57 protein-coding genes and 1 pseudogene (1 of these 58 running past the window's edge) are annotated in these 54,665 nt (G+C 59.0%); 42 read left to right on the forward strand and 16 right to left on the reverse strand.

Going from position 1 to position 54,665, the window contains the following annotated elements; all coding sequences use genetic code 11:
* The 3 genes in view from ACYQ3M_RS07815 to ACYQ3M_RS07825 are tightly spaced (each overlapping or abutting the next) and all read left to right on the forward strand, a layout consistent with a single transcriptional unit that may run on beyond the window.
* On the forward strand, positions 1–827 hold the 3' portion of the coding sequence (locus ACYQ3M_RS07815) for a mitochondrial fission ELM1 family protein (protein ID WP_460035512.1). It extends 190 nt beyond the left edge of the window; 827 of the gene's 1,017 nt are visible here — the last part of the coding sequence; the start codon falls outside the window, past its left edge; the stop codon is at positions 825–827.
* On the forward strand, positions 824–2,029 hold the full coding sequence (locus ACYQ3M_RS07820; RefSeq protein ID WP_460035513.1) for a glycosyltransferase: 1,206 nt from the start codon (positions 824–826) through the stop codon (positions 2,027–2,029). Before ACYQ3M_RS07815 ends, ACYQ3M_RS07820 begins: the two co-directional genes overlap by 4 nt.
* The gene (locus ACYQ3M_RS07825) at positions 2,030–2,800 is read left to right on the forward strand and encodes a class I SAM-dependent methyltransferase (protein ID WP_460035514.1); all 771 of its coding nucleotides are present in this window, start codon (positions 2,030–2,032) and stop codon (positions 2,798–2,800) included.
* Here the strand turns inward: ACYQ3M_RS07825 and ACYQ3M_RS07830 are convergent.
* Both ACYQ3M_RS07830 and ACYQ3M_RS07835 read right to left on the reverse strand, forming a co-directional pair.
* The gene (locus ACYQ3M_RS07830) at positions 2,755–4,146 is read right to left on the reverse strand and encodes an O-antigen ligase family protein (protein WP_460035515.1); all 1,392 of its coding nucleotides are present in this window, start codon (positions 4,144–4,146) and stop codon (positions 2,755–2,757) included. The two genes, ACYQ3M_RS07825 and ACYQ3M_RS07830, sit on opposite strands and share 46 nt — an antisense overlap.
* A 19-nt stretch (positions 4,147–4,165) precedes the next feature.
* Positions 4,166–4,636 (reverse strand): YbhB/YbcL family Raf kinase inhibitor-like protein, encoded by a 471-nt coding sequence (locus ACYQ3M_RS07835; protein WP_460035516.1) that lies wholly within the window; start codon positions 4,634–4,636, stop codon positions 4,166–4,168.
* A gap of 241 nt (positions 4,637–4,877) precedes the next feature.
* On the opposite strand from ACYQ3M_RS07835, the gene ACYQ3M_RS07840 reads away from it, so the two are divergent.
* The 3 genes from ACYQ3M_RS07840 (at position 4,878) to ACYQ3M_RS07850 (ending at position 6,677) form a co-directional block, all read left to right on the forward strand.
* Entirely contained in the window at positions 4,878–5,084 is a 207-nt protein-coding gene (locus ACYQ3M_RS07840) for a PA3496 family putative envelope integrity protein (protein ID WP_460035517.1), read from the forward strand.
* 47 nt (positions 5,085–5,131) lie between these two features.
* Entirely contained in the window at positions 5,132–5,395 is a 264-nt protein-coding gene (locus ACYQ3M_RS07845; RefSeq protein WP_460035518.1) for a hypothetical protein, read from the forward strand.
* A gap of 61 nt (positions 5,396–5,456) precedes the next feature.
* Positions 5,457–6,677, forward strand: a complete 1,221-nt coding sequence (locus ACYQ3M_RS07850; protein WP_460035519.1) for an argininosuccinate synthase — start codon at positions 5,457–5,459, stop codon at positions 6,675–6,677.
* On the opposite strand, the gene ACYQ3M_RS07855 is transcribed toward ACYQ3M_RS07850, so the two are convergent.
* The 3 genes and pseudogenes from ACYQ3M_RS07855 to pyrF all read right to left on the reverse strand — a co-directional run bounded on the left by ACYQ3M_RS07855 (position 6,674) and on the right by pyrF (position 9,054).
* On the reverse strand, positions 6,674–7,621 hold the full coding sequence (locus tag ACYQ3M_RS07855) for a sigma-54 interaction domain-containing protein (protein ID WP_460035591.1): 948 nt from the start codon (positions 7,619–7,621) through the stop codon (positions 6,674–6,676). The two genes, ACYQ3M_RS07850 and ACYQ3M_RS07855, sit on opposite strands and share 4 nt — an antisense overlap.
* Before the next feature lie 81 nt (positions 7,622–7,702).
* Positions 7,703–8,350, reverse strand: a pseudogene (locus tag ACYQ3M_RS07860) (sulfite exporter TauE/SafE family protein); the annotation flags it as partial.
* Positions 8,350–9,054, reverse strand: coding sequence for an orotidine-5'-phosphate decarboxylase (gene pyrF / locus ACYQ3M_RS07865; RefSeq protein ID WP_460035520.1), 705 nt, complete (start codon positions 9,052–9,054; stop codon positions 8,350–8,352). The pseudogene ACYQ3M_RS07860 and the gene pyrF, both read right to left, overlap by 1 nt.
* 69 nt (positions 9,055–9,123) lie before the next feature.
* Between pyrF and ACYQ3M_RS07870 the strand changes: the two genes are divergently transcribed.
* The 10 genes from ACYQ3M_RS07870 to trpC all read left to right on the forward strand — a co-directional run bounded on the left by ACYQ3M_RS07870 (position 9,124) and on the right by trpC (position 16,971).
* Positions 9,124–10,047, forward strand: coding sequence for an AEC family transporter (locus ACYQ3M_RS07870; RefSeq protein WP_460035521.1), 924 nt, complete (start codon positions 9,124–9,126; stop codon positions 10,045–10,047).
* Between the two features lie 30 nt (positions 10,048–10,077).
* A complete protein-coding gene (locus ACYQ3M_RS07875) occupies positions 10,078–10,860 on the forward strand; it encodes an enoyl-ACP reductase FabI (protein WP_460035522.1) in 783 nt (260 codons plus the stop codon).
* A 92-nt stretch (positions 10,861–10,952) separates the two neighbouring features.
* On the forward strand, positions 10,953–11,306 hold the full coding sequence (locus ACYQ3M_RS07880) for a hypothetical protein (RefSeq protein WP_460035523.1): 354 nt from the start codon (positions 10,953–10,955) through the stop codon (positions 11,304–11,306).
* 9 nt (positions 11,307–11,315) lie between these two features.
* Positions 11,316–12,116: a thermonuclease family protein gene (locus ACYQ3M_RS07885; protein WP_460035524.1), complete on the forward strand. Its 801-nt coding sequence runs from the start codon at positions 11,316–11,318 to the stop codon at positions 12,114–12,116.
* Complete coding sequence (rd, locus tag ACYQ3M_RS07890; RefSeq protein WP_460035525.1) at positions 12,113–12,292, forward strand: rubredoxin; 180 nt, start codon at positions 12,113–12,115, stop codon at positions 12,290–12,292. The genes ACYQ3M_RS07885 and rd overlap by 4 nt, the downstream gene beginning before the upstream one ends.
* A 126-nt stretch (positions 12,293–12,418) precedes the next feature.
* On the forward strand, positions 12,419–13,105 hold the full coding sequence (rpe, locus tag ACYQ3M_RS07895) for a ribulose-phosphate 3-epimerase (RefSeq protein WP_460035526.1): 687 nt from the start codon (positions 12,419–12,421) through the stop codon (positions 13,103–13,105).
* Positions 13,102–14,580, forward strand: coding sequence for an anthranilate synthase component I (trpE, locus tag ACYQ3M_RS07900; protein ID WP_460035527.1), 1,479 nt, complete (start codon positions 13,102–13,104; stop codon positions 14,578–14,580). The genes rpe and trpE overlap by 4 nt, the downstream gene beginning before the upstream one ends.
* The gene (locus tag ACYQ3M_RS07905; protein ID WP_460035528.1) at positions 14,577–15,164 is read left to right on the forward strand and encodes an anthranilate synthase component II; all 588 of its coding nucleotides are present in this window, start codon (positions 14,577–14,579) and stop codon (positions 15,162–15,164) included. Before trpE ends, ACYQ3M_RS07905 begins: the two co-directional genes overlap by 4 nt.
* Positions 15,161–16,177 carry an anthranilate phosphoribosyltransferase gene (gene trpD / locus ACYQ3M_RS07910; protein ID WP_460035529.1) on the forward strand — a complete coding sequence of 339 codons (1,017 nt, stop codon included), beginning with the start codon at positions 15,161–15,163 and terminating at the stop codon, positions 16,175–16,177. Before ACYQ3M_RS07905 ends, trpD begins: the two co-directional genes overlap by 4 nt.
* Positions 16,174–16,971, forward strand: a complete 798-nt coding sequence (trpC, locus tag ACYQ3M_RS07915) for an indole-3-glycerol phosphate synthase TrpC (RefSeq protein ID WP_460035530.1) — start codon at positions 16,174–16,176, stop codon at positions 16,969–16,971. The genes trpD and trpC overlap by 4 nt, the downstream gene beginning before the upstream one ends.
* Here the strand turns inward: trpC and ACYQ3M_RS07920 are convergent.
* Positions 16,962–17,822 (reverse strand): glycosyltransferase family 2 protein, encoded by an 861-nt coding sequence (locus tag ACYQ3M_RS07920; protein WP_460035531.1) that lies wholly within the window; start codon positions 17,820–17,822, stop codon positions 16,962–16,964. The two genes, trpC and ACYQ3M_RS07920, sit on opposite strands and share 10 nt — an antisense overlap.
* Before the next feature lie 296 nt (positions 17,823–18,118).
* Here ACYQ3M_RS07920 and ACYQ3M_RS07925 point away from each other — a divergent pair, with 296 nt between their 5' ends.
* The 14 genes from ACYQ3M_RS07925 (at position 18,119) to hemL (ending at position 34,196) form a co-directional block, all read left to right on the forward strand.
* Positions 18,119–19,480, forward strand: coding sequence for a Na(+)-translocating NADH-quinone reductase subunit A (locus ACYQ3M_RS07925; protein ID WP_460035532.1), 1,362 nt, complete (start codon positions 18,119–18,121; stop codon positions 19,478–19,480).
* Positions 19,480–20,685, forward strand: coding sequence for an NADH:ubiquinone reductase (Na(+)-transporting) subunit B (locus ACYQ3M_RS07930; protein WP_460035533.1), 1,206 nt, complete (start codon positions 19,480–19,482; stop codon positions 20,683–20,685). The genes ACYQ3M_RS07925 and ACYQ3M_RS07930 overlap by 1 nt, the downstream gene beginning before the upstream one ends.
* Positions 20,678–21,526: a Na(+)-translocating NADH-quinone reductase subunit C gene (locus ACYQ3M_RS07935; RefSeq protein WP_460035534.1), complete on the forward strand. Its 849-nt coding sequence runs from the start codon at positions 20,678–20,680 to the stop codon at positions 21,524–21,526. The genes ACYQ3M_RS07930 and ACYQ3M_RS07935 overlap by 8 nt, the downstream gene beginning before the upstream one ends.
* A 14-nt stretch (positions 21,527–21,540) precedes the next feature.
* Entirely contained in the window at positions 21,541–22,233 is a 693-nt protein-coding gene (locus ACYQ3M_RS07940) for an NADH:ubiquinone reductase (Na(+)-transporting) subunit D (protein ID WP_460035535.1), read from the forward strand.
* Positions 22,233–22,841, forward strand: coding sequence for an NADH:ubiquinone reductase (Na(+)-transporting) subunit E (nqrE, locus tag ACYQ3M_RS07945; protein ID WP_460035536.1), 609 nt, complete (start codon positions 22,233–22,235; stop codon positions 22,839–22,841). The genes ACYQ3M_RS07940 and nqrE overlap by 1 nt, the downstream gene beginning before the upstream one ends.
* A 14-nt stretch (positions 22,842–22,855) precedes the next feature.
* A complete protein-coding gene (gene nqrF, locus ACYQ3M_RS07950) occupies positions 22,856–24,073 on the forward strand; it encodes an NADH:ubiquinone reductase (Na(+)-transporting) subunit F (RefSeq protein ID WP_460035537.1) in 1,218 nt (405 codons plus the stop codon).
* A gap of 34 nt (positions 24,074–24,107) precedes the next feature.
* Entirely contained in the window at positions 24,108–25,115 is a 1,008-nt protein-coding gene (locus tag ACYQ3M_RS07955; RefSeq protein WP_460035538.1) for an FAD:protein FMN transferase, read from the forward strand.
* Positions 25,116–25,293: 178 nt separating this feature from the next.
* Entirely contained in the window at positions 25,294–25,689 is a 396-nt protein-coding gene (locus ACYQ3M_RS07960) for a CBS domain-containing protein (RefSeq protein WP_460035539.1), read from the forward strand.
* A gap of 26 nt (positions 25,690–25,715) precedes the next feature.
* The gene (gene acnA / locus ACYQ3M_RS07965) at positions 25,716–28,406 is read left to right on the forward strand and encodes an aconitate hydratase AcnA (protein WP_460035540.1); all 2,691 of its coding nucleotides are present in this window, start codon (positions 25,716–25,718) and stop codon (positions 28,404–28,406) included.
* A gap of 4 nt (positions 28,407–28,410) precedes the next feature.
* The gene (gene uvrC / locus ACYQ3M_RS07970; protein ID WP_460035541.1) at positions 28,411–30,213 is read left to right on the forward strand and encodes an excinuclease ABC subunit UvrC; all 1,803 of its coding nucleotides are present in this window, start codon (positions 28,411–28,413) and stop codon (positions 30,211–30,213) included.
* The gene (gene pgsA / locus ACYQ3M_RS07975; protein ID WP_460035542.1) at positions 30,210–30,785 is read left to right on the forward strand and encodes a CDP-diacylglycerol--glycerol-3-phosphate 3-phosphatidyltransferase; all 576 of its coding nucleotides are present in this window, start codon (positions 30,210–30,212) and stop codon (positions 30,783–30,785) included. The genes uvrC and pgsA overlap by 4 nt, the downstream gene beginning before the upstream one ends.
* 51 nt (positions 30,786–30,836) lie before the next feature.
* Entirely contained in the window at positions 30,837–31,910 is a 1,074-nt protein-coding gene (gene aroG / locus ACYQ3M_RS07980) for a 3-deoxy-7-phosphoheptulonate synthase AroG (protein WP_460035543.1), read from the forward strand.
* A gap of 8 nt (positions 31,911–31,918) precedes the next feature.
* Positions 31,919–32,899 (forward strand): sulfur carrier protein ThiS, encoded by a 981-nt coding sequence (thiS, locus tag ACYQ3M_RS07985; protein ID WP_460035592.1) that lies wholly within the window; start codon positions 31,919–31,921, stop codon positions 32,897–32,899.
* A 16-nt stretch (positions 32,900–32,915) separates the two neighbouring features.
* Positions 32,916–34,196 carry a glutamate-1-semialdehyde 2,1-aminomutase gene (hemL, locus tag ACYQ3M_RS07990; protein WP_460035544.1) on the forward strand — a complete coding sequence of 427 codons (1,281 nt, stop codon included), beginning with the start codon at positions 32,916–32,918 and terminating at the stop codon, positions 34,194–34,196.
* Positions 34,197–34,201: 5 nt separating this feature from the next.
* Here hemL and rho read toward each other — a convergent pair whose 3' ends face one another.
* Complete coding sequence (gene rho, locus ACYQ3M_RS07995; RefSeq protein ID WP_460035545.1) at positions 34,202–35,461, reverse strand: transcription termination factor Rho; 1,260 nt, start codon at positions 35,459–35,461, stop codon at positions 34,202–34,204.
* A gap of 125 nt (positions 35,462–35,586) precedes the next feature.
* Complete coding sequence (trxA, locus tag ACYQ3M_RS08000) at positions 35,587–35,913, reverse strand: thioredoxin TrxA (RefSeq protein WP_460035546.1); 327 nt, start codon at positions 35,911–35,913, stop codon at positions 35,587–35,589.
* A 171-nt stretch (positions 35,914–36,084) separates the two neighbouring features.
* Here trxA and cysQ point away from each other — a divergent pair, with 171 nt between their 5' ends.
* Entirely contained in the window at positions 36,085–36,900 is an 816-nt protein-coding gene (cysQ, locus tag ACYQ3M_RS08005; RefSeq protein ID WP_460035547.1) for a 3'(2'),5'-bisphosphate nucleotidase CysQ, read from the forward strand.
* On the opposite strand, the gene ACYQ3M_RS08010 is transcribed toward cysQ, so the two are convergent.
* Together ACYQ3M_RS08010 and ACYQ3M_RS08015 are read right to left on the reverse strand one after the other, a co-directional pair.
* Positions 36,897–37,442: an SRPBCC family protein gene (locus ACYQ3M_RS08010; protein ID WP_460035548.1), complete on the reverse strand. Its 546-nt coding sequence runs from the start codon at positions 37,440–37,442 to the stop codon at positions 36,897–36,899. The genes cysQ and ACYQ3M_RS08010 overlap by 4 nt on opposite strands.
* 3 nt (positions 37,443–37,445) lie before the next feature.
* On the reverse strand, positions 37,446–37,922 hold the full coding sequence (locus ACYQ3M_RS08015; RefSeq protein WP_460035549.1) for a CYTH domain-containing protein: 477 nt from the start codon (positions 37,920–37,922) through the stop codon (positions 37,446–37,448).
* Positions 37,923–37,994: 72 nt separating this feature from the next.
* On the opposite strand from ACYQ3M_RS08015, the gene hrpA reads away from it, so the two are divergent.
* From hrpA to ACYQ3M_RS08060, 9 genes are all read left to right on the forward strand, one after another.
* A complete protein-coding gene (hrpA, locus tag ACYQ3M_RS08020; RefSeq protein WP_460035593.1) occupies positions 37,995–41,750 on the forward strand; it encodes an ATP-dependent RNA helicase HrpA in 3,756 nt (1,251 codons plus the stop codon).
* Positions 41,729–42,922 carry a formate-dependent phosphoribosylglycinamide formyltransferase gene (gene purT / locus ACYQ3M_RS08025; protein ID WP_460035550.1) on the forward strand — a complete coding sequence of 398 codons (1,194 nt, stop codon included), beginning with the start codon at positions 41,729–41,731 and terminating at the stop codon, positions 42,920–42,922. The genes hrpA and purT overlap by 22 nt, the downstream gene beginning before the upstream one ends.
* A gap of 35 nt (positions 42,923–42,957) precedes the next feature.
* A complete protein-coding gene (locus ACYQ3M_RS08030; protein WP_460035551.1) occupies positions 42,958–43,527 on the forward strand; it encodes a transglycosylase SLT domain-containing protein in 570 nt (189 codons plus the stop codon).
* On the forward strand, positions 43,524–44,378 hold the full coding sequence (locus tag ACYQ3M_RS08035; RefSeq protein WP_460035552.1) for an HDOD domain-containing protein: 855 nt from the start codon (positions 43,524–43,526) through the stop codon (positions 44,376–44,378). The genes ACYQ3M_RS08030 and ACYQ3M_RS08035 overlap by 4 nt, the downstream gene beginning before the upstream one ends.
* A complete protein-coding gene (locus ACYQ3M_RS08040; RefSeq protein WP_460035553.1) occupies positions 44,375–45,136 on the forward strand; it encodes a S1 family peptidase in 762 nt (253 codons plus the stop codon). Before ACYQ3M_RS08035 ends, ACYQ3M_RS08040 begins: the two co-directional genes overlap by 4 nt.
* A gap of 131 nt (positions 45,137–45,267) precedes the next feature.
* Positions 45,268–45,741 (forward strand): hypothetical protein, encoded by a 474-nt coding sequence (locus tag ACYQ3M_RS08045; RefSeq protein WP_460035554.1) that lies wholly within the window; start codon positions 45,268–45,270, stop codon positions 45,739–45,741.
* Positions 45,738–46,013, forward strand: a complete 276-nt coding sequence (locus ACYQ3M_RS08050) for an HPr-rel-A system PqqD family peptide chaperone (protein WP_460035555.1) — start codon at positions 45,738–45,740, stop codon at positions 46,011–46,013. Before ACYQ3M_RS08045 ends, ACYQ3M_RS08050 begins: the two co-directional genes overlap by 4 nt.
* Complete coding sequence (locus ACYQ3M_RS08055; RefSeq protein ID WP_460035556.1) at positions 46,010–46,912, forward strand: HprK-related kinase A; 903 nt, start codon at positions 46,010–46,012, stop codon at positions 46,910–46,912. Before ACYQ3M_RS08050 ends, ACYQ3M_RS08055 begins: the two co-directional genes overlap by 4 nt.
* The gene (locus ACYQ3M_RS08060; protein WP_460035557.1) at positions 46,909–47,985 is read left to right on the forward strand and encodes a nucleotidyltransferase domain-containing protein; all 1,077 of its coding nucleotides are present in this window, start codon (positions 46,909–46,911) and stop codon (positions 47,983–47,985) included. Before ACYQ3M_RS08055 ends, ACYQ3M_RS08060 begins: the two co-directional genes overlap by 4 nt.
* On the opposite strand, the gene ACYQ3M_RS08065 is transcribed toward ACYQ3M_RS08060, so the two are convergent.
* The 6 genes from ACYQ3M_RS08065 to ACYQ3M_RS08090 form a co-directional block, all read right to left on the reverse strand.
* Positions 47,915–48,487: an ABC-type transport auxiliary lipoprotein family protein gene (locus ACYQ3M_RS08065; RefSeq protein ID WP_460035558.1), complete on the reverse strand. Its 573-nt coding sequence runs from the start codon at positions 48,485–48,487 to the stop codon at positions 47,915–47,917. The genes ACYQ3M_RS08060 and ACYQ3M_RS08065 overlap by 71 nt on opposite strands.
* A complete protein-coding gene (locus ACYQ3M_RS08070; protein ID WP_460035559.1) occupies positions 48,484–49,380 on the reverse strand; it encodes an MlaD family protein in 897 nt (298 codons plus the stop codon). The genes ACYQ3M_RS08065 and ACYQ3M_RS08070 overlap by 4 nt, the downstream gene beginning before the upstream one ends.
* Positions 49,373–50,146 carry an ABC transporter ATP-binding protein gene (locus ACYQ3M_RS08075; RefSeq protein WP_460035560.1) on the reverse strand — a complete coding sequence of 258 codons (774 nt, stop codon included), beginning with the start codon at positions 50,144–50,146 and terminating at the stop codon, positions 49,373–49,375. Before ACYQ3M_RS08075 ends, ACYQ3M_RS08070 begins: the two co-directional genes overlap by 8 nt.
* Complete coding sequence (locus ACYQ3M_RS08080) at positions 50,143–51,255, reverse strand: ABC transporter permease (protein ID WP_460035561.1); 1,113 nt, start codon at positions 51,253–51,255, stop codon at positions 50,143–50,145. Before ACYQ3M_RS08080 ends, ACYQ3M_RS08075 begins: the two co-directional genes overlap by 4 nt.
* A gap of 10 nt (positions 51,256–51,265) precedes the next feature.
* Positions 51,266–51,763 carry a hypothetical protein gene (locus tag ACYQ3M_RS08085; RefSeq protein ID WP_460035562.1) on the reverse strand — a complete coding sequence of 166 codons (498 nt, stop codon included), beginning with the start codon at positions 51,761–51,763 and terminating at the stop codon, positions 51,266–51,268.
* A gap of 152 nt (positions 51,764–51,915) precedes the next feature.
* Complete coding sequence (locus ACYQ3M_RS08090; RefSeq protein WP_460035563.1) at positions 51,916–52,050, reverse strand: hypothetical protein; 135 nt, start codon at positions 52,048–52,050, stop codon at positions 51,916–51,918.
* A gap of 138 nt (positions 52,051–52,188) precedes the next feature.
* Here ACYQ3M_RS08090 and ACYQ3M_RS08095 point away from each other — a divergent pair, with 138 nt between their 5' ends.
* Positions 52,189–52,911 (forward strand): hypothetical protein, encoded by a 723-nt coding sequence (locus tag ACYQ3M_RS08095; protein ID WP_460035564.1) that lies wholly within the window; start codon positions 52,189–52,191, stop codon positions 52,909–52,911.
* Between the two features lie 307 nt (positions 52,912–53,218).
* Entirely contained in the window at positions 53,219–54,583 is a 1,365-nt protein-coding gene (locus tag ACYQ3M_RS08100; RefSeq protein WP_460035565.1) for an esterase-like activity of phytase family protein, read from the forward strand.
* Positions 54,584–54,665: the final 82 nt, after the last annotated feature.

The raw sequence follows: 54,665 nt of genomic DNA on the forward strand, positions 1-54,665 counted from the left end.
CCTTGACTCCCCCCTGGCCGGATTTATTGATCACCATCGGCCGGCGGCCGGCGATGGCTGCCTTGTGGATCAAGCAGCAATCCGGTAGCCACACGAAAATCGTATTGCTGGGACGGCCTAAGGGGTATTTTTCCCAATTTGATTTGGTCGTGGCTCCGGCGCAATATGTGCTGCCCGAGCGTCCCAATGTGCTCAAACTTACCCTGCCTTTACTGCGGGTTGATGAAAGCGCCGTCGCTCAAGCAGTCTTAGCTTGGCGCGAGCGCTTTCTGGCGTTGCCAAGGCCGCTGATCGCGGTGTTGGTCGGCGGAGCGACCAAGCCTTACCGCATGGACGCTGAGGTGGCGCGTAGGCTGGTCGAACAGGCGCAGGCGGTGTGCGGTCAAGGGACGCTTTATTTTTCCACCAGTCGCCGCACTCCCGCGGAGGTGGTGCAAGCCTTGGCAGCGTCCATGCCAGAAAACGCCCGGCTCTACCGCTATGGACTAGACGAGCCGGAAGACAACCCGTATCTTGCCCTTTTGGGCTTGGCCGAAGGCTGTATCGTCACCGCCGACAGCGTTTCCATGATGGTGGAGGTAATGCGTCTTAATAAACCTTTGGCGATTTTTCCGCTGCCGCTCCAGCGCACAACTTTAGGTTTGGATCGAGTTCTACGGGTGTGGTTCGGTGGACGCGATTTTTCTGCTTTGCATCGCCTGCTGTTTGAACGCGGATGGGCGGTGCCCTTGGGGCAAGGAAGATTTCCTTATTCTTCTCGTGATTTGGAGATACCCGATGAGCTTCCCAAAGTCGTACAAAGCATCAAGCGCCTGATGGTTCGATGAGCGCCCTAGTTGCTTTTTATCTTCCCAATCTGAGCGGTGGGGGGGTTCAGCGCGTCGTGCTGAAGATCGCCCGAGCGCTTGCCGAGCGGGGATATGCGGTCGATCTTGTGGTGTGCGAGCCCGAAGGGGAGCTAGCCTTTCTGCTCGGGGGCAGACTGCATCTTCACGTCCTCGAACCGTCAAGCGGTCTAGCTTCTCGGCGGGCAGTCCTGCGGGCTGATCCGGCGATGGCGTGGCTTGCGCCGCGGATATTTTTCGGCCGCCGCTATCGCTCCAAAACCTTGCCTTGGTTGCCGGCTTTGGCTAAATATCTAGCCAGCCGCCGCCCTACGGTCTTGTTCGCGGCGACCCCGTTCCTCAACATCGAGGCGGTTCTTGCCAGGCGGCTGGCTAAAGTTCCCGTGTGCGTGGTGATCAGCGAGCACAGCCACTTTTCGGTCGGTGTGCCTAAACTCCAGCGCCGGGCCCAATTGCTCGTGCCGGCGATGCGCCGCGCCTATCTCCAGGCAGATGAGATCATCGCGGTCTCCCGCGGGGTCGCCGACGATTTGGTGCATACCCTGGGTCTCCCGAGCGAGCGGGTGAAAGTGATCTACAACCCGGTCGTCGGAGCCGAGTTTTCTCGGGGCGTGAACGAACCTGTCGATCATCCGTGGTTTCAGGAGAAAAGCGTCCCCGTCGTAGTGGCCGTCGGAAGATTGGCGCGGCAGAAGGATTATCCCACCCTGCTTTGTGCCTTTGCCAGGCTGCGTCAAGAACGTCCGGCCCGGCTCGCGATCCTGGGCAGCGGCAATGCCAACCAAGTTGCTCGGCTAAAAGATTTGATCCAAAGTCTGGGAATCGCGCAGGATGTTGCGTTTTTGGGGTTTAGACCCAACCCACTGCCTTATATGGCCAGAGCTTCTCTTTTGGTCCTCTCCTCGCTTTGGGAAGGCTTGCCGACCGTGCTCATCGAGGCTTTAGCCTGTGGCACGCCGGTCGTCAGCACCGACTGCCCTAGCGGCCCTGCGGAAATCTTGGAAGGCGGGCGTTACGGTCGGCTGGTTCCGGTAGGGAATGCCGGCGCCTTGGCCCAAGCGATGAAGGAGACGCTCGATCATCCCCCTGACCCGCAAAAGCTTCGGGAGCGGGCCGCTGCTTTTGATGAGAAGCGCGCCATCGACGCCTATGAGGCCATTTTGCTGGGTAATTTAGGAGATTAAATGCGCTTTCCGGCAGAAATTTTGCCTTATCTTCGCGGTCAAGCGTTTTCCGATAGCCTCAAGATTCCTTTTTTGGAGGAGCAGGAGCCGCTGCCGCCCTGGTGGCTGGGGCGGACCGCTTATCTCAAGCAGGTGTTGGCCAGGCGCTCGGTGATCCATGTCGGATGCGTGGATCATGGTCCGGAAAATGCCGCCGCGCGCCTAGCCAAAAGTACTTGGTTGCACCAAAAGCTGGTCGAAGTCGCCTCCCTTTGCGCGGGGGTGGACATCGACGCGGAGGGGATTGAATATCTCGCCCAAACCTTGGGATTGAACGAAGTCTATTGCGCCGACTTGGCTGCGGAAGACGTGCCGGCGTTGCAGAATAGGCAGTGGGACGTTTTGTTGCTCGGCGAGGTGATCGAGCATCTCGACGATCCGGTCGCGTTCCTTACCGGCATCCGCAAGCGCTACGGCTCCTGTATCGGCAGTCTGTTGGTTACCGTGCCCAATGCGTTTTCCTGGAAAAACTTTCGCCACGCGCTCAAAGGGGAGGAACGCATCAATACCGACCACCGTTATTGGTTTACTCCTTATACCTTGGCCAAGGTGTTAATGCGAGCGGGTTTTGCGCCACGGGCATTTCATTTTACGAGCTTGAATCCGGTGGTTTGCCCCCCGTTTTGGAAGGGTTTGTATCGTAAGCGTAAGCTAGAGAAACGGATTGCTTTTAAACGCCAGGATCGCTATCCAGCGCTGCGCGATACTTTGGTGATGTGGGCGGGGGTCTGACTTTGCCGTAACTCCTCGCTCACCGCGAGGCCTAAGGGAAGCCAAAATATGAGCCACACTTCCTTGACTCGGATCCCGGGCAAAAGCAGCCAGCCGTTTGGCGTGATGCAGAGCAAGCCGTAGACTAAAAGGGCAAGCGGTAATAACTTTCCTGCCGTAAGACCTCCTCGGAAAGCGTGGTATAAGCTGTAAACCGAAAGCCAAATCGCTAACCCTAAGCCGACGATTCCGCCTATCCTAAAGTTCTCAAGAAGGAGACTGTGAGAGTGAGCGTAGCGGTACAAACTGCCGTCGGCTAACCTCGTCACGCCGCTCGGATCGGAAAAGTACCCTTGGCCAAACCACGGGTGGCGGAGCGCTTGCGTCATCGCATCCAGCCAGATGTAGGGGCGATAAGGTTCAGGGCGCATCAGTTTGACAGCGAGTTCTGGGGTTAGGCTGAGCAGAACCAACCCAGCCAAGCTTAACATCCCCAAGGACCAAAGCGTTCTTCGGTCGAGGCGCGGCAGGGTAAGAATTGCGATCCCTGCGGCTAGGGCTAAAAGCACGCTTCTGGTCCAACTCAGACTCGCGTAAGCCAAGATCGTCAGAACCACCAAACCATAGGTTAAGCGCTCGGCGCAAGGCGCAAAACGCAGTATCCGATCCCAGGCGACCAGGGCGAAGACGCCAAAGACAGCGGCCCCCTGGATGGGGTTGTCCAGGTAGCCGAAACCCTCCATGCGCGATTCCGGGAAAGGATGCTGGCTGTACCAGACGGCAATGACCACGCCCGCCGAAGCTGCGGCCAGAAAGCACAGCCTCTTGAGCTGACGGTCGAAGATCTCCTGCTGGCGGGCTCTGAGCCCTGCGGTGAGCAGGACGAAATGCGCGATCGTAACCGCGCAGGCGACGGTCGCAAGGACCGCTTTCGCCTCGATGTACGGCGACCAGAACATGCTGGCCAAAAGATAGCCCAGATACAGTAGGATCAGCCGATACAGCCGGCTCGCTTTGGCGAGCTCCCAAAGCTCCGGCAGATGGCGCCACGACCACGGCACCATCAGGCTGGCATACAAGGTCCAGAGTTTTTTGCCGGGGATAAAAACCAGAAGACAGGCACCTAGGAACGCGGCGTAGGCCCAAAGCAGCGCCGGCCAGCCGGCATCGGATTGGGGCAGCACTTGGGGTAGATGGGCGTGCCAAAACCTGCACACATAAGGCCAAACGCACAGGAGAGGCAGATTGGCGTACAAAAGCCAGGCGATCTTGACCTCTGGGAGGAGCACCGCAAAGCAGGTGCCGGCGAACAAGGCGTAGGCCAAAAGCGATGCCTGCCTTCCTTTGGAGGCGATTGGTTTTAGCATTCCATTCAAGGCGTTAAAACTAGCGGCGGCGCGCGTAAGTCCCGACCAGCGCGGTTTCTTCCAAGATGTGCCCGGACATTGCCTGCTCCAGCCGCCGCTTGGTCGGGTAGCCTAGGTCCGGCAGCACCGTATCCAACGCGTAGAGCTTGAAAAAATAACGATGCTCGCCGATCGGAGGACAAGGACCGCCGTAACCGGTCCGCTTCCAGTCGTTTAAACCTTCTCGGGTTCCTGGGGGGAGGTGGACGACGCCTTCGGACAGCCCGTCCGCATCGGGGGGGAGATTATAGAGCACCCAGTGCACCCAGGTCATCTTGGGGGCTTTGGGGTCAGGAGCGTCTGGGTCATCTACGATCAAAGCCAGGCTTTTCGTGCCTTCTGGGAGCCCAGACCAAGACAGAGGCGGCGAAACATCCTCGCCGTCGCAAGTATATTTTTGCGGAATTTTTCCGTAGTTGGGGAACGCGGAGGAAACAAGCGTCAACGCCATGACCGACCTCGCGGGTTGTAGGTTGGCAGTACGCGCCAAAAGCCCAAGGCAAACGATCGCGGTAAATAGCAGATACTTGATTGTTCGCATTTAAGACAATGATAATATGAAAATTAAGTTTAAACCAAGCGTCTTCCTAGCCCCAAAATCGGTGAAACTTAGCGCTTGCATCTGTCTAATGCACTGCCCGCATTCCCGAGACGGGGTGCGGGGGAAATCCATTGACGATCTTGGTGAGAGGATGCGTATGGTCGATCTGGAACATGGGTTTCAAGACAATCAAGATTTTGTCAGTGAAGACGGGGTTGAAAAAGAAGTGGACGAGTTGTTTTCTGCTTGGCGCAAAGATCAAGACAAACTCGCTGCCCGTCGGCGGGTGGAGCGATATCTTGAGCTCAAGCGCCTACGCGAACAAATCGGCGATGTTTTTGACCTAGACGATCTTTGAGATTTGGCCTATCCTACATGCGCTTGGTACCCTAAGAGGAAACGAAAATGGCTTTAAAAGACGATATCAACCGCCTGCTCGAAGGCTTAAAGCAAGAACGGGACGAGCTGCGGTTGAAAATGCACCTGGCCAAACTCGAGGTGCAGCAAGAGTGGGAAAAAGCTGAAAAGCAGTGGGAAAGCTTTAAAAGCAAAGCCGAGGAAGCCTTGGAAGGCGGCAAAGAAGTGGCCGAAGAACTCGCTGAATCGGCCAAAGTGATCGGCGAAGAGCTGAAAAACGCCTATTTGCGGATCCGCGAGCGTTTGAGCTAACTCCTAAAACAATGGCCACCTTGAAGGTGGCCATTTTCCTTTTTAGAAGACCCAAAAAGCTATGGCAGAGAAAATCAATAAAGTCGTACTTGCCTATTCGGGTGGGCTGGACACTTCGGTAATCCTCAAGTGGCTGCAGGAGACCTACGGCTGCGAGGTCGTCACCTTTACCGCCGATATCGGTCAAGGCGAAGAATTGGAGTCTGCGCGCGCCAAGGCTTTGGCTCTAGGGGTGCGGCAGGTTTACATCGAAGACCTTAAAGAGGAATTTGCGCGCGATTTTGTTTTTCCCATGTTTCGCGCCAATGCGGTGTATGAGGGCGAGTATCTGCTTGGCACTTCGATCGCTAGGCCCTTGATTGCCAAGCGCCTGGTCGAGATCGCGCGTGAGGTGGGCGCCGATGCCATCGCCCACGGGGCAACCGGCAAAGGGAATGACCAAGTCCGTTTCGAGCTGGGGGCGTATGCCTTAGAACCCGGAATCAGGATTATTGCGCCGTGGCGCGAGTGGGATCTAAATTCCCGCGAGAAGCTTTTAGCTTACGCCCAAACCCATGGCATTCCCATTGATAAAAAGCCAGGGCAGGGCTCCCCTTATTCGATGGACGCCAACTTGCTGCACATTTCCTACGAAGGAGGGAGACTAGAAGATCCTTGGGCGGAGCCGGAGGAGGCGATGTGGCGTTGGACTGTCGCGCCTGAGCAAGCTCCCGATGTCCCTGAATACGTTGAAATCGCTTTCAAACGAGGCGATCCGGTAGCCGTCAACGGGGAGCCCAAGACCCCGGCTCGGTTGCTCGAGGCGCTGAATCGACTCGGCAGCGCCCATGGAATCGGGCGGCTGGATTTGGTCGAGAACCGCTATGTAGGGATGAAATCGCGGGGTTGTTACGAGACTCCTGGCGGCACTATCTTGCTCAAGGCGCACCGGGCGATCGAGTCCATCACTTTAGACCGCGAAGTGGCGCATCTTAAGGACGAGTTGATGCCGCGTTACGCCAGCTTGATCTACAACGGCTATTGGTGGAGCCCCGAGCGCAAGGCGCTGCAAACTCTGATCGATGCCTCCCAGGCTACGGTCAACGGCACGGTCAGGCTTAAGCTTTACAAGGGCAACGTCAGCGTCGTCGGGCGACGGTCCGAGAACAGCCTATTCGACGCGGCCGTCGCGACCTTCGAAGACGACCAAGGCGCCTACAATCAAAAAGACGCCGAAGGCTTTATCAAGCTCAACGGCTTAAGACTCAAGATCTTAGCCCAAAAAGGCTTCAACCCTTTTTAGGTGAGGCCGTACTTTTGCATCCTATAAAGCAGGGTATCGCGGCTGATCCCTAACAGCCTAGCGGATCGGCTGCGATTGCCGCCGGTGCGTTCTAACGCCTGGCGGATCAATTCGATTTCCACTTCTTCCAGAGATACCCCGCTGGCAGGCAGAGTAAAGCGGCTTGGGGCGCGCACCTTAGGCGTCAAGATTTCCGGCGGCAGGTTGCTCGCTTCGATCGTGCGTCCGGCCAGTAAAATCGCCAGCCGCTCGCAGACGTTGCGCAACTCGCGCACGTTGCCAGGCCAGGGGTAGTCGATTAGCGCTTGTAGGGCAGACTTGCTGAATTGAGCTTGAGTTAGACCGTGCTCTTTGGCGGCTTGACGCATAAAGTGCTCGGCCAAGAGCGGGATGTCTTCCTTGCGCTCGCGCAGCGGCGGGATTTCCAGGGGCACGACGTTTAACCGGTAATAAAGGTCTTGGCGAAATGCACCGCTTTGGATTTTTTGTTCTAAATCGGCGTTGGTGGCCGCGATGACTCGTACATCGACTCGTTCGGTAGCGGTTGCGCCCACCGGCTGGCACTCGCCGGTTTCAAGGAACCTGAGCAGTTTGCCTTGCAAAGAGTAGGGCATGGAATCGATTTCATCGAGCAAGACCGTCCCGCCGGCGGCGGCCTGCAGCTTGCCTATTTGATTGCTGACCGCGCCGGTGAACGCGCCTTTGCGGTGACCGAACAGTTCCGATTCAGCCAGGGATTCAGGAAGGGCGGCGCAGTTGATGGTGATGAACGGGCAATCAGCGCGCGGGCTGGATTGCTGAATGGCTTGAGCAAGCATTTCCTTGCCCGTTCCCGTTTCGCCTACGATCAAGACCGTCACGTCGGTGGCCGCTACCATTTTCGCAGAGCGCAAAAGCGCCTCGAAGTTTGGCGCCTTACCGATCAGAGATTTGAATTTGTCCATCAGATTTACCCCATTTGTTCTTATTTGCTGCATAACCCACGGATTTAAGTTGGGGAAAGCCGCCAGCACAGCCAGTAAGATGACGAAAACTCCGGCGCCTACCCGGAATCTGCGCATCTTGGCCAAGCGTATCATCCAATTTGTCATTATACTGACTCCTATGACCGCAGGTAAAGTTCCCGCACCGAAAGCCGCCATGGCCAGAGCGCCGCGGGTCGGGCTGCCGGCGGTGGCGGCCAGCGCCAGGGCGGTATAGACTAGCCCGCAGGGCAGCCAGCCCCAGATCATGCCGAACAAAAACGCCTGGGACAAATTCGCCACCGGCAGGATGCTTCGACCTACCGGTTCGAGCAGCCGCCACAGGCGCGCCCCGAACCTTTCTAGATAAGCGAATTTGGGGAACCAACCGGCGATGTAAAAGCCACAAGCGGCCATGACCAAGCCCGCAGTCAGTTGCAGCAGCCGGTAGCCTTGGGTGCCAAACGGCAGCTCCAGAACGTATCTTAAGCTGCCAGCGATCAGCCCAGCCATGGCATAGCTGGCGATCCGCCCGAAGTTGTAGCTGAGCACAAAAGGGGTCAGGCGGCGTTTTGAGGCGCGGATCTTAGGGCTTAGGCTCAAGGTAAGCGCGCCGATGATCGAGCCGCACATGCCGATGCAGTGGAAGCTCGAAAACACCCCCATGATCGCAGCGGCCAGGTAAACTGGATCGAGTGCCGAGGCGGGCATTAAGCAAAGAACCGGTGGATTCGCTCCTGGAAAGCGCGCGCCGCGGATTTGGGCTCGGCCGCATCGCGGATCGGGCGGCCGACCACCACGTAGTCTGCGCTTGCGGCAAAAGCTTGTTCTAAACTTGCGGTGCGTTTCTGGTCGTCGAGAGGATCCAGATCGGAGCGGATTCCTGGGGTGACGATGAGTAACTCGTTGCCGACCGCTTTGCGGACCGCGGCGGCCTCAAGTCCTGAAGCGACCACGCCGTCTATCCCTGCCTGCCGCGCGAGGCGGGCGCGCTTTTGCACCAGCGAGGTCAGCTCCTCTGCGTATCCCATTTCTTTAAGGGCCTGCGCGTCGAGACTGGTCAGCACCGTGACCGCCAGGATTTTTAGCCCTTCGCCCTTGCCATGGGCAGCCGCCTCCATAATGGCGCGGTCCCCGTGGACCGTGACGAACTCGACGCCGGTGCGGCTCAACGCGCGCACCGCCCGTTCCACGGTAGCGGGAATGTCGTAGAACTTAAGGTCGGCGAAGACCTTTTTACCTTGGGCGTGCAGCCAGTCGATCAAGGAGAAATAATCTCCGGCCATGAACAGCTCGAGGCCGATTTTATAGAAGGACACTTCCTCCCCGAGGAGCTCGACCAGTTGCTTGGCCTGGGTATGGGTGGGAAGATCCAGGGCGACGATTAAGCGTTCGCGGGGCGGGATGAAAGGCATAAGGCTCTTCCGACATGAGTTGTAAAGCTTCATGATACAAAATTTAAGCGCCCATGCCGGTAGGAATTCATGGCTTCGGTTTTGACCCAAATGTGCCTGCTCATCTTATGCGGTATCGCCTGGCGTGCTTTGCGGCCGGGCGGACTGGATGGGGATCAGACGCGTTTGGTATTGACTCAGCTTGTTTATTACTTGTTCCTGCCTGGGCTGATTTTGAAATTGATGAGCCGCTCGAGCCTCAGTGCAGAAACTTGGTTGATCCTCGGCTACGGGGTCGGGATCGTAGGTTTTGGGGGGATCTTGGCGGCGCTTTACGGGCGTTGGCGACGGCTGCCGGCCACCCAGGCGGGGGCGGTTTGGCTGGCGGTGACCTTCCCGAACGTGACTTTTCTAGGCCTGCCGGTACTCCAGCAAACATTCGGCGATTGGGCCGCGCTTTTGGTCATTCAGTTGGATTTATTCGCGTGTACCCCGTTGGTCCTGACTTTAGGGGTCAGCGTGGCCAGGGCTTTAGGCGATAGGCGCCTAGATGAAGACCCGTTCTTGGCGCTGCTGCGCGTGCCGCCGTTGTGGGCGGCGGGGTTGGCGCTTGGTTTGAATCTTGGGGGCTGGTCGCTGCCGAGGTGGGCGCTGGATTTTTTCGAGCTTTTGGCCCAGGCGGTGACGCCTTTGATGTTGCTCGCGTTGGGGCTGGGTTTGGATTTGCGGAGTTTGCGCTGGCGCAGTGGGTCGTTGGTGGGACCGGTGATCGCGATCAAACTGGCGCTGATGCCTCTTTTCGGTTGGTGGTTGGGCAAGCGCTTCGGATTTGTCGGTGATAAACTGATTGCGTTGGTGCTTGAGGCCGGCATGCCAAGCATGTTGTTTGGTCTGGTGTTGTGCGACCGCTTCGGTTTGGACAGCCGTCTGTACGCGCTGTTGGTGACCGCGACCACCCTTTTTTCCCTGACCAGCCTGCCGCTTTGGCATGCGCTGCTCAAGGGCGGGGTATAATTACGCTTTTACAAGAATCGGAGGAACGCCATGGGATTTATGCAGGGTAAGCGCGTTTTGATCACCGGTCTGGCCAGCAACCGCTCCATCGCCTGGGGCATCGCGCAGGCGATGGCGCGGGAAGGGGCAGAGTTGGCGTTTACGTATCAGAACGATAAGCTCAAAGAGCGGGTGGAGACGCTGGCGGCCGAATGCGGGAGTCGTCTGACTTGCCCGATGGACGTCAGCCGCGATGAGGAGATCCAGGGGGTTTTCGATTACTTGGGTCAATATTGGGACGGTTTGGACGGCATCGTCCACTCCATCGCCTATGCGCCGCGCCAAGCTTTAGAGGGGGATTATCTGACCGCGGTCGATCGGGAATCGTTTCGCATCGCTCACGACATCAGTTCCTACAGTCTTGCCGCCCTCGCCAAGGCGGGCCGGGCGATGCTTAGGCCGGGAGCGGCGCTGTTGACCTTGAGTTACTTGGGCGCCGAGCGGGTGATCCCCAACTACAACGTCATGGGGGTAGCGAAAGCCAGCTTGGAGGCCAACGTGCGTTATTTGGCGGCTTCCTTAGGGCCTTTGGGGATTCGCGTCAACGCCATCTCGGCCGGCCCGATCCGAACCCTGGCCGCCTCGGGCATCAGCAATTTTCGCGAGATGCTGAGCAAAGCGGAGAAGGCTTCGCCCTTGCGCCGGAACGTCACCATCGAAGAGGTAGGAAACGCCGCGGCGTTTTTGTGCTCGGATTTGGCCTCGGGGATTACTGGCGAAGTGCTCTACGTGGACGCAGGTTACCACATCGTCGGCTTGGCTTTTGAGGTTTAAAGGGTCTGCGCCTAAGGCTATTTTTAGGTTTTTGCAGACAAGGCTCTGCTATACTTTGAGATTTTAAAACGATGATTAAAGGGTAACCGGTTATGAAGTGGCTGAATCTCGGCTTGATTCGCTTATTCGAATTTCTCACCTTGTTGCTCTATTCCTTCTTTGTGCTGGTTTACTTTGGCGCTTGGCTGCTGTTGCCGCTGGATATCCTATCGGTGTTAATCCAGGCATTGGGAGGATTGGGGCTGCCGGTGATCGTTTCGATGCCGGTGGCGGCGGCGGTCAGCGGGGGTTTTTGTTATCTGGTTTATAAAATGCCTGAGCTCTATCAGATTCTGCTTAACGGTGGAATTGAATTGACCAACGCCGGCTACATTCAGATCCAACGCTTAGAAAGCATCGGCGAGAAGATCGTCGGGCCAGCCGCTCCAACTTCAAAAGCCGCCTAAGTTTTTTAAATGATCCGTAAGATTTCTGCCATCCTCGCCCTGGTTGCGGCCTTGGCGGCGGTCTATGGGTGGGAGGGCGCGCGCCTTAACAGCGTGGCGCTTCGCCCATCGACTACCTACCAGCAAGTGGTTTATGTTTACGACGGGGATACGGTCAAGCTTGCAGATGGCCGGCGGGTGCGCTTGCTCAACATCAATGCGCCTGAGGTGAAGACCCGCGCAAAGGACGGCGAGCCGGGGGGAGAACAGGCCAAGCGGGCGCTTCAACGCCAGGTTCTAGGGCGGCAGGTGCGGTTAGAATTCGACGTTGAGGCGCAAGACAAGTATGGCCGGACGCTGGCTTATTTGTTCACTGCGGATGGCAGCCACATCAACCAGGCTTTGGTTCGGGAGGGCTTGGCGGTGACCAATATCCATCCGCCCAACCTCAAATACGCCGAAGCGATCCTTGCGGCTCAACGCGAGGCAGAAATAGCCAAACGCGGGATCTGGGGAATGCGGTCCTTTGCCCCCAAACCGGTTGAAACCTTGCGCCGAGCAAAGCGCCACGGTTGGCAGAGGGTGCAAGGCAAGGTGGCACAGATTCGGACTTTGCGCAGTTTCATCGAGCTCGAATTTGCCCCGGACCTGGTTGTGCTCATCCCTAAAGCCAATCTGAAGTGGTTTCCTTCCCCGTATGCGTATCTTGGCAAGCAAGTGGAAGTGCGCGGTTGGCCTGCGCGGCGGAGGGGGAAGGTTTCGATTTTGGTGCGCCATCCCAGCGCTTTGCAGGCTCTTTCACTGGTTTCATTCGAAGGAGAACGATCGTGACGATTGGAGACTATCGCAAGTACGTATGCGTGGTCTGCGGCTACGTGTATGACGAGGCCGAAGGCGATCCTGAAGGCGGGCTTCCGCCGGGAACGCGCTTTGAAGATATCCCCGACGACTGGGTTTGTCCTGAGTGTGGGGCTTCCAAGGCGGATTTTGAACTGCTGGAAGAATAGCGGGTCTCAAAAGCGGTTTGCGTGGTAGCGGGAAAGCGGCCTTGAGCGTTGGGTGCATCGGGGTTTGCTTGTCTTGGAGTAAAATCGGTTACACTTAGCTTTTTTCAGCAAGTTGAGGACCTTAAGATGCAGACACCCTGGATTGCCCCTTCGATCTTATCGGCCGATTTCGCCCGGCTGGGCGAGGAAGTAAAGAACGTTTTGCAGGCCGGTGGGGACATCGTCCACTTCGACGTGATGGACAACCATTACGTCCCCAATCTGACTTTTGGTCCAATGGTCTGCGAGGCGCTGCGCAAGTATGGAATTACCGCTCCCATCGACGTCCATTTGATGGTCAAGCCGGTGGATCGGATCATTCCCGATTTTGCCAAAGCGGGAGCGACGTACATTACGTTCCATCCAGAGGCCTCCGAACACGTGGATCGCACCCTGCAGCTCATTCAGGATGTGGGCTGCAAGGCTGGGCTAGTGTTCAATCCCGTAACCCCCTTAGATTACCTCGACTGGGCCATCGAGCGGGTCGATATGATCTTGCTGATGTCGGTCAACCCAGGCTTTGGCGGCCAGTCGTTCATTCCGTATGTGCTACGCAAGATCGAGCAAGCGCGGCGGATCATCGACGCTTCGGGCCGGCCGATACGGCTGGAAGTAGACGGCGGCATCAAGGTGGACAACATCGCCCAGGTGGCCGCCGCCGGGGCCGATACTTTCGTTGCTGGTTCGGCAATCTTCGGCCAGCCGGATTATCGGGCGGTGATCTCGGCGATGCGCGCGGAGATCGCCAGAGGCTTGGGCGAAAAGCCAAGATGACCAAAAAACGGTTTCGCGAACTTGCTGCCCTAGGCTACAACCGCATTCCGGTCCGCCGCGAGATCCTCGCAGATCTAGATACCCCTTTAAGCGCTTACCTTAAGCTGGCCGATCAGCCGTATACCTATCTGTTCGAATCCGTGCACGGCGGTGAGCGCTTCGGCCGATATTCCATCATCGGCCTGTCGGCGCGGCAGGTGGTTCGGGTTTATGGGGACAAAATCGAAGTTTCTCGCGGGGAGGAAGTGGTTGAAACGTGCTTTAGTGCCGACCCGTGGGGCTGGATCAAGGACTTTGCTAAGCGTTTTGCCGTCCCCAGTCTGCCCGATATGCCCCGCTTCAGCGGGGGGCTGGTGGGCTATTTCGGTTACGAGACCGTCGCCTATCTGGAACCTAGGTTAAAATCGGCTGCGGCCAAGCCCGACTCGCTTAAGACGCCCGACATTCTGCTCATGGTTTCGGAAGACTTGTTAGTGTTTGACAATCTGGCCGGCAGGCTCACTTTGATCACCCACGCCGATCCTAATGAGCCCGAGGCGTTGGAGCGGGCTGAGGCGCGCTTGGAAGCCTGGGTCGCGCGTTTGCGCAGCAGCTGTGCGTATCCGGTAGAAGACCAACGGTATCGCATCGCTGAGGCGGATTTTGTCTCCGGCTTTACCCGCGAAGGCTTTGAACAAGCGGTGGCGCGGATCAAAGACTACATCGTCGCTGGCGACGTCATGCAGGTCGTGTTGTCCCAGCGGCTGTCCATCCCTTACCGCGGCGAACCTTTGAGCGTCTATCGCGCGCTGCGCTGGCTCAATCCGTCCCCCTATTTGTATTACCTCAACCTCAAAGACTGCCATATCGTCGGTTCTTCGCCGGAAATCCTCGTTCGGCTCGAAGAAGGTGTCATCACGGTTCGCCCTATCGCCGGGACCCGTCCCCGCGGGCGAACGTCAAAAGAAGATCTCGCGCTCGAGCGAGAGCTGCTGGCCGATCCCAAGGAGTTGGCCGAGCATCTGATGCTCATCGATCTAGGGAGAAACGACGTCGGCCGGGTGGCGGAAATCGGCAGCGTCAAGGTGACTGAGAAAATGATCGTCGAGCGCTATTCCCACGTCATGCACCTGGTTTCCAACGTCACGGGAAAGCTCAAATCCGGCTTGGATGCCTTCGACGCGCTGGCGGCGACTTTCCCGGCCGGAACCGTCTCGGGGGCGCCCAAGATCCGGGCGATGGAGATCATCGCCGAACTCGAACCGGTCAAACGCGGCATCTACTCCGGGGCGGTAGGATACATCGGCTGGGCGGGCAACCTCGACACCGCCATCGCCATCCGCACCGCGGTGATCAAGGACGGTCAACTCCACGTTCAAGCCGGGGCGGGGATCGTGTACGACTCGGTTCCGGCCAAGGAATGGGAGGAGACGATGAACAAGGGACGCGCCTTGTTCCGCGCTGTGGCTCAAGCCGTGGAGGGGCTTTCGGTATGACCCGCGTGGTGATGATCGACAACTACGATTCCTTCACCTACAACTTGGTCCAATACCTGGGCGAGCTGGGAGCGGAAGTGACCGTGGTGCGCAACGACCAGGTAAGCCTTGAAGACCTCGAGCGCCTCAAGCCGGATAAAATCGTCATCTCCCCGGGTCCCTGCACCCCGAAGGAAGCGGGCATTTCGGTGCCCGCGATCGTGCGTTTTAAGGGCAAGCTGCCGATCTTGGGGGTGTGCCTGGGCCATCAGAGCATCGGCGTGGCTTTCGGCGGGCGCATCGTCCACGCCAAGGCGATCATGCACGGCAAGACTTCGTTGGTGTATCACACGGGCGTGGGCGTGTTCACCGGATTGCCCAGCCCTTTCCAAGCCACCCGCTACCACTCTTTAGTGATCGAGCGCGACAGCCTCCCGGAGTGTTTAGAAATCACCGCCTGGACTCAGGATAAGGCGGGAAACTTTGAGGAGATCATGGGCGTGCGCCACAAGGAATATCCGATCCAAGGAGTGCAATTTCATCCTGAATCGATTTTGACCCAGCACGGCCACGACTTGCTCCGCAACTTTTTGCACGACCGATGAACCTCCGCGCTGCCCTTGCCAAGCTGCTCGAGCCGGCCGATCTTGAGCCTCTTGAGATGCAGGCGGCGTTGGCCCAGATTCTCGCGGGTAACGCTACGCCCGCCCAGGTGGCCGGGTTTTTGGTCGCGCTTCGCGCTAAAGGCGAGAGCGTGGAAGAGATCGTCGCCGCCGCCGAGGCGCTGCGTAAGCAAGCCGTCCAGATGGAAATTGCCAGCGAGCATCTGGTCGATACCTGCGGCACCGGAGGAGATGCGGCCCATACCTTCAACATCTCGACGGCGGCCGCGTTCGTGGTGGCGGCCGCCGGCGGCAAGGTGGCCAAGCACGGCAATCGCTCGGTGTCGAGCGTGAGCGGCTCAGCCGATGTGCTGGAGGCGGCCGGAGTCAAGCTGGACCTGACTTTATCCCAAGTTCGGCGCTGTCTTGAGGAAATCGGCGTCGGCTTTCTGTATGCTCCTTGCTATTATCCGGCGTTGCAGCAGGTTGCCGCGGTGCGGCGGGAGCTTGGGGTCAAGACGCTGTTTAATCTGCTCGGCCCTTTGCTCAATCCCTTAGGCGCTAAGCATCAGCTTGTCGGCGTGTTCGATGCGCGTTATGTGACGCTGCTTGCGCGGGCGCTCCAGCGTTTGGGTAGTAGGCACGCGTTGGTGGTGCACGCCGAAGATGGGCTGGACGAGATCAGCGTGGCGGCGCCTACCCAGGTGGCGGAGCTTCGGGCAGGCGAGGTGCGGACCTACACGATCACGCCGGAGCAGTTTGGCCTCAAGCGGGCGCCGCTTGCGGCAATTCAAGTCGATTCGGTCGCCGCCAGCCTAGACGTCCTGCGTAGGGTATTGGCAGGGGAGCCGGGGCCGGCCGGCGACGTCGTCGCCTTGAACGCCGGGGCGGCGATCTACGTTGCCGGTCTGAGCGATTCGCTGGCCGGCGGGGTGGCCAAAGCCCGCGCGGTGTTGAATTCGGGCGCGGCTTTGGCCAAATTAAACGCATTGATCGAATGGACCCAAAGCCGATGAACAATCCCGACCTTCTCCAACAGATCCTTGCTACCAAGCGCGAAGAAGTGAACCTGCGCAAGCGGCGCATCCCCTTGGCCGAGGTGCGCGAATTGGCCGAGGCGCAAGCGGCGCCGCTGGATTTCTACGGCGCTCTGCAGCGTCGGGTGAGGGAGAGTCAACCGGCGGTGATCGCCGAGATCAAGAAAGCTTCCCCAAGCCAAGGAGTGATTCGGGAAGCCTTCGATCCGCGCGCGATCGCCGCAAGTTACGCGGCGCACGGGGCGGCGTGCCTTTCGGTGCTGACCGATGCCAAGTATTTCCAGGGCTCTGAGGCGTATCTGGAGTTGGCCAAACAAGCCGCTCACCTCCCCACGCTGCGCAAGGATTTCCTCATCGACCCTTATCAAGTCTACGAAGCCCGGGCCATCCAGGCCGATGCCATTTTGCTGATCGTGGCCGCTTTGGACGATTCGCAGCTGCACGACTTGAGCCAACTGGCGGCTGAGCTCGGGCTGGCGGTGCTGGTCGAGGTGCACGACGCTGAAGAACTTAAGCGGGCTCTGTCCCTTAAAGGGGTCATTTTGGGCATCAACAACCGCGATCTCAAGACCTTTAAAGTCTCCTTGGAAACTACCTTAAATCTTTTGCCTAAGATCCCTGAGGACTTTTTGGTAGTCGCCGAAAGCGGCATCCGTACCCCGGAAGATGTAGCCAAACTGCGCGCTTTGGACGTTCACGCGTTTTTGGTCGGGGAGGCGTTCATGCGCGCGGAGGATCCAGGCGCCTGCCTTAAAGATTTGTTTTACTCATGAAGCTTGTAGTGCAGCGACGCGATCTGCTCGGACAAAATCCCCATCAGGAAGATGAACAGCGACCCTAAGAATAAGACCACCGACATGTTGGTCAAGCGCCCCCACGAGAAAAAAGTATAAGCGTAATAAGCCAAGCCGGTGGCGAAGGTAAAAGCGGCGATCGGCAAGAATAAACGCATGGGGGAGAATAAAGCGCCGATTTTAAAGATGATGATCAAGAAGCGGATGCCGTCGCGCGCCAAGCGGATGTGGCTGCGGCTGTTTTGATGGCGCTGGCCAGCGCGGATCGGAACGTAAGTTACCGGAAAGCCGGCGCGGAAAAAAGCCATCGTGCAAGTGGTAGGATAGGAAAAACCGTTGGGCAACAAGTAAAGAAACTTGCGAAAACACTCGGCGTCGGCAGCGCGAAACCCTGAGGTTAAATCTTCGATCGGGTAGCCGGTCATGAACGAGGCCAGGCGGTTGTAGATCCAGTTGGCCCACCGCCTTCCTGAAGAAGCGTGGGTATCGGCTTGTCTGGCGCCAACCGCCATTTTATAGCCTTGCGCAAAGGCAGCCAGCAAGCGCGGTATGTCTTCGGGATCGTGCTGGCCGTCGGCGTCCATAAACACGAAAATCTCACCGCAAGCGGCGCGCGCCCCGTTTTTGATGGCTGCACCGTTGCCCATGCTGTAGGGGTGGCGAATGACCCGCGCTCCAAGAGCCTCGGCCAGATCGCCGGTGCCGTCGGTGGAGCCGTCGTCAACGACCAAGATTTCGGCTTCCGGCAGCAGCTGGCGCACGCGCGTCAGAAGAGAGGGCAAAGAGGCGGCCTCGTTTTTAGCCGGTAGGATGACGGAGACTTTGGGCATAGCCTAGATTATAGCCGAAGACGTGGAAATGGAGCGTTTCCTAAAAGCACCTGTTGGATTTGCTGTAGATTAAACTTATAGCTGGGAAAGCCTCTATATTTAAAGCAATTTCCTTCCAAATTTAGCCATTTTCTCTGGGAAGGGTGTTTGAGCGGGGATTCCCCGCTCTTTTTTTGCCCGTCCGCGCGTTGTTCAATGCAAGGTTTTATGCTGTAATACCGTGCGTTTTGTCCCGTCCGGCCTAAGGTAAAAGGGGGCGGGTGGGTTGTTCCTGATTGTTCGTGGACGTAGAGTCTATGGTGATAAAAATCAAAAAAGGTCTGGACTTGCCCATTGCCGGGAAGCCGGAGCAAAAAATTTTCGAAGACGCAAACGAGGTCCGGTCGGTGGCGGTCCTCGGGCAGGATTTTCACGATCTGCGGCCGACCCTTCAAGTTCAAGAAGGGGACCGGGTTAAGCTGGGGCAAGCGCTGTTTGTCGACAAGAAGCATCCGGAGATCAAATACACATCCCCCGGCAGCGGGATAGTCAAAGCGATCCACCGCGGGCCGCGGCGGGCGCTGTTGTCGGTGGTGATCGAGCTGGAAGGGGACGAAGAACAAAGCTTTGCCAGCTATCCTGCGAGTCGTTTGGAGGATCTGAGCTTAGCGGAAGTCAAGCAGAATCTCCTAGATTCTGGACTGTGGACGCGCCTGCGTACCCGTCCGTACAGCAAAGTGCCGGCGCCGGATGCGGTGCCGCACTCGATCTTTGTGACGGCAATCGACACCAATCCGCTCGCCGCCGATCCGGCCGTGGTGTTGGCGGAGCGGGTCGAGGATTTCCGCAACGGCTTAAAAGTGATCTCGCACTTGACTCCCGGCAAAGTGTTCGTGTGCCGGTCGGCCAAAAACTCTGGGTTTCCTGCGGTCGATGGGGAAAAAGTGCAAGTGGTCGGGTTCGATGGCCCGCATCCGGCAGGACTTCCCGGCACCCATATCCATTTTTTGGATCCGGTCAGCGCGAGCAAAACCGTCTGGTACCTGGATTATCAGTCGGTTATGGCTATCGGAGCGCTGTTTACTACGGGTCGCCTGAATGTAGAGCGGGTGATCTCATTGGCCGGGCCCGTGGTCAAGCGTCCGCGGTTGCTTAGGACTCGGGTGGGAGCCAATCTGGACGATCTGACCGCGGGGGAGATCGCATGCCAAGGTCCGTATCGCGTTATTTCCGGTTCGGTGCTCAACGGCCGCAAGGCCCAGGGTTGGGCGGCCTTTTTAGGGAATTACCACAATCAAGTGAGCGTGCTCGAGGAATACCGCCAGCGCGAGCTGTTCGGCTGGATCGAGATGAAAGGCGCCGACCACAAGTTTTCCCTCTTGGATGTTTTTTTGCTCCGGCGGCAAAAACCGCAGGAATACCGGCTCACCACCGCGCTGTGTGGCAGCCACCGAGCCATCATTCCTATCGGCGTCTATGAGCGAGTGATGCCGTTGGATATTCTGCCGACCCAATTGCTCAGGGCGCTAGTCGTAGGCGATACCGAGATGGCGCAGGCGCTTGGTTGTTTGGAGCTCGACGAAGAAGACCTGGCCTTGTGCACCTTCGTCGATCCCGGCAAGCACAACTTTGGTCCGGTCCTTAGAAGAAACTTAACCCAAATCGAAAAGGAAGGCTGATGTCCAAGCTGAGAACGTTCTTAGACAGAATCCATCCTTTGTTCGCCAAAGGGGGGCGCTACGAGAAGCTGTATCCCCTGTATGAAATGGTGGACACGTTTCTCTATTGGCCGGCGGACGTGACGCCCAATCCGGTCCACGTGCGCGATGCCTTGGACCTGAAGCGGGTGATGGTCTATGTCTGGCTGGCGACTTTCCCGGCGATCTTCATTGCCCTTTACAACACCGGCTATCAAGCCAACCAGGCGATGCAAGCGCTTGGACTTACGACCATCCCCAACTGGCGCGGCGCGATCATGGATTGGTTTGGTTACAATCCTTCAAATCCCCTGTCGTGCCTGATGCATGGGGCCGTGTATTTCTTCCCTGTTTACATTGTCACCTTCGTCGTCGGGGGAATTTGGGAGGCTATATTTGCCCTGGTGCGCAAGCACGAGATCAACGAAGGGTTTTTCGTCACCTCGATCTTGTTTGCTCTGTCTTTGCCGCCGACGATTCCGCTTTGGCTGGTGGCTTTAGGCATCAGCTTCGGGGTGGTATTGGGCAAGGAAGTGTACGGTGGGACCGGCAAGAACTTTTTGAATCCCGCGCTCACCGGCAGGGCGTTCTTGTTTTTCGCTTATCCGGCTTACATGACGGGGGATTCGATCTGGGTCGCGGTGGACGGCTACAGCGCCGCAACTCCTTTAGCTTTAGGCGCCGAAGGGGGGCTGGCGGCGATTCAAGCGGCGGGCTATACCTGGAGCCAGAGCTTTTTCGGTTTTATCCCTGGATCCTTAGGGGAAACCTCGACTTTGGCCATCCTGCTCGGGGCCATTTTCCTGCTTTACACGGGGGTTGCCAGTTACCGGATCATGGCCGGGGTACTGATCGGGGTGATTGCGACCTCGACTTTGTTTAATCTTATCGGCAGCTCGACCAACCCAATGTTTTCCCTGCCCTGGTATTGGCATTTGAGCTTGGGCGGATTGGCGTTCGCCTTGGTGTTCATGGCCACCGATCCGGTCAGCGCCGCCATGACCGATACCGGGCGCTGGATTTTCGGAATCCTGATCGGGGTGATGACCGTGCTGATCCGGGTAGTGAACCCGGCGTTCCCGGAAGGGGCGATGCTGGCGGTGTTGTTTGCCAACATTTTTGCGCCGCTGATCGACTATTTTGTAATCCAAGCCAACATTCGCAGAAGGGCCAGACGCAATGCTTGAGCAGATGCAACTTGCGAGTACTTTTAAAGTTTGGCGCGAGCGGGCCAAAGCCTATGCCGAGAGGATTCTTGCGCTTCCCAACGACAGCTTCGAGAAAACTCTGGCGGTCGCGTTTTGGTTGTGCCTGGTCTGTGCCGTGCTCGTGGCTTTCGCGGCCGTCTCCTTAAAACCGTTGCAGCAAAGCAACCAAGCGGCCGACATGAAACGCAATATCCTTGAAGTGGTCGGCATGTGGGGGGAGGATGTCGACGTAGATAAAGCCTTTGAGAACTTTGAGATCCAAGTCATCGATCTCAGAACCGGGGAGGTTGCGCAAGGCGTTGACCCAAATGCTTATGATATGCGAAAGGCGGCTAAGGATCCCAAGCTGAGCGAGCCGCTCCCGCGGGAAAAAGACGTTGCCTCGATCAAGCGCCGGCCTAAATACGCCACCGTCTATTTTCTTAAAGGCGAGGACGGAGGACTCAAAGCCTTGGTCTTGCCAGTTTGGGGGTATGGTCTGTGGTCCACTATGTACGGCTTTTTGGCGCTGGAGCCGGACTGCAATACGGTGATTGGCATCAACTTTTACGACCAGAAGGAAACTCCGGGGCTCGGCGGGGAAGTGGTCAATCCAAACTGGCGGGCGTTGTGGAAGGGCAAAAAGGTCTATGCCGAATCCGGCGCTCCGGTGTTGCGTCTGGTCAAGGGGAGCGTGAGTCCCAGCCAAGCGGGGGCCGAGTTTCTGGTCGACGGTTTGGCAGGTGCTACTTTGACTAGCAACGGGGTAAGCAATTTGATTCGTTTCTGGCTTGGCGAGGACGGCTACAAACCCTTTCTCGACAAGCTGTGTGCAAGGTAGTGAAGGAGGCGAGTATGAGCGACGAGGTATTAGAAGCGGAAGAATTTGAATTTGAGAAAATCAAGCCGGTGTTGGTCGATCCTTTGCTCGACAACAATCCCATCATTTTTCAGGTGCTTGGGATCTGCTCGGCGCTCGCGGTCACTTCGAAGATGGCCACCGCGCTGATTATGAGCATTGCTTTGACTTCGGTGGTGGCCTGCTCCAATGCCGCAATCGCCTTAGTCCGCAACCATACCCCGGCGAGTATCCGGATCATCGTGCAGATGACCATCATCGCCTCGCTGGTGATCGTGGTGGATCAGATCTTAAAAGCTTTTGCCTACGATATTAGCAAGCAGTTGTCGGTGTTCGTGGGGCTGATCATCACCAACTGCATCGTGATGGGGCGGGCTGAGGCCTATGCGATGCAGCATCCCCCGCTGCCCAGCTTCTTCGACGGCTTGGGGAACGGCTTAGGGTACAGCTTGATCCTGATGACGGTGGCGGTCATCCGCGAGTTGTTTGGTTCCGGCAGCCTGTTTGGGGTGGAGATCCTGCCGCTGGTTAAAAACGGCGGTTGGTACGAACCCAACGGCTTGTTGCTTTTGCCGCCGAGCGCGTTCTTTATCATCGGGCTGTTGATCTGGGCGGTTCGGACTTTTAAGCCTAAGCAGCGCGAGATCCCGGAATTCAAGATCTTGCCGGCCCACGGGGAGGTGGCGTGATGGAAGCTTTGATCAGCCTGTTCGTCAAATCGGTTTTTATCGAGAACTTAGCGCTCGCCTTTTTCCTCGGGATGTGCACCTTCTTGGCGGTCTCGAAAAAGATCGCCACCGCCATTGGCTTGGGGATTGCCGTGATGATCGTCCAGACGCTCACGGTTCCGGCCAATCACCTGATCCACGCCTATCTTCTCAAAGAAGGGGCGCTAGGCTGGGCTGGTTTGCCGGACGTGGACTTGAGCTTTCTGACCTTTTTGGCCAGCATCGGCGTGATCGCGGCCATCGTCCAGATTTTAGAGATGGTGCTCGATCGCTTCTTCCCTGCGCTGTATTACGCGCTTGGCATTTTCTTGCCGTTGATCACGGTCAACTGCGCGATCTTGGGCGGCAGCTTGTTCATGATCGAGCGCGACTACAGCTTAGCCGAAAGCGTGGTGTACGGAATCGGCAGCGGGTTCGGTTGGGCGCTGGCGATCACCGCCATGGCCGCGGTGCGAGAGAAGCTCAAATATAGCGATGTGCCGGCGGGGCTTCAGGGATTGGGCATCACCTTCATCACCGCGGGGCTGATGTCGCTTGGATTTATGGCGTTTTCTGGGATTCAGCTCTAAACCAGGGGCAAAGCATGTTGGAGATTCTGTTAGGAGTCGTCTTTTTTACCCTCATCGTACTCGCCTTGGTGATGGGAATCTTATGGGCCAAGACTAAGCTGGTTCCGCAGGGTGAGGTCGAAATCGTCATCAACCACCAGAAGACCATCAAGGCACCGGTCGGTTCCAAGCTGCTGATGGCGCTTGCCAACAATCATCTATTCGTCTCTTCCGCCTGTGGCGGCGGGGGGACCTGCGGCCAGTGTCGGGTGAAGGTGCTCGAGGGCGGTGGGGAGCTTTTGCCTACTGAAGCCAGCCATATCAGCAAGCGCGAGGCTAGGGAAGGGGAACGGCTGTCGTGCCAGGTGACGGTCAAACAGCCAATGAAGATCGAAGTCCCCGAATCCGTATTCGGGGTCAAGAAATGGGAATGCACGGTGCGTTCCAACCGCAACGTGGCGACTTTCATTAAGGAATTGGTGCTGGATTTGCCGCCCGGGGAGACCTTGGACTTTCGCGCTGGGGGGTATATCCAGATCGAGTGTCCGCCGCACCACGTGAAGTTCTCCGATTTTGACATCGACCCGGAGTATCGCGCCGATTGGGACAAATACGATCTGTGGAAGCTCGAGTCGAAAGTAGATGAGCCGGTGGTGAGAGCGTACTCGATGGCCAACTTCCCGCTCGAAAACACCATCGTCATGCTCAACGTGCGTATCGCCACCCCGCCTCCGGGGTTGAACGTGCCGCCGGGGAAGATGTCTTCGTATATCTTCAGCCTCAAGCCTGGAGACAAGGTCACGATCTCCGGGCCGTTTGGCGAGTTTTTCGCCCGCGATACCACCAACGAGATGGTCTTCGTCGGCGGCGGCGCGGGGATGGCGCCGATGCGCTCGCACATCTTCGATCAGCTGATCCGGTTAAAGTCCAAGCGCAAGATGACCTTCTGGTACGGCGCAAGAAGCTTGCGCGAAGCGTTTTACGTGGATCATTTCGATAAGCTGCAGGCGGAGCATCCCAATTTCCGTTGGTTTTTGGCGCTGTCTGAACCTAAGCCGGAGGACAATTGGACCGGGTTTACCGGCTTCATCCACGAAGTGCTCTACGAAAACTACCTCAAAGATCACCCTGCTCCCGAAGACTGCGAATATTACTTGTGCGGTCCGCCGGTGATGAACGCCGCGGTGATCAAGATGCTGGAGGATCTGGGTGTCGAACGGGAAAACATCCTGCTGGACGACTTCGGCGGCTGAGAAAGGTATAGCGGCCGGCCTTAGGCGAGGAGCCTTGGCGCTCCTCGTTTTGTTTGTGGCCGGCTGCAGTCAGCCGGCTAAGGTCCAATTCGAGCATTTTGGGCTGGCGCTTGGCACGAGCTTTACGGTCAAAGCCACCCGGATTCCGCCTGAAATCGACTCAGAGAAGCTCAAAGCGCAGCTCGAGGCCCGATTGGAGGAGGTGGACAAGCAAATGTCCACTTATTTGCCGGATTCTGAGCTGTCGCGTTTTAATCGGAGCGAAAGCCTGGATTGGCAGCCGGTCTCGGAAGATTTGGCCAAAGTGGTGGCGACGGCTTTGGAGGTTAGCCGCTGGAGCGAGGGAGCGTTCGACGTCACCGTCGGCCCCTTAGTCAATCTGTGGGGATTTGGCCCGGATCCCAAGCGAACCGAGGCGCCCTTTGCTGAGGCCATCGAGGCGGCCAAGGCGCGCATCGGCTATCAAAACCTGGAAGTTCGTCTAGCCCCGCCTGCTCTGCGTAAACGGAGGCCCGATCTGTACGTGGATCTTTCGGCGATCGCCAAAGGATTTGCCGTAGATCGTCTGGGGGAATACTTAGAATCTTTAGGAATTTACGATTACCTGGTCGAGATCGGCGGCGAGGTGCGAGTGCGCGGTAAAAGTCCACGAGGAAAGGGATGGCGGATTGCGATCGAAAAGCCGGTTCCCAAAGTCCGCCAAATCGAAAAGGTTCTCGAGCTTTCTGACATCGCCGTAGCCACCTCTGGGGACTACCGCAATTATTTCGAGGCGGATGGCAAAAGGTTTTCCCACACCATCGATCCTCGTACCGGCTGGCCTATTGCGCACCGCTTGGCGTCGGTGACGGTGCTCTGTCATACTACCATGCAAGCGGATGCGTTGGCGACCGCTTTGATGGTGCTCGGGCCGGAGAGCGGTTTTGCGAAGGCCGAAAAGGAGAATATTGCGGCTTTGTTTATTGTCAAAGAAAACGAAGGGGGTTTTAGCGAAAAGCCGACCTCGGCGTTTTTGCGACACGTGCGTGGAGGTGCGTCATGAGTGTTTTTTTAGTGACTTTCGCCGTGATTGCCGTCGTCTTCGGCCTAATGGCGATTGGGGTGCTATTTGGGCGGCCGGCGATTAAGGGCAGTTGCGGTGGGGTCGGTGGCGGTGAGTGTCTGTGCGCGCAGGGTAAAAAGGGCTGCGATAAGCCTGAATGACTGAAAGGGGAAGAGCGATGTTGCGAAATATCAGCGTGCGGGAGCACATGGCTACCAATTTGGTGACTTTCACCCCGAACATGGGGGTATTCGAAGCGATTCGCCAGTTGCTCAAGCACAAGATCACCGGGGCTCCGGTGTTGGACGAGCAGGGGCGGCTGGTCGGTGCCTTTTCGGAGATGGATTGCCTGCACGTGGTCTTGGATGCAGCCTATCACGAGCAGATGGGAGGGAAGGTCGGGGAATACATGAACACCGAGATCGAGACGGTGACTCCCGATACCAGCATCCTCGAGGTGGCCGAAAGGTTTCAGAAAAGCCGGCTGCGTCACTTTCCGGTCATCGAGGACGGCCGCTTGGTCGGGCTGATCAGCCGAGTGGATGTGCTTCGGGCCTTGGTGAGCATTTACTGAATCGACCTGGACATACGGAGTTTGGAATGCAGGTTTTTGATCCTTTCGGCAGCCGCGCCCAGTTGCCCACGAGCTCCGGGAAGGTGACCTATTTCAGCTTGGAACGGCTGGAAGCGCAAAACCTCGGCGCGGTCTCGGCGCTGCCCGTCACCATCAAGATCCTGCTCGAATCCGTCTTGCGCCACTGCGACGGCGAGCGGGTTAAGGAGCAGGACGTGGCCGCGCTTGCGCGCTGGAACCCGGCCGGTGGCGCTGAATTTGAGATTCCATTTAGGCCGGCCAGGGTTTTGTTGCAAGATTTTACCGGCGTGCCGGCGCTGGTAGACCTGGCGGCGATGCGCCAGGCGGTCCAGCGCTTCGGGAAGGATGCGAGACGGGTCGAACCCTTGATCCCGGCCGAACTGGTGGTCGATCATTCGGTGCAGGTCGATTATTTCGGCACCTCCGACGCCTTGGCGAAGAACATGCGCCTGGAATTTTCCCGTAACTTAGAGCGCTATCAGTTCCTCAAGTGGGGTCAGAAAGCGTTTAAGGCGTTCAAGGTCATTCCGCCCGGGGTGGGGATCGTGCATCAGGTCAATTTGGAATACTTGGCCCGTGGGGTGTTTCTCAAGGAAGGGATCGCCTATCCAGACAGCCTGGTGGGGACGGATTCCCATACAACGATGATCAACGGCCTGGGGATTCTGGGCTGGGGGGTAGGCGGAATCGAGGCGGAAGCGGCGATGCTCGGCCAGCCTCTGTATATGCTTCCCCCGCAGGTGGTCGGCTTGGAACTCCTAGGCGCCTTGCCCGAAGGCGCGACCGCGACCGACTTGGTGCTTGCGGTTACCGAGATGCTGCGCCGACACGGGGTGGTAGGGAAATTCGTCGAGTTTTATGGCGCGGGCTTGAGCGCCATCAGCGTGCCGGACCGGGCCACAGTGGCCAACATGGCGCCCGAATACGGCGCCACAGTCGGCTTTTTCCCGATCGATCAAGCCGCCCTGGATTACCTGCGCGCCACTGGCCGGCCGGACTCGCAGGTCGAATTGATCGAAGCGTATTGCAAAGCGCAAGGGCTGTTTCGCACCGATACTACCCCGCCTCCGCGCTTTAGCGAAGTCCTCAAGCTGGATCTGAGCACGATCGAGCCGAGTCTAGCCGGGCCCCGCCGGCCGCAGGATCGGGTCCGCCTGGGCGCGGTCAAAGATTCTTTTCGCCAAGCGCTGATCCGTCCGCCGAGCGCGGGCGGCTTTGGTCTCACCGAAGACCAGGCGGGCGTCAAAGCAGTGGTCGAGTTGGACGGCAAAGCCGCCGAGCTCACCCACGGTTCGGTGGTGATCGCGGCGATCACCAGCTGCACCAACACCAGCAACCCTTCGGTGATGCTGGGCGCGGGGTTGTTGGCGAAAAAGGCGGTGGAGAGGGGACTCAAAGTCCCGCCTTACGTCAAGACCAGCTTAGCGCCCGGGTCGCGGGTGGTGAGCGAATATTTGCGACAAACCGGGCTTCTTTCTTATCTGGAGTGCTTAGGGTTTCATCTGGTGGGTTACGGCTGCACCACCTGCATCGGCAACAGCGGTCCTTTGCCACCGGCGGTGGCGCAGGCGATTAAGTCTTCGCAGCTGGTGGTGGCGGCGGTTCTATCCGGCAATCGGAACTTCGAAGGCCGCGTCCATCCTCTGACGCGGGCCAATTATCTGGCTTCGCCGCCTTTGGTGGTCGCCTATGCCCTGGCGGGCACGGTCGCTATCGATTTCAGCCGCGAGCCTATAGGCACCGATGCGCACGGACAACCGGTTTACCTGCACGATCTTTGGCCTACCCGTACCGAGCTTGAGCAGGTGCTCAAGGCGGCGTTCGATCCGGACAAATTCCGCCGCGTCTATGCCCGGATCGACGAGTTTAGCCCGGAGTGGAACGCCATCGAGACAAAAGGCAGCGTCCTTTACGACTGGCCGCCGGACTCCACCTACATCCAAGAGCCGCCCTTCTTCAAGGACCTGCCGTTGCAGCCGGAACCTATCCGGCCGATCGAAGGCGCCCGAGTGTTGGTGATGCTGGGGGATTCGGTAACTACCGATCACATCTCTCCGGCCGGGGTGATCCCCGAAGGGCCGGCGGCGGATTATCTGCGCGCCAAGGGCGTCGATCCCAAAGATTTCAACACCTTTGGCGCCCGCCGCGGCAACCACGAAGTGATGATGCGCGGCACCTTTGCCAATATCCGCCTCAAAAACTTACTGGTGCCGGGCAAAGAAGGGGGGGTTACGGTCCACCTGCCGAGCGGCGAGTTGATGTGGATCTTCGATGCGGCCATGCGCTACCTTGCCGAAGGGGTGCCGGTGATCGTCCTGGCCGGCAAGGATTACGGCATGGGCAGCTCGCGCGATTGGGCCGCCAAGGGGCCAAGGCTGTTGGGGGTGCGCGCGGTCTTGGCCGAAAGCTTCGAGCGGATTCACCGCAGCAACTTGGTGGGCATGGGGGTCTTGCCGCTGACCTTCAAGCCGGGAGACAGCGCCAAAAGCCTGGGTCTGAGCGGGCGTGAACGCTACACCATGGCGTTGGGTGAGGATTTGCGTCCGGGCGCCGAGGTGGAGGTGATCGCCCAAGCCGAGGACGGAAGGCGGATTGTCTTCCCGGCGGACGTCGGTTTGTACAGCGCGCAAGAGCTTGAGTATTACCGCAACGGCGGTATCCTGCAGACGGTTCTGCGGGGGATGCTGAGCGCTTGAGGCGATGACGGCCCCTTTCGACATCGAGGCGTTCCTGAAAACCTTGACCCCTTTGCCTGGGGTATATAGGATGCTGGACGCGGCGGGGAACCCCATTTACATCGGCAAGGCGGCGAATCTAAGGCAGCGGGTAGCGAGTTATTTCCGCGGCCAGCCATCTCCCAAACAGCGGCTCATGTTGGCCAAACTCAGCCGGATCGAAGTGACGGTCACGCGCACCGAAGGCGAAGCGTTGCTGTTGGAAAGCCAGCTGATCAAGCGTTATCGGCCGCCTTACAACGTCTGCCTCAAGGACGACAAGGGGTATCCGTACGTTTACGTGTCTACCGAACATCCTTTTCCTAGAGTAGGTTTTCACCGCGGGGCGCGTAAGCTGCCGGGGCGGTATTTTGGGCCCTATCCGAGCGCGAGCGCGGTGCGGCAGACGCTGAAGATCCTCAAAACAGTCTTTCCGGTGCGGCAGTGTGAAGACAGTTATTACAGCCACCGCAGCCGACCTTGCCTGGAGTATCAGATCAAACGCTGCACGGCGCCTTGCGTTGGCTACGTTACCCAAGCCGAGTACCGGCAACACGTGGAGGACACGCTAAAGTTTTTGGAAGGGCAAGGGCAAGCGCTGATCGACGATTTAGTGCGGCGGATGGAGGCGGCGGCAAGTCGGTTGGAGTTTGAGCAGGCGGCGCGTTATCGCGATCAGATCGCGGCCTTGCGTGGGATTTTGGATTCACGCGCGCTGGCGGACGGGCAAGGCGATCTGGACGCGGTCGCGGTCGCCTTAGGCGAAGGGATAGCTTGCGTTCAGGTAGCCTGGTTTCGCGGCGGGCGCTACCTGGGAAACAAGGCGTATTTTCCGACCTGCCCGCCGGAGGCCACTCCGGCCCGAGTGCTGGGCGCTTTTTTGAGCCAGTATTATCTGGACAAGCCGATTCCCGCCGAGATCCTGCTCAGCCAGGAACCGGAAGAAGCCGCTTTGCTGGCGGAGGTGCTCAGCCGCCAAGCGGGTCATAAAGTGCGCCTGATCGGCCAACCTCGCGGTCAGCGTCGAGAATGGCTGGAAATCGCCAAGGTCAATGCCCAGGCCGCGCTCGACCAGCGCTTGGCCAGGCGGGGCGTGCTTAAGTTTCGATTTGAGGCTTTGGCGGCGCTTTTGTCCTTGGAAAACCTACCCAATCGCCTGGAATGTTTTGACATCAGCCACACCCAGGGGAATCAGACGGTCGCCGCTTGCGTGGTGTTCGCGCGGGAAGGGCCGGTCAAGTCTTCTTACCGGCGGTTTAACATTCGCGAGATTACCCCGGGCGACGATTATGCCGCCTTGGCGCAGGCGATCCGGCGGCGCTTTCGGCACGCCGATCCCTTGCCCGATCTTGTGTTGATCGACGGCGGCAAAGGGCAAGCGCAGCTTGCTTTGGCGGTGTTGGCGGAGCTAGGCTTGGGTAAAATTCCGATCGTCGGCGTTGCCAAGGGACCAGAGCGGCGCGGTGGGGAAGAGAGGCTTTATCTGGCTTGGCGGGATGTTTGGGTGCAGCCCGGGGATCATCCGGGACTGCTGTTGATCCGCCAGGTCCGCGACGAAGCCCACCGCTTCGCCTTGGAAGGCCACAGGCGGCGCCGCGCCGCCGAACGCCGGTCGGTGTTGGAATCCATCAAAGGCCTGGGGCCGCATCGCCGCCAACGCTTGCTTCAGCAATTTGGCGGTTTGGCGGGCATCAAAAGGGCGAGCGTGGAGGCGCTCAGCTCGGTGACGGGCATAGGCCGGCATCTGGCGCAACGCATTTACGCAACTTTGCACGAGCAAAGCGCTTGAGTACGGGTTCGTTCAATATCGCAACTTGGTTGACTCTGCTGCGTATTGCCTTGATCCCGGTATTGGTGCTGTTGTTTTACTTGCCGTGGTCGGGGGCGCGGATCGGGTGCGCTTTGGTGTTTTTGCTCGCCTCGCTTACCGATTGGCTAGACGGTTACTTGGCGCGCCGGTTAAATCAAACGACCGCTTTCGGCGCGTTCTTGGATCCGGTGGCAGACAAGCTGATGGTGGCGGCGGCTTTGGTGCTTTTGGTGCAGAACGATCCGGAACCTTGGCTGGCGGTGGCGGCGGTGATCATCATCGGGCGCGAAATCGCAGTCGCTTCACTGCGGGAGTGGATGGCCGCCATCGGTCAGCGCAAGAAGGTAGAGGTCTCTTGGTTGGGTAAGCTCAAGACGACCCTGCAGATGAGCGCCATCACCTTGTTGTTGTTTGCGGTGGATTGGGCGACCGAGCTGCTGCAGCCGTTTGGCTACGCCTTCCTGGTGCTGGCTGCTTTGATGACTTTGTGGTCTATGATCAACTATCTGCGTCTGGCTTGGCCTATGCTAAGAGAAACCAACTCTCCTTAGCAAGGTCTGAGCTTGTAAAATAAAACGCGCGACAATTTAGGGATTTTGGCCATGTCCAACCGTTACCGTACCGAAAACTTGAGAATTCGCGAGATTAAAGAGGTCATCCCCCCCCAGCAGCTGCACGACGAATTGCCTCTGACCGAGGCGGCCGCTCGCACCACCTACGAGACCCGCCGCGCGATCCACGCCATCTTGAACGGCGAAGACAGCCGCCTGTTGGTGATCATCGGCCCTTGCTCGATCCACGACCCAGAGGCGGCGCGCGATTATGCCGGCCGTTTGGTGAGGTGGAAGGAATCGTTGGCCGATGAGTTGTTGATCGTGATGCGGGTATATTTTGAAAAACCGCGCACTCGCCTGGGATGGAAGGGTTTGATCAACGACCCGGACCTGGACGAAAGCTTCAACATCAATAAGGGCCTGCGCCTGGCCCGTAAGCTGCTTTTGGACGTCAACGAACTGGGCTTGCCGGCGGCCACCGAGTATCTGGACTTGATCACTCCGCAGTACATTTCGGATTTGATCGCCTGGGGGGCGATCGGCGCGCGCACGACCGAAAGCCAAGTGCACCGGGAGTTGGCGTCGGGGTTGTCGTGCCCGGTAGGATTTAAAAACGCCACCGACGGCTCCGTGCAGGTGGCGGTGGATGCCATCGCCTCGGCCAGGCGCCCGCACCATTTTCTCTCGCTTACCAAAGCGGGGCATTCGGCGATTTTCGCCACCACCGGCAACGAAGACTGCCATCTGATCTTACGCGGCGGGCGGCGGCCCAATTACGATGCCGAAAGCGTCAACGAGGCGGCCGAGGCTCTGGAACAGGCGGGACTCCCTCCCCGAATCATGATCGACTTCAGCCACGGCAACAGCTTCAAGCAGTACAAACGCCAACTTTTGGTGGCGGAGGATGTGAGCCAGCAAATCGCCGCCGGAGACGAGCGCATTTTTGGGGTAATGGTGGAGAGCAATCTCAAGGAAGGGCGGCAGGATATCCGCCTCGGCCAGCCGCTCGAGTACGGCAAAAGCGTCACCGACGCCTGCCTGGGCTGGGAGGACAGCGAGAGGGTGCTGGAGATGCTGGCGCAGGCGGTGCGCAAACGCCGGGGCAATTCGGGGGGACGATGATGGAAACCGTGGAAGTGGTCGTCAACGGCCAGGTGCGTGCGGTTCGGGCGGGCGCTTCTTTGGCTGAGCTGATAGCGCAGTTGGGCCTTTCCGGGGCTAAGATCGCCGTGGAGCGAAACCGGCGCATCGTCCCGCACGGTCGCTACGCCGAAGAACTCTTGCAAGCGGGCGATCGGATCGAGATCGTGCGCGCCATCGGGGGGGGAGAGCCGGAAGACGACCCTTTGATCATCGCCGGCCGGGTGTTTGGCTCGCGCTTGCTGGTCGGGACCGGAAAATACAAAGATCTGGCCCAAACCCAAGCCGCCATTGAGGCCAGCGGCGCGGAGATCGTCACCGTGGCGATCCGCCGCACCAACCTTGGCCAGCGCGAGGACGAGCCTAACCTTTTGGACGTGATCTCCCCCGAGCGCTACTTGATCTTGCCCAACACCGCCGGTTGCTACACCGTCGAGGACGCGGTGCGTACCTGTCATCTGGCGCGCGAGCTTTTGGGCCACCGGCTGGTCAAACTAGAAGTGTTGGGGGACGAGAAGACCTTATACCCGGACGTGGTGGGAACGCTGGAAGCGGCCCGGATTTTGGTTCAAGAGGGGTTTGAGGTCATGGTCTACACCAATGACGACCCCGTGGTTGCCAAAAAGCTGGAAGATCTTGGGTGCGTTGCGGTCATGCCGCTGGCGGCGCCGATCGGCTCTGGGCTGGGGATCCGCAACCCGTACAACATCCGCACCATCGTCGAGAACGCGCGCGTCCCGATTCTGGTCGACGCCGGGGTAGGGACGGCTTCGGACGCGGCGATCGCGATGGAATTGGGTTGCGACGGGGTGCTGATGAACACCGCCATCGCCGAGGCGAAAAACCCGGTGCTGATGGCGCAGGCGATGAAGTTTGGCGTGATCGCCGGGCGCAAGGCGTATCTTGCCGGGCGCATGCCCAGGCGGCGTTACGCTTCGGCTTCTTCGCCTCTGGACGGGATATTCTTCTGAGTTTGGGAGAAGGCGGATGAAATCCTCGCACCAATTGTTCGAGGCGGCCAGCGCGCTGATTCCTGGCGGGGTCAATTCGCCGGTGCGCGCTTTTCGGGCGGTAGGCGGCCGGCCGATATTTTTCGAACGCGCCAAAGGGCCGTTCCTGTACGATGTGGAAGGTCGTCGCTACATCGATTACGTAGGTTCGTGGGGGGCGATGATCGTCGGTCACGCCCATCCTGAAGTTTTGGCGGGGCTTGTGGCCGCGGCGGAGAAAGGTTTGAGCTTTGGCGCGCCGACCGAGATCGAGGTGCAGATGGCGCGTTTTCTATGCGACAAAGTCCCTTCGCTGGAGATGGTGCGCCTAGTCAACTCCGGCACCGAAGCGACGATGAGCGCGATTCGCCTGGCGCGTGGGTTTACCGGACGCGACAAGATCGTCAAGTTCGAAGGCTGCTACCACGGCCACGCCGACAGCTTGTTGGTAAAAGCCGGTTCCGGAGCTTTGACCCTGGGCGTGCCGAGCTCTCCGGGGGTGCCGGCCAGTCTGGCCGAACACACTTGGACCCTGCCGTACAACGACGTGGACGCAGTGCGGGAATTGTTCGAACAGAAGGGAGAGGAGATCGCCTGCCTGATCGTCGAGCCGGTGGCCGGCAACATGAACTGCGTGCCGCCGGTGCCTGGATTTCTAGAGACGCTGAGGGAGTTGTGCACTAAGTACGGCAGCGTGTTGATCTTCGATGAGGTCATGACCGGCTTCCGGGTGGCGCTGGGCGGCGCGCAGGCGCTGTACGGGGTGACACCGGATCTTACCAGCTTGGGCAAGGTCATCGGCGGCGGGATGCCGGTAGGCGCCTTCGGCGGGCGGCGAGAAATCATGGAACACCTTGCCCCGCAAGGGCCGGTCTATCAGGCCGGTACCTTATCCGGCAATCCGGTCGCGCTGGCGGCTGGGCTAAAGACCTTGGAGCTGGTTTCTGAGCCGGGCTTTTACGCGCGGCTGACAGAAAAGACGGAAGCGTTGGCGGAAGGGCTTAAAGAGCGGGCGGCGGCCTGCGGGATTGCGCTTTGTACCAACCAAGTCGGGGGAATGTTTGGATTGTTTTTTACCTCCGCTCCGGAAGTTACTAACTTCGCCCAAGTGATGGCCTGCGACCAGGAGCTGTTCAAGCGCTTTTTCCACGGCATGCTGAGCGAGGGAGTGTACCTGGCACCCTCTCCCTTTGAGGCCGGTTTTGTTTCCGCAGCCCACGATGAAGACACTTTGACCGCGACCTTAGCGGCGGCCGAGCGGGTTTTGCGTCGCCTCTGAAGTTCTCAGGCGCGCTTCATCGATTCGAAGAATTCGGCGTTGGTTTTGGTCTGGCGCAGTTTGTCGAGCAAAAACTCGATGGCTGCGACCTCATCCATGGGCTGGAGGATCTTGCGCAAGATCCAGGCTTTTTGCAGCTCGTCTTGGGGCACTAGGTATTCTTCCCGCCGCGTTCCGGAGCGGTTGATGTTGATCGCCGGGTAAATGCGCCTTTCCGCGATCTTACGCTCGAGGTGCAGTTCCATATTGCCGGTGCCTTTGAATTCTTCAAAGATCACGTCGTCCATGCGCGATCCGGTCTCGATCAGCGCGGTGGCGATAATGGTGAGGCTCCCGCCTTCTTCGATGTTGCGCGCCGCGCCGAAGAAGCGCTTGGGCTTTTCCAAGGCGTTGGCGTCCACCCCGCCGGTCAGCAGCTTGCCGGAAGAAGGAACCACCGCGTTGTAAGCCCGCGCCAAGCGGGTGATGGAATCGAGCAGAATCACCACGTCGCGCCGGTGTTCGACCAGGCGTTTGGCCTTCTCGATGACCATCTCGGCCACCTGGACGTGGCGGGTGGGCGGCTCGTCGAACGTGCTGGAGATGACTTCGCCGCGCACCGAGCGTTCCATCTCCGTCACCTCCTCGGGACGCTCGTCGATCAGCAGCACGATCAGGTAACACTCCGGGTTCTTGATCGCGATGGAGTGGGCGATGTTCTGCAGAATCATCGTCTTGCCGGCTTTGGGCGGGGATACGATCAAGCCGCGCTGCCCCTTGCCGATCGGGGCGACCAGATCGATCACCCGGGCGGTCAAGTCTTCAGTGCTGCCGTTGCCCAACTCCAACACGAAGCGCTCTTGGGGAAAGAGGGGGGTCAGGTTAGAAAAATCGACCTTGTGTTTGGCCACTTCCGGCGGCTCGAAGTTGATCTGCTCGACCTTGAGCATTGCGAAATAGCGCTCTCCCTCCTTGGGCGGGCGAATCTTGCCGGAGATCGTGTCCCCGGTGCGCAGGCTAAAGCGGCGGATCTGGCTGGGGGAAACGTAGATGTCGTCGGGGCCGGCCAGATAGGAGCAGTCCGCAGAACGCAGGAAACCGAAGCCGTCTTGCAGGATCTCCAAGACCCCATCGCCAAAGATGTCTTCGCCGTTTTTCGCCAGTTTCTTGAGGATGGCGAAGATCAGGTCTTGCTTGCGGCTGCGGGAGACCCCTTCGATTTCTAGAGATTCAGCGATTTCCAAAAGTTCTGCGGCGGATTTGCGTTTGAGTTCGGTCAGGTTCATGGATTTCAGGTTTTTGGCGGTAGAGAACTCTTGCGGATCTTAAGATCTTTAATCTTAAGAAGATCTTTAAATGAAGCGACAGGGTGAGTTTTAGGCGCCCGTTCGCCGAGAACGGGCGAGCCTGGTTACAGGTTTTGTTCTAGGAAAGCTTCAAGCTGGGATTTGCTCAAGGCGCCGACTTTGGTCGCTTCCACTTCGCCGTTTTTGAACAACATCAGGGTGGGAATGCCTCGTACCCCATAATGCTGAGGCGTTCGCGGGTTTTCGTCGATGTTCAGCTTGGCGACCTTCAAGCGGCCTTGGTACTCTTCGGCGATCTGATCGAGAATAGGGGCAATCATCCTACACGGGCCGCACCATTCGGCCCAGAAATCCACCAGCACCGGCTGAGTGGACTGCAAAACCTCGCGGTCAAAATCGTCGTCGGTTACATGCACGATTGCGTTGCTCACGCGCGTCTCCAATTTAAGGGTTGTTGAGAAATCGTCGAAGCGGGAAGTCTTGCTTAATTTGAGCTTAATCGGAGCGGAATTTCAAGTTTTTTGCAGATTCTGGGCTTGCATTGGCTGCCTTCTTATAGACTAGAATTTTTTCAATTCTATCCCGATGGGTAAGGTCCTCGTATGCATGGGCTAGATCTAGCTGATTTGCAAGCTCGAGTGTTGGCGGCCGTGCGCCGGGCCGGGCACAAGATACTCAAAATCTACGCTTCGGATTTTTCCGTCTACCGCAAGGGTGATCGGTCTCCTTTGACCGCCGCGGACACCGCGGCTCACCGTTGCTTGAAGGAAGCGCTGTGGAGTTTACCGGCGCAATTTCCGATCCTCTCCGAGGAGGACGAGGCGGCGCCGTACCAAGAGCGCCGTAAATGGTCGACATATTGGTTGCTGGATCCGCTCGATGGAACGAAGGAATTCATCAACCGCAACGGCGAATTCACCGTCAACGTGGCGCTTATCCACCACCATGAACCAGTGCTCGGAGTGGTTCACGTTCCGGTGCAAGACACCACGTATTACGCGGCGACCGGCCTGGGCGCGTTCAAACAAGTAGGGGAGGCCGCGCCACAGGCGATTCGGGTGCGCAAGCCGGCGCCTGAGAAGCTGGTCATCGTTGGCAGCCGATCGCACCAGACCCCCGCGTTCAAGGCGTATCTGCAAAAGTTGGACGGCGCCTACGAATTGATCTCGATCGGAAGCTCTTTGAAATTTTGTCTGGTGGCGGAAGGGCGCGCCGATCTTTACCCGCGTTTGGGGCCGACTTCCGAATGGGATACCGCTGCGGCTCAGTGCGTCGTGGTGGAGGCGGGGGGATACGTGGTCGATTTGGCCGGAAAGCCTTTGCGCTACAACACCAAAGACTCGATACTCAATCCCTATTTTCTGGTCTATGCCGACGATTCACGCAATTTTTTGGCTTATTTGCCGGAAGAGCTTTAGGCGTCTTGGAGCTTAAGTCCCAGGTGCTTTATCTTGGGCGCCTGTCCTAGCTTTAAGGCCAGTTCGGCGAGGAACACGTCCATTGCGCTGTGGTAGCGGAGCAAGTAGCGTACGCAGAAGCGCAATAAGGGGTGGTAAATCTGCTCGGTTTCGGTGATGGTGAGCACGGTCTCGCCGTTCTCTTGCTTCAGTTCGTAGATCCAGCGGCCGCGCAAAGGCAAGCTCGGATCGGCGAGCTGGGTCACGAGCCGGAAAGGCGGCTTAGCTTCCACGACCTTGAACGCCAGCTTGCCGGCTTGCGCGCTCACCTCGACCCACATCGGCAAACCGTCCTCGGCTTGGCCGACTTCCACGCGCTCTAGCCCCATCCGCCAATCGGGATACGCCTTGAAATCGGTAAGGATCGACCAGATTTGCTCCGGTTGGGCCTGCAGCCGGATGGCGCTTGCGGCCACGTGCGTCTTGGGCAGGCGGCTGCCGATCATCAGCGCGATGGCCAGCAATCCCGCCAGGATCAGCACCAGCTCGAGGAAAAAGCCCATGGTTTAACGATCGCGCCAGAGTTTGAACGGCGTTTGCGCCAAATAGGTGTTGTAGTAGCGAGGATCGTTGGTAACCTCTTGGCCTAGCCAAGAAGGGCGAGCAAATTCTTCTTCGGGATGCGAGAGCTCGATTTCCGCAAGCACCAGCCCTTGGTTGTCGCCTTCGAACACGTCGATTTCCCAAAGATGGTCGCCAAAGCTAACGAAATGCCGGACCTTTTCGATCAGCGGCCGCCGACAAAGCGTGTTGAGCAGCTCTTCGGCATCGCCGTAAGGGATCTCGTATTCGTATTCGTGGCGCTTGGCGCCTAGGGTGGCGCTTTTGATGTTCAGCCAGCCGCGCCCTAAAGCCGTGCGCACGCGCACCGAACACTTTTCTGCCCCATTGAGGTAGCCTTGGCGGAGGCGTACGGCGTGGGTGGCGTGGGGACGCCAGGAGTCGTTTAATACTTTGAATTTGCGCTCGATTTCTAGAGCCACGGGATGGGTGCAACTTAGGGACGCATCCAAGGCTATGGCATAATGAGCTAAAGATCAAGCCCTTTGAACGCCATGCAGGTAGACCTAAATCGCTTACCCGCTATCCGGATCGAGCCTTTGCGTTTAGATTATCCGCCGCTGCCGATCGTACAAAAAAAGGAGCCAATCCTTCAAGCCTTACAGGCGCATCCGGTCGTTGTCGTCTGCGGCGAGACCGGGTCGGGCAAGACCACGCAGTTGCCTAAAATTTGCTTGGAAGCCGGGCGCGGCGTCCGCGGCCTGATCGGCCATACCCAGCCGCGCCGCATCGCCGCCCGCAGCCTGGCAGCGCGTATCGCCGAAGAACTCCGACCCTTGGACCCGGCGTGGGTCGGTTGCAAGGTCCGCTTCCACGACCACACCGGTCCAAATACCCGCATCAAGCTCATGACCGACGGGATCTTGTTGGCCGAGATCCAGCAGGACCGCTATCTCAACCGGTACGATACCCTCATCCTCGACGAGGCGCACGAACGCAGTCTCAACATCGATTTCCTGTTGGGCTACCTCAAGTGGCTGCTTCCGCATCGGCCCGACCTCAAACTCATCATTACTTCCGCTACCATCGACCCGGAGCGCTTCGCCGAGCACTTTGGCGGCGCTCCGATCATCGAGGTCTCGGGGCGGAGCTTCCCGGTGGAAATCCGCTACCGGCCGCTTGCCGAAAACGAAGCCGACGACCGCATCCAAGCGATCTTAAGGGCGGTGGATGAACTGGCGCGTGAAGGTTTGGCGGATATTCTCGTGTTTCTCCCCGGAGAGCGCGACATCCGCGAGACCGCCGAAGCCTTGCGCAAAAACCATCCCGAACACTTTGAAATCCTCCCGCTCTATGCGCGCCTTAGCGCTAAGGAGCAGCAACGGGTCTTCAACCCCGGCGCTCGCCCCCGAATCATCCTCGCGACCAACGTCGCCGAGACCTCCCTCACCGTGCCTAGGATCCGGGCGGTGATCGACACGGGTCTGGCCCGCATCAGCCGTTTTAGTCCCCGCAGCAAGTTGCAGCGCCTGCCGATCGAGCCGATCTCCCAGGCTGCGGCTAAGCAGCGCGCCGGGCGGTGCGGCCGGATCGCGCCGGGAGTTGCGTTGCGCTTATATTCGGAAGAAGACTTTAACGCCCGTCCCGCCTTCACCGAGCCGGAGATTTTGCGCACCAATCTGGCGGCGGTGATTTTAAAGATGAAAGCCTTGGGGTTGGGGGAGGCCGAGCGGTTTCCCTTCCTCGATCCCCCCGACCCGCGGCAGATCCGGGCCGGAATCAAGCTGCTTCAGGAGCTTCAGGCGCTTGATTTAAGCGGCGCCTTGACCGAAATCGGCCACTTGCTGCTCAAATTTCCCATCGACCCGCGCTTGGCCAGAATGCTGGTCGAGGCGAAGAAAGAAAACTGCCTGTCCGAACTGGCGGTGATCGTTTCTGCCTTGAGCATTCAGGATGTGCGCGAGCGCCCCGCGAGCCAAGCCGAGGCGGCCGACGCCAAACACGCCCTATGGCGCGATGAGTGCTCCGATTTTTTGAGTCTGCTCAAGCTGTGGCGCGCTTTTAGCGAAGAGCAAAAGCGCTTGTCTCGAACCGGGCTGCGCAAGTTCTGCCAGCAGCACTTTTTGTCCTACTCCCGGATGCGCGAATGGCAGGACCTCCACGCCCAGCTCATGGAAGTGATCAAAGGCGAGTTGGGCTGGCGTCCCAACCTTGAGCCGGCCCAGTACGCCGAAATCCACCGCGCGATTTTGAGCGGCTTGTTGTCCCAGATCGGGTTTCGCCAGGAGAAGTTCGAGTACACCGGCGCCTACGGGCTCAAATTCTATATCTTCCCAGGTTCGGCGGTGTTTAAAACCCGCCCGCGTTGGCTGGTTTGCGCCGAGCAGGTCGAAACCAGCAAGGTCTATGGCAGGATCTGCGCCCAGGTGGAGCCGGAGTGGATCGAGCGTTTGGCTTCCCATTTGATCAAACGCCATTATTACGAGCCGCATTGGGAGCGCAAGGCAGGCCAAGTGATCGCTTTCGAGCGGGTGACGCTGTTTGGCTTGACCTTAGTGGAACGGCGTAAGGTTTCTCTTGCCCGTATTCAACCTCAGGAAGCGCGGGAGATCTTCATCCGCGCGGCTTTGGTAGAACAAGAGGGCGATTTTGAGCTCGAATTCTTCCGCCACAATCGCGCCGTGTTGGAGGAAGTCAAATCCTGGCAGCACAAGCTCAGGCGCTTGGACCTCACGGTGGCCGAAGAGTGGTTGTTTGCGTTCTACGACCAACGTATCCCTGACGACATCGTCGATACCGACGGCCTGGCGCGCTGGTATCGCCGGGCGGTTCGCCAGTGCCCTGAACTGCTCAAGCTGAACCGCGAGGACTTCCCACCCCTGGTTGGCCTAAATCCAAACGCTTTTCCCGAAATCTGGGAGGGGGAAGGGTTGCAGCTTGAGCTCAGTTACCGCTACGAGCCGGGAGCGCTGGACGATGGGGTATCGCTCAGAGTGCCGCTTTTTGCCTTGCCGCAGCTGCCCGAGGCGGCGTTCGACTGGCTGGTGCCTGGCCTGTTGGAGGAAAAACTCGTCTTTCTGCTCAAAGGCCTGCCTAAAGCTTTGCGCCGCCAACTGGCGCCGATTTCCGAGGCGGGAGGGCGCGTTTTGGCTTGCTTGCGCTTTGGCGAGGGCGATTTCTGGCAAGCGCTTGGAGCCGCGCTTAAAACGGTCTTCGGGCTCGAAGTGAACCCCGAGACGCTCAAGGCGGTCACGCTTCCCGATCACCTGAAGATGAATTTCCAGGTACTCGACGATCAAGGCCGGATTTTGGCCCAAGGGCGGGACCTGGCCAAGCTCAAAGCCAAGCTTTTGCCCCTGGCCCGCCGGCGGTTTGAAAACGTCGCCGAAAAAATGCGCCAATCGGGTCTGAAGCGTTGGGACTTTGGGGAGCTGCCCAAACAATGCCAAATCTCGCAACAGGGTCAGTCCGTCGTTGCTTTCCCGGCCCTGGTGGACGAAGGGGAAAGCTGTGGAATCCGGCTGTTTGCAACTTCCGAGGAAGCCCGCCTGGCGCATCGCCGCGGCCTCAACCGGCTGATCCAAGTGGCGCTGGCCAAAGAAATCAAGCAGCTTAAGAAACAACTTCCCCTTGGCCCTGCCGAGGAACTGGCTTATGCGCATCTTCCGCCCCATCCGTTCCTCGGGCGGGAAGCGTCTTTGGCTTTGGTGGACGAGGTGATCGATCTGGCGGTGGAGCAGGCGTTTTTGGCGGCAGAAACCGAAGAAATTCGTAACGAGAAGGCGTTTTCCGCGTGCCTTGCCGCGCATCGGGGGGAGCTGTTTGCCACCGCGCAAGAGATTGCCGGCACGCTTAAGCGGATTTTGGAATGGCGTAAGGCGTGCTCGGACAGCCCTCAGCTCAAGCGCTTGGAAAACGCCCCAAGCGGAAAAGACATGCGCGAACAACTCGCTTTGCTCTGTTATCGCGGCTTTGTTAAAGCCACCCCTTGGCTTAAGTTGCGCGAGCTGCCCCGCTTTCTTCAAGCCTTGCAATACCGCCTTACCAAGGCGGAATACGCGCCCCTTAAGGACGAAGCCAAACTTAAGCAAATTCGGCCTTTATGGGAAAGCTATTGGAGCCGGGTACGGGCAGGCGAGATTCCTTGGCCTGAAGTTGACCCTTTGCGCTGGGATCTGGAAGAGTTTCGGGTTCAGCTCTTTGCCCAGCCGGTCAAGACCGCCTATCCCATTTCCGCCAAGCGCCTGGCTTTGGCCTTGCAATGCCGTCAAACCAAAGGAGGAGTCGCATGCGCATCGGAACCGCTCTGACCCAAAGCGCCACCAAGGCGATGCTGTTGGGTTCGGGAGAATTGGGCAAAGAGGTGGCTATTTGTCTGGCGCGTTACGGCGTCGAGGTGATCGCTGTGGACCGCTACGAAAACGCGCCGGCTCAGCAGGTAGCGCCGGTCAAGCACGTCATCGACATGACCGATCCGAGGCAAATTCTGGCCTTGGTCGAGCGCGAGCGTCCGGATTTCATCGTGCCCGAGATCGAGGCGATCGCTACCGACGCCTTGCTTGAGATCGAACAGGCCGGTCTTGCCAAAGTGGTTCCTTGCGCCAGAGCGGTCAAGCTGACCATGGACCGCGAAGGAATCCGGCGGTTGGCGGCGGAGACTTTAGGGTTGCCGACTTCCCGCTACGCTTTCGCCGGTTCGTTGGACGAGCTTGTCGCCGCCGCCGAAGAGATCGGTTACCCCTGTTTTGTCAAGCCGACCATGTCCTCTTCCGGCAAGGGTCAATCGCAAGTCAGCAGCCGCCAAGAGTTGGAAAAGGCGTGGGAGAAGGCTCGATTCGGAGGGCGCGTTGCGGCGCAGCGGGTGATCGTGGAGGCGAAGGTGGATTTCGAGTTCGAGATCACCTTGCTCACCGTGCGCGCTTTGGAAGCGGGGAAGATGAAAACCTATTTTTGCGAACCCATCGGCCATCGCCAGGTGCACGGCGATTACGTGGAGAGCTGGCAACCCCAAGCGATGACGGAAAAGGCGCTGGCCGAGGCGCATCGGCAAGCCGCTTGCGTGGTCGAGGCGCTTTCCGGGCAGGGGTTGTTTGGGGTGGAACTGTTCGTAAAAGGCGATCAGGTTTGGTTCAGCGAGGTCAGCCCCCGGCCGCACGATACCGGCCTGGTGACCCTGGCCAGCCAACGCTTGAGCGAATTCGAGCTGCACGTGCGCGCGTTTTTAGGTTTGCCCATAGACACGCGGCTTGAGCGCCCGGCCGCCAGCGCCGTGATCTACGCCGGAGTGGAGGGGGTAGGTTTGGTGTACGAGGGCCTAGAACAAGCGTTGGCGATTCCAGAAACCCAAGTCCGTCTGTTTGGCAAACCGCTCGCTTTCCCCAGACGGCGCATGGGGGTGGCGCTGGCGAGCGCCGACGATGTCGTCCAGGCGCGTTGGCGTGCGAGCGAGTGTGCGGCAAGAATCCGGCCTAAATTGGACTAAACTTGAAATGACCGTAACTTGCAAGGGAGGAAGGCATGCAGTGGCGTTGGTTCTGGCTGGGAACCGTTTGCTTGGCTTGGCCGGCGGCGGCAGACATCTACAAATACGTGGACCCGAGCGGCCAGGTGTACTACACCGACCGACCGAAACACGCAGGTTATCGGCTGCTCGTCCGCACGCCAAGAATCTCCTTCGCGCCAAGCCTCAAGCTGTCTTGGCATAAAAAAACCGAGCTTGCCCCGGCGATCGAACAGGTCGCCCAAAAATATCGCCTAGACCCCAAACTGCTGCACGCGATCATCCGCGCCGAATCGGCTTATAATCCGAACGCCGTCTCGCCCAAAGGGGCGGTCGGGCTGATGCAGCTGATGCCGGAGACCGCCGCCCGCTATGGGATTGGGGATCGCTACGATCCGTTCAAGAACCTTGAGGCCGGAGCGCGTTACCTGCGCGATCTGCTTTCGACTTTTGGCGATATCAGGCTGGCGGTGGCGGCGTATAATGCCGGGGAAGGAGCGGTGCGCAAGTACGGCAATCAAATCCCCCCTTATTTGGAAACGCGCGAATACGTCGCCCGGGTGCTGCAATTTTACGAGAACTTATGAGCCAATACGCTTCTCCTGCTGAGCTTCTGGAAAGCGAGCGCGATTTGGTCTCCCTGCCGGATGTGCTTTTTAGGTTGCAAGCAGCGATCGACGACCCGCGCAGCACGGCCGAGACCATCGGCGCCATCATCGCCTGCGATCCGGCCTTGACCGCCCGCCTCTTGCGGCTGGCCAACAGCCCCGTCTATGGCTTTGGCGGGCGCATCGACACGATCTCGCGCGCGGTCACCTTAGTGGGCATGGAGCCGCTGTACCATCTGGCCTTGGCGACTTGCGCCGTCAGCGCCTTCCGCAACCTTCCGGTTCAGCTGATCAACATGGACGAATTCTGGGTGCAGAGCGTTTACTGCGCGGTCGTGGCGCGCTCTCTCGCCAGAGAAGCCAAGGTCCTGTATCCGGAGCGCCTGTTCGTGGCGGGTCTCTTGCATGCGATCGGGGCGCTGCTCATCTATCTCAAATGTCCGGACCCGGCCCGCGAGATCCTCCTGGCGAGCCAGGGCAAGCGGCAGCTGGTGCCGCTGTTGGAAAAAGACCTCTTGGGCTTTACCTACGCCGAGGTAGGGGCGGAAATCGCCAGGCGCTGGAACATGCCGGCGTGGCTTGAAGAGGCCATCGGTTGTCACCTCAACCCAGAGACGGCAAGCCGTTATCCCTTAGAGACCGCCTTGGTCCATCTGGCCGACCGCTTGACCGATGTGCTGGTCCAAGGAGACGCGGTGGAGGACGTGCTGGCCGACATTCCCGAAGAGATCAGAGCCTTGACCCGGTTGCGCGAAGGGCAGATCTTGGGCGTGATGAGCGAGGTGTACTCTGAATTTACCGAGATCGCTGTGGCGTTTTTGTCGGTATGAGGCCCTGGACGCTCGCGATTTTTTTCCTAGCTTGGCCGGGCTTCGCTTGGGCGGGTTTGCCCGAGACGGTGGCGCAGGTCAAGCCTTCTATCTTGGCGGTTGGGACCTTTCAGCGCACCCGCTCGCCGCCGGCGGTGTTTCGCGGGACCGGATTTGCCGTGGCCGACGGGCGCTACGTTTTGACCTGCGCCCACGTCCTGCCCGATTCCCTGGATGAGGAAAAATCCGAATTGCTGGCGGTGTTTTTCCGGTTTCAGCGCCAGGATCGCTTGCGCAGAGCCCAAGTCGTTGCCACCGATCCAGCCCACGACTTGGCGCTTTTGAAAATTTCAGGCGATCCCTTACCGGCCTTGGCCTTGGGGGACTCCAACCGGGTTCGGGAAGGGGAGGAATATGCATTCACCGGTTACCCCATCGGCATGGTGCTCGGTCTGTACCCGGTCACCCATTTGGCCCTGATCGCTAGCATCACGCCCATCGCCATCCCAGCGCTGCGGGCCGATAAATTGGACCCCAAACTGCTGCCGCGCCTGTACAAACCTTTCTCGGTATTCCAGCTCGACGCGACCGCCTATCCTGGAAACAGCGGCAGTCCTTTATACCATCCTGAAACGGGCGAAGTCGTGGGGATCCTCAACAAGGTCTTCGTCCAGGAGAGCAAGGAGAGCCTTTTGTCTAAGCCGAGCGGGATCAGTTACGCGATCCCGATCGAGTACGCGCGAAAGCTGCTAAAAAAACTTCAGCCGGCGTCTGAATAACTTGTCAGGATTTTTTACAGGCGCTTGCTGGGTATAAATACAAGTTTTTAATAATAAAAGGATTTTTGATTATGGCGTGAAAATTGCCAAATTGATATTACTCAGGTTAACAAGCACGCGGAGATTAAGGTATGGATGAAAACCGCAAAGCATCCCAAAATTCCCCTGGAATTTCCCGCCGCCTTCTGGTCAAATCGGCGCTGACGGTCGCGCCGGTAGTTCTGACGCTGCGCAGCGGGGCGGTGCTGGCCAACGCCAGCGCTTATCAGTGCATCCTGCGGGATCAACAGCGCGCCGATGCGAACGCAAACCCATTGCGCGATCCCACCGAAGCGGATGACGATTGGGCGCGCCAAACCGTAAATGTGAAACAGCTCCAAGACAGCCAGAATAATACGTTTTGGGTCTATGAAGATCCACAGAGTCCAGGCAGTTGGCTTAAAGAAGACGGCAGTCCAGTCAACCTAAGCGATTATACAGAGATTGGCAGTGGGACGGGCGCGGTTCAAATCCTGTTTGACGATATGGGGCAAATCACCGGTTACGGTAAAGTCGGATCGGGCGGTCCGATCACCGGTTCGTGCTGGGCTTCGTTTGATCCTTGAGCGGGGATAGCCTCTGGCGCATCCACCCCAAAGCGCGGCTGCTTTGGGAAGAATGGCCGGAAGAGGCGGTGGTCTTCAACGCGCTTTCCGGTCAAACCCATTATCTGAACGCGACCGCCATGGCGATTCTGAAAATGCTCGAGCTTGGGCCGCAGTCGGCAAAAGACCTGGCCGATGGGCTGTACGCCGGACAAGCTGACCGCTTTCTGCCTAAGATCGAGCAGGTCCTCGCCGAATTCGAGCGCTTGGGATTGATCGAGCCGGTGGAGTGAAGGTCTGCCAATTGCCAGTCGCCGAGCTGAGGCGACTTCTGGGTTCTGCGGAAGGGGCGGTAGTCGGCATGGGGCCTTTTTGCGTGCGGGTGCGGGCGCAGATTGCCGCGTTTGCCGCCTTCCTCAAGCACCTGTACGCCGATTTCCCTTTGTTGCCTAAGGATTGCTTGAGCGATTTTCGGATCCTGCTGCGCCGTCCTCGTACGCTGCGCGCTCTCGTTCGTCCTCAGGTGCTTTTTGAGCACGACGGGCAAAGTTTGTTTAAGCCTTTTCCGTTGTCTCACGCCCCGCCGCTGTTCGAATGGGGCTTGAACTGGTGCATCGCTACCTGCGCCCATCAGTATTTGCTGCTCCATGCGGCGGTGCTCGAGCGCGGCGGCCGGGCGCTGATCCTGCCGGCGCTGCCGGGCTTGGGCAAGAGCACCTTGTGCGCGGCGCTGATGCTCTCGGGCTGGCGGCTGCTTTCGGACGAGTTCGGGCTGGTGCGCGTCGACGGGACCTTGATCCCACTGCCGCGGCCGATCCCGCTCAAGAACCGTTCGATCGAACTCATCCGGGCGTTTTCTGCCGAAGCGGTGCTCGGACCTGAGTTTCCTAAGACCCGCAAGGGCACCGTCGCCCACCTCAGGCCCAGCGCGGAAAGCGTAGAACGCGCCGCCGAACCGGCGATTCCAGCCTGGATCGTCTTTCCCCGCTTTTGCGAAGGCGCAAAACGCCAGTTAACGCCCGTGCCCGCCGCCTATGCTTTCCTTAAATTGGCCACCAACGCCTTCAACTATGAGGTCTTGGGCAGCGAGGGCTTCCTCTGGGTCGGCCGCCTGATCCGCCGGTGCCGGCACTACAATTTCGTCTATGGGCGTTTGCAAGACGCCCTGGAAGTCTTGGAAGCCCTCGCGTGAGTTCCCTGCACGTATTGGCAAGCGCGTTGCGCGATCCGGCGTTGGTCCTAGAGTTTGGGGAGCCGGAGTGGGAGCGCCTGCTTGTCCTCGCGGAGCTTTCCAGGCTGACGGCGACTTTGGGCGATCGCATCGAACGGGCGGGGTTGTGGGGGGAGTTGCCGGAAAGGGTGCGCGAGCGCTTCCACGCTGGCCGGATTCTCGCCGATTTCCGCAACCGCCGGCTGCGCTGGGAGATGGCGTGTCTGGAGCGGGTGCTGCGAAAGGCGGATTTTGAGGTCATCGTCCTCAAAGGGGGCGCCTATTTGCTTCTGGATCTGCCCTGGGCCCGGGGGCGGCTGCCGGCGGACTTGGACCTGCTGGTGGCGCGCGAACATTTGGCGGCGATGGAGGCCTTGCTGTTGGCCGAGGGCTTTGCGCCGGTCAAATTGAGCTCTTACGACCAGCGCTATTATCGGGAGTGGATGCACGAGCTTCCGCCGCTGCGCCATCCCGAGCGGCGAGTGGAAATCGATATCCATCACGCCTTGCTTCCTCTCACCGCCAGGCTGCGCGCCGATCCAGAACGATTATGGGGCGCGGCCAGGGCGGTCGCAGGCAGCCGCTTTAAGGTGCTCGGGCCGCAAGATATGGTCCTGCACGCGGCGGTCCACTTGTTTTACGACTCGGACCTGAACAATCGGCTGCGGGATTTGGTCGATCTAGACGAACTCCTGCGCCACTTCGGCGGCGGGCAGGCGGATTTCTGGCAGGGTTTGGTCGAGCGCGCCAAGGCGCACGGCTGGGAACGACCCTTGGCCTATGCGCTGGCGTTCAGTCACCGGTTTCTAGGCACCCCGATCCCTCAGGATCGGCCGTTACCCGCCGTTCATCCAGTTCTTGCGCGTTGGATGAACTTTCTGGTCGGGCGCGCGCTTTTTCCAGAGCTTCCTAGGCGCTTCAGCAAAATCACCGCTATCGCCCGTTTTCTGTTGTATGCGCGCTCCCATTACCTGCGCATGCCGCTCAAGGTGCTGTTGCCGCACTTGCTGTACAAAGCGAAAGCGCGCCTGCTTGGGCATCCAGCCACGCCTTGATTTCGCCTATTGCCTGAGCTGCCGTCTCGGCGTAAGCCGCCACGGCCCCCTGGACGTCGGCCGAAGGGGTGGGCCAGTTAAAGCGGAAAAACCGCTTTGCAGTGCCCTGGCCGTCGGCGCGAAGCGCCTCGACCCAGAAACCCAGCACGATTCGGCTGTGGGTGGGGGTGTCAAACACCTGCTCGAGCTCGTAAAGGTGGACGTGAAGCCTTACGGAGCACGGTGCGGGCAGGAAGCTCAGCGCATGCGCCAGCAAGACCGGGGGCGGGGCGATCCAGCGGTGCTCGGCGTAAAAGCGAATTCGGGTGGGGTCTTGATACAACAAGCGGTAGCGCAGGCGGGTGTCCTGTAGCCACGGCGGCGCCGTCACGTCCACTCTGGCGCCGTTCTCCCGTACCGCAGGAGGCGGACCAAAATCGTGCAGCGCCGGCGGCGGTCGGCGGGTGGCCAGCGGAGCGCACGCGCTCAAGATCAAGAACAACGGCAACGCGTTTGGTTTCATCGCCGGCTTTCCCGATAGCCGGGCTCGCCTGGACCGGGTTCGGGCGGGGCAGGTCCCCACAGAACCGCCTGGGGTTCCTGCTCCAGACGTTCGCTCAAGTTTTTCAGCGTCGAGGAAGCGGCCTGGACTTCCTCAAGCAGCGTGTGAAAGCGCGGCAGAGTGTCGTGGTGAATAGCGGCGCTAAGGCGAGAGCCTTTTGCCAACAACGCTTGGCCTTGCTGGCTTAAGGTAATAAGTTCCCCGCTCAGCTTCTCGAGCGCCGCGAGAGTTCTTTGGGTGGAGGCTAAGACTTTAGGCGCCTCCGCCAGCGCGGGCGCCGTTTCTGCCTCCAGCCGCACGAGTCCGCGGCTGGCTGCTTCCACGTTGGCGAGGATCTGGGCGATGCGCTTGCGGTTCTCGGCGTCGAGCAACTCGTTCAAGCCCAGCACCAGGCGTTGCAGCTCCCCCATCAAGTCTTGACCGGTGCCGGTCAGCTGTTCGAACAGGGAAGGCTGCATCGGGATGACGGCTGGCGCTTCAGGACGGGTAGTCAGGCGTCGGGCGGGCCCTTCGCGGCTGTCCAGTTCGATCTGCGCCAGTCCCGTGAGTGGCTGCACGCGCAGCCGCGCAAAGCTTTTGTCGGTCATCGGAAACCCTTTGGCGATTTGAATCTGTACGCGGATGGTGTTGAGATCGTCAGGGGAGAGCTCGATGCGCGTCACTTTACCTATCTCCACGCCGCGATAGAAGACCGTCGATTCCGGCCGCAAACCGGAAACCGGATAGCGGCTGACCACCACGTAGGGGTCGTATTCGGCGCCGACGTTTCCCAACCACAGGCCGACTGTCAGCGCGACGATTCCCAGCCCCAACACGAACAGCCCGGCCAACACGGCGTGCGCTTCTCTACCCATCGGCTGCTTCTTTAAAGACGCGCTGCGCGCGCTTGCCGTGCAGAAAGCGACGGGCGAAAGGATGATCGGAGGCCAACACGGTGGCCAGATCCCCAAAGGCGACCAGGCGGCGGTCAGCGAGCAGGGCGATCTTGGTGCAAATATCCTTGAGCACGTGCAGGTCATGGGTGATCATGACCACGGTAAATCCGAGTCTTAGGTGCAGCTCGCTAAGGAGGCCGACGAACTCCTCGCTCAGGACCGGATCGAGCCCGGAGGTCGGCTCGTCCAAAAACAACAGCTCCGGTTCCAGAACGAGGGCGCGTGCCAGCGCGGTGCGCCGGACCATCCCGCCAGACAGCTCGGCGGGGCTTAAAAAAGCGTGCTCGGCGGCCAGCCCGACCATGGCCAGTTTTTGGCACACCAAGCGGCAAATCGTATCTTCGTCCAGACAGCGAAGCTCCCGCAAGGGAAAGGCGATGTTGTCGTAGACGCTTAAGGAGCTAAACAGGGCGCCGTTCTGAAACAGCACCCCACAGCGGTTGCGCAGTTCTTGGCGGCGCGCCTCAGGCAATTCCAACAGCGGTTCGCCAAACAGATAGACCTTGCCAGCGGTAGGGGTCTGTAACCCGATCATCTCGCGCATGAGCACTGTCTTGCCGCTGCCGGAGGAACCGACCAGACCGAGAATCTCGCCTCGATTCAGGCTCAAGCTGATGTCCTCGTGGACCGAAAGCTCGCCAAAACGGGTAAAGACGTGCTCCAGCCGGATGATTTCCGCATTCATGGCATCCCGATGCCGCGGAATAGGATCGCGAAGACGGCGTCCATGAGGATGACCAGGGTGATCGCGGCGACTACCGAATTGGTCGTCTCGCGCCCTAGGCTTTCGGTGTCCGGTTGGACGCGCGCGCCAAAGTGGCAGGCGACCAAGGCGATGAGCAGGCCGAACACCGCCGCTTTCCCCAGGCCGATGAGGTAATTGGCTACCGGCACCGCGTCCGGCAGCTTGCGGACGAACAGGGAAAGTCCGATGTCCAGCTCCAACCGGGCCGAAAGCGCCCCACCGCATAGGGCGATCAGATCGGTCCACACCACCAGCAAAGGCAAGCCTACCACCAAGGCGACCACTTTAGGTTGAACAAGGCGTAAGGAGCGGGAGATGCCCATGGCTTCCAAGGCGTCGAGTTCCTGGGTCAGGCGCATCACGCCGAGGCGGGCGGTCATCGCCGAACCCGATCTGCCTGCCACGAGGATCGCCGCGAGCAAAGGTCCCAGTTCACGAATGATGCTCATCCCTAAAATATCGACGATGTAGATCTGCGCCCCCAAAGCTTGCAACTGCAGAGAGGAAAGGTAACTCACCACGATGCCGATCAAAAATCCCACCAAGGCGGTAATCCCCAGCGCCCTTCCGCCGGTTTCGTGGATGTGCGCGGAAATCTCGCGCCAGGGAAGATCCCTTGGGTGACCGAGGACATAAAGCAAATCCAGAACCACCTGCCCCAACAGCCCGATGCCGTCCGCCAAATGCCCAAACAAGGAGCGGATCCCCCGGACCACGAGCGCACGCCAAGAGGGTTTGGGGGGAGGCGCAAGGGAGGCGATCGCAGGTTTTTGCCACGCTTCGAAAGCGCGCAGCTGTTCCGGGCGCGCCTGGAGACGCGGCGGCAGGCGACCGCCGAAGGCTCGCCACAAAAGATAAGCGCCGGCGCTGTCTAAGGCGGCGATGGGGCGAAGATCCCATTCCCAATCGCCAGTGCGCGCTAAGCGCTCGAGGCGCTGCGCCAGCTCCGGCGCCAGGGTCAAGCCTTTGAGGTTCCACTCGCCCTCGAGCACCAGGGTTCTGACTCCCTTTCCCTCGAGGGCGATCAAGCGGGGGGCAGGGTTCGTCACTGTCTACCCCCTAAAGCTCAAGACCAACGTTGATCCCAACGGCGTGTCGGTCATACGAGACTACCCCGACTTGCCAGAAGCCGAACAGGGTGTTTTGTTCTCCACGGTTGAGGCCAAAATCCCACCAGACTTCAGCAAACAGCCGGCCAAAATGCTTGATTAGGGCGAGGTTGGTGTCGAATCGGTGGTTGTCTCTCGTTTGGTTGTACAGATCGAAGTTCAAGGCACGGAACTGATAGCTTAAGCCGATCCGCGCTTCAAATTCGAGCGGAAGTCTAGTGAACCAATCTAACCTAGCTTTTCCTTCCCAGTAGTTAAAGTTGGGTCGGAAGTGATGGTAGCCGCCTGAGGTTGTAAACACGAATAAGTGGTCGCCGAGGAGATAGCGGCTTACAAGGAAACCTAAAGCGTGTTCGGCGTCGTTTTCCGGTCCCATTTCTCGGATCCACTCATGGTGGTAGCGGATCCCACCGAATAGGTTCAACTCCGGCGAAAGCTGTAAGGTCAAAGTGGGCTGTACCCCGGCGAAGGTGGAGTAATAAGGGTTGTCGCCGAAGAAGCCTTCTCGGCCGACAAAGTGCTGACCCGCATCGTTTCCTCCGTGCTCAGTGGAAAACGCTATTTTGTATCGGGTAAAAGGCGTTTATCAACGGGCCTGAGCTAGCCTATTGCCTGCGCGAGATCCGCCGTACTTGCGAGACTCGGATGGCAGAGATGGGCATTGGCAAAGACCTGCGCGCCCAAATCCAATCCCACAGCTTGGGCGGCGTCTAGGACCGGCACTACGACTGCCACGACCACCTGCCGGAGAAGCGCGGGCTCTGCTGGTAACTGCGTCTTAAATCTCTTAAGTTAGCATCGGCTAGAGCACCACGAGAAAGGCCGTGCTCGCAACAGGAGTGGGTCTCGATCCGAAAAGAGGACGCTGTACGCATGATCTGTTCTCGCCATCCCCACCGCATCCAAGCGGCCTACCCGTCACTCCGGGCGGCACTGCTGAGTGCAGTGCTGCTGGCCACCCATACCGCCCACGCGGCACGCCCCATGATTACCAACGATGCCCGCATCGTCGATGCCAAGGCGTGCCAACTGGAAAGCTGGGTCAAGAAGAACCCCGATAGCACCGAAATCTGGGCGCTGCCGGCCTGCAACTTCACCGGCAATCTGGAGCTGACCTTGGGTGGTGCCATCACCCTAGAAGCCGGTCATACCCAAACTACCGATGTCGTCTTGCAGGGCAAGAGCCTGTTCAAAGCCATGGACACCAATGGCTGGGGCATCGGCTTGGCCGCGGGCACGGTTCTTCATCCTGTGGCTGACACCCGCGATTGGTACGCCTACGTACCGACCAGCTTTTCCTTCCGCGACGACGCCGTGGTCGTGCACACCAATGTGGGCTGGGTGCGCGAGGGGGAGACCCGGTGCAACCGCTTGACCTGGGGCCTCGGCACCGAGGTCCAGCTTGTCGAAGGCACCTGGCTGATCGCGGAGACCTTCGGCCAGGATCAAGGCAAACCTTTTCATCAATTTGGCCTGCGTCACTGGTTGGTTCCAGATCGCGTCCAACTCGATGCGACCTATGGTAATCGCAACAGGGGCAGGAGCCGATGGTTTTCCCTCGGGCTGCGCCTAATCTCGGTTCCGTTCCTGCCGTAAGACCAGGGTTCTTAGCAAACCCTGCTTACTCCGCCTCGGGCGTTGTCCGCACCGCCGACGGGCGAATCATTGAATTTGCCGCCAACGACGCCAACAGTACCTCCCTTGGACAGCTGCAAAAAAGCAGCATTTATTACTTGCGTGAAAGCAGCGGTGTTGGGACGGTATCGCACCTTGATCGGAGTCCTTCAGTATCCTGGCCGGTTGTAGCGAAGCACCTGGGGTAAACGCGCCACTGTCATCCTACTGTCACGCGGCTGTACTAGCCTACTGCCCCGGGATTATCTTCAGCCAAGAGAATTCTTACATGCGTCTGAAAATCTTTTCATCCCTTTTCCTTGTCTGTGTCTTTGTGAGCATCGCCAACGCTGGACCGATCTTTGTCAACGGCCTGACAATTCCCGGCAACACCGGTGATCAATTCGGCACCAGTGTCAACGACGGCCGTTTAGGCTTTTTCTCCGACCTCTATTACGACCCCAACCGCAATGAGTGGTGGGCGTTGTCCGACCGAGGTCCGGGCGGGGGCACCCTCTCCTACGACACGCGCGTGCAGCGCTTCACCCTCGACATCGACCCAAACACGGGCGCCATCTCTAACTTTCAGGTGGTCGAGACTATCAAGTTCACGCGGAACGGTGAGGCATTCAACGGCCTGGCGCCCAACCAGAACAACGTGCTGGGCATGGCCTTCGACCCAGAGGGTTTCGTCGTGCACCCCCTCACGGGTCACTTCCTGGTCTCCGACGAATATGGCCCGTCGCTCTATGAATTCGAGCGCAGCGGCGAGTTCCTGCGTGCCTTTACGAATCCCGCCAACGTGATTCCGCGCAACGCCGCCAACGTGCCGAACTACGCCAGCAACACCGGCAATACCGCCGGCAGGTCGAGCAACCGCGGCTATGAGGGCTTGGCCATCAGCCCCGACGGCCGTTATGCCTATGCCATGCTGCAAAGCCAGATGCGCGATGAACTAAGCGCCCCCTACACCCGTATCGTGAAATTCGACACCGCAAGTGGCAGCGCAATCGCGCAATACGCCTACAAGTTCGACATCAGCGGCAACAGCCAGGGCATTTCGGCCCTGGTCGCGGTGAACGACCACCAGTTCCTGGTGCTGGAGCGCAACAACCGCGGCCTGGGCGTAGATTCCAACTATAACAATCCGGACAAGCGGGTGTACTTCATCGACCTGGACGGGGCCACCGATGTTTCCGCCCTCGACCTGGACGCCCCCGGCGCGAGCTTCACCCCCGTGAGCAAGGCCCTAAGCCCCTGGATCGATTTGGACGCCGTGACCCTGGCTGAATTGGGCAACCGGTCGCCAGAGAAATGGGAGGGATTGGCCATCGGTCCGATGCTGGCCGACGGTACCTATCTCATCCTCGCCGGCACCGACAACGACTACAGCGTTACCCAAAACGACAGCGGCACGCAGTTCGACGTCTGGTTCGACTTCATCACCGGCGATCGCGTGCAATGCGCCCTGGGCGAGAACTGCGCGCCGGCGGGCTACAGCCTGCTCCCTGGCGTGCTGTACGCCTACAAGACTACGGTGGGCGACCCGGTGATGGCTGGCTACCGCGCGCCGGTGCCGGAGCCTACAAGCTGGTCGATGTTGCTGGCTGGCCTAGGACTGGTCGGCGTCATAGTCCGGCGCCGACGCATCTGAAGACCGCGCCGCCTGTCAACCTGCTCGGATGGGGTGGCAGGCGTATCGGATTGGCGCCGGCCGGTCTTGTCTTTCTCCTGAT

Source organism: Methylothermus subterraneus (genome assembly GCF_054656915.1).

Bases quoted from the DNA above. Each gene is read 5' to 3' on its own strand.
- ACYQ3M_RS07870 (WP_460035521.1), top strand. From the start codon at position 9,124: ATGGCTTCGGTTTTGACCCAAATGTGCCTGCTCATCTTATGCGGTATC.
- ACYQ3M_RS07940 (WP_460035535.1), top strand. From the start codon at position 21,541: ATGAGCGACGAGGTATTAGAAGCGGAAGAATTTGAATTTGAGAAAATC.
- nqrE (WP_460035536.1), top strand. From the start codon at position 22,233: ATGGAAGCTTTGATCAGCCTGTTCGTCAAATCGGTTTTTATCGAGAAC.
- trpD (WP_460035529.1), top strand. From the start codon at position 15,161: ATGAACCTCCGCGCTGCCCTTGCCAAGCTGCTCGAGCCGGCCGATCTT.
- trpE (WP_460035527.1), top strand. From the start codon at position 13,102: ATGACCAAAAAACGGTTTCGCGAACTTGCTGCCCTAGGCTACAACCGC.
- ACYQ3M_RS07905 (WP_460035528.1), top strand. From the start codon at position 14,577: ATGACCCGCGTGGTGATGATCGACAACTACGATTCCTTCACCTACAAC.
- ACYQ3M_RS07835 (WP_460035516.1), bottom strand. From the start codon at position 4,636: ATGGCGTTGACGCTTGTTTCCTCCGCGTTCCCCAACTACGGAAAAATT.
- ACYQ3M_RS07875 (WP_460035522.1), top strand. From the start codon at position 10,078: ATGGGATTTATGCAGGGTAAGCGCGTTTTGATCACCGGTCTGGCCAGC.
- ACYQ3M_RS08075 (WP_460035560.1), bottom strand. From the start codon at position 50,146: ATGAATGCGGAAATCATCCGGCTGGAGCACGTCTTTACCCGTTTTGGC.
- ACYQ3M_RS07920 (WP_460035531.1), bottom strand. From the start codon at position 17,822: ATGCCCAAAGTCTCCGTCATCCTACCGGCTAAAAACGAGGCCGCCTCT.
- ACYQ3M_RS08065 (WP_460035558.1), bottom strand. From the start codon at position 48,487: ATGAAACCAAACGCGTTGCCGTTGTTCTTGATCTTGAGCGCGTGCGCT.
- rho (WP_460035545.1), bottom strand. From the start codon at position 35,461: ATGAACCTGACCGAACTCAAACGCAAATCCGCCGCAGAACTTTTGGAA.
- ACYQ3M_RS08070 (WP_460035559.1), bottom strand. From the start codon at position 49,380: ATGGGTAGAGAAGCGCACGCCGTGTTGGCCGGGCTGTTCGTGTTGGGG.
- pyrF (WP_460035520.1), bottom strand. From the start codon at position 9,054: ATGCCTTTCATCCCGCCCCGCGAACGCTTAATCGTCGCCCTGGATCTT.
- ACYQ3M_RS07850 (WP_460035519.1), top strand. From the start codon at position 5,457: ATGGCAGAGAAAATCAATAAAGTCGTACTTGCCTATTCGGGTGGGCTG.
- ACYQ3M_RS07935 (WP_460035534.1), top strand. From the start codon at position 20,678: ATGCTTGAGCAGATGCAACTTGCGAGTACTTTTAAAGTTTGGCGCGAG.
- ACYQ3M_RS07855 (WP_460035591.1), bottom strand. From the start codon at position 7,621: ATGGACAAATTCAAATCTCTGATCGGTAAGGCGCCAAACTTCGAGGCG.
- purT (WP_460035550.1), top strand. From the start codon at position 41,729: ATGCGCATCGGAACCGCTCTGACCCAAAGCGCCACCAAGGCGATGCTG.
- cysQ (WP_460035547.1), top strand. From the start codon at position 36,085: ATGCATGGGCTAGATCTAGCTGATTTGCAAGCTCGAGTGTTGGCGGCC.
- ACYQ3M_RS07885 (WP_460035524.1), top strand. From the start codon at position 11,316: ATGATCCGTAAGATTTCTGCCATCCTCGCCCTGGTTGCGGCCTTGGCG.
- ACYQ3M_RS07840 (WP_460035517.1), top strand. From the start codon at position 4,878: ATGCGTATGGTCGATCTGGAACATGGGTTTCAAGACAATCAAGATTTT.
- ACYQ3M_RS07960 (WP_460035539.1), top strand. From the start codon at position 25,294: ATGTTGCGAAATATCAGCGTGCGGGAGCACATGGCTACCAATTTGGTG.
- ACYQ3M_RS08100 (WP_460035565.1), top strand. From the start codon at position 53,219: ATGCGTCTGAAAATCTTTTCATCCCTTTTCCTTGTCTGTGTCTTTGTG.
- uvrC (WP_460035541.1), top strand. From the start codon at position 28,411: ATGACGGCCCCTTTCGACATCGAGGCGTTCCTGAAAACCTTGACCCCT.
- ACYQ3M_RS07930 (WP_460035533.1), top strand. From the start codon at position 19,480: ATGTCCAAGCTGAGAACGTTCTTAGACAGAATCCATCCTTTGTTCGCC.
- nqrF (WP_460035537.1), top strand. From the start codon at position 22,856: ATGTTGGAGATTCTGTTAGGAGTCGTCTTTTTTACCCTCATCGTACTC.
- trpC (WP_460035530.1), top strand. From the start codon at position 16,174: ATGAACAATCCCGACCTTCTCCAACAGATCCTTGCTACCAAGCGCGAA.
- hrpA (WP_460035593.1), top strand. From the start codon at position 37,995: ATGCAGGTAGACCTAAATCGCTTACCCGCTATCCGGATCGAGCCTTTG.
- hemL (WP_460035544.1), top strand. From the start codon at position 32,916: ATGAAATCCTCGCACCAATTGTTCGAGGCGGCCAGCGCGCTGATTCCT.
- rpe (WP_460035526.1), top strand. From the start codon at position 12,419: ATGCAGACACCCTGGATTGCCCCTTCGATCTTATCGGCCGATTTCGCC.
- ACYQ3M_RS07820 (WP_460035513.1), top strand. From the start codon at position 824: ATGAGCGCCCTAGTTGCTTTTTATCTTCCCAATCTGAGCGGTGGGGGG.
- ACYQ3M_RS08010 (WP_460035548.1), bottom strand. From the start codon at position 37,442: ATGGGCTTTTTCCTCGAGCTGGTGCTGATCCTGGCGGGATTGCTGGCC.
- ACYQ3M_RS08095 (WP_460035564.1), top strand. From the start codon at position 52,189: ATGATCTGTTCTCGCCATCCCCACCGCATCCAAGCGGCCTACCCGTCA.
- aroG (WP_460035543.1), top strand. From the start codon at position 30,837: ATGTCCAACCGTTACCGTACCGAAAACTTGAGAATTCGCGAGATTAAA.
- ACYQ3M_RS08030 (WP_460035551.1), top strand. From the start codon at position 42,958: ATGCAGTGGCGTTGGTTCTGGCTGGGAACCGTTTGCTTGGCTTGGCCG.
- ACYQ3M_RS08045 (WP_460035554.1), top strand. From the start codon at position 45,268: ATGGATGAAAACCGCAAAGCATCCCAAAATTCCCCTGGAATTTCCCGC.
- ACYQ3M_RS07925 (WP_460035532.1), top strand. From the start codon at position 18,119: ATGGTGATAAAAATCAAAAAAGGTCTGGACTTGCCCATTGCCGGGAAG.
- ACYQ3M_RS08040 (WP_460035553.1), top strand. From the start codon at position 44,375: ATGAGGCCCTGGACGCTCGCGATTTTTTTCCTAGCTTGGCCGGGCTTC.
- ACYQ3M_RS07880 (WP_460035523.1), top strand. From the start codon at position 10,953: ATGAAGTGGCTGAATCTCGGCTTGATTCGCTTATTCGAATTTCTCACC.
- ACYQ3M_RS07830 (WP_460035515.1), bottom strand. From the start codon at position 4,146: ATGCTAAAACCAATCGCCTCCAAAGGAAGGCAGGCATCGCTTTTGGCC.
- ACYQ3M_RS07825 (WP_460035514.1), top strand. From the start codon at position 2,030: ATGCGCTTTCCGGCAGAAATTTTGCCTTATCTTCGCGGTCAAGCGTTT.
- acnA (WP_460035540.1), top strand. From the start codon at position 25,716: ATGCAGGTTTTTGATCCTTTCGGCAGCCGCGCCCAGTTGCCCACGAGC.
- ACYQ3M_RS07845 (WP_460035518.1), top strand. From the start codon at position 5,132: ATGGCTTTAAAAGACGATATCAACCGCCTGCTCGAAGGCTTAAAGCAA.
- ACYQ3M_RS08035 (WP_460035552.1), top strand. From the start codon at position 43,524: ATGAGCCAATACGCTTCTCCTGCTGAGCTTCTGGAAAGCGAGCGCGAT.